At 57.0% G+C, this 57,671-nt stretch carries 49 protein-coding genes and 2 tRNA genes (1 of these 51 running past the window's edge); 26 read left to right on the top strand and 25 right to left on the bottom strand.

Going from position 1 to position 57,671, the window contains the following annotated elements; all coding sequences use genetic code 11:
• Together EYB53_RS25645 and EYB53_RS15515 are read left to right on the top strand one after the other, a co-directional pair.
• Nucleotides 1-750 carry the 3' portion of a response regulator gene (locus EYB53_RS25645; RefSeq protein WP_135479343.1) on the top strand. It extends 2,436 nt beyond the left edge of the window, so only the last 750 of its 3,186 coding nucleotides appear in the window; its start codon lies off the left edge, out of view; its stop codon occupies nt 748-750.
• A 242-nt stretch (nt 751-992) separates the two neighbouring features.
• On the top strand, nt 993-1,466 hold the full coding sequence (locus tag EYB53_RS15515) for a response regulator (RefSeq protein ID WP_135479342.1): 474 nt from the start codon (nt 993-995) through the stop codon (nt 1,464-1,466).
• 60 nt (nt 1,467-1,526) lie between these two features.
• On the opposite strand, the gene trxB is transcribed toward EYB53_RS15515, so the two are convergent.
• The 10 genes from trxB to EYB53_RS15465 form a co-directional block, all read right to left on the bottom strand.
• Nucleotides 1,527-2,492 (bottom strand): thioredoxin-disulfide reductase, encoded by a 966-nt coding sequence (trxB, locus tag EYB53_RS15510; protein ID WP_135479341.1) that lies wholly within the window; start codon nt 2,490-2,492, stop codon nt 1,527-1,529.
• Nucleotides 2,493-2,634: 142 nt separating this feature from the next.
• Nucleotides 2,635-3,819, bottom strand: a complete 1,185-nt coding sequence (locus EYB53_RS15505) for a DUF58 domain-containing protein (protein WP_135479340.1) — start codon at nt 3,817-3,819, stop codon at nt 2,635-2,637.
• A gap of 13 nt (nt 3,820-3,832) precedes the next feature.
• A complete protein-coding gene (locus tag EYB53_RS15500; protein ID WP_135479339.1) occupies nt 3,833-5,419 on the bottom strand; it encodes an ATP-binding protein in 1,587 nt (528 codons plus the stop codon).
• A gap of 110 nt (nt 5,420-5,529) precedes the next feature.
• Nucleotides 5,530-6,276 carry an SCO1664 family protein gene (locus tag EYB53_RS15495; RefSeq protein WP_254151093.1) on the bottom strand — a complete coding sequence of 249 codons (747 nt, stop codon included), beginning with the start codon at nt 6,274-6,276 and terminating at the stop codon, nt 5,530-5,532.
• Nucleotides 6,277-6,286: 10 nt separating this feature from the next.
• Complete coding sequence (locus tag EYB53_RS15490; RefSeq protein ID WP_135479338.1) at nt 6,287-6,820, bottom strand: DUF3090 family protein; 534 nt, start codon at nt 6,818-6,820, stop codon at nt 6,287-6,289.
• Nucleotides 6,813-7,493 carry an MSMEG_4193 family putative phosphomutase gene (locus tag EYB53_RS15485; RefSeq protein WP_135479359.1) on the bottom strand — a complete coding sequence of 227 codons (681 nt, stop codon included), beginning with the start codon at nt 7,491-7,493 and terminating at the stop codon, nt 6,813-6,815. The genes EYB53_RS15490 and EYB53_RS15485 overlap by 8 nt, the downstream gene beginning before the upstream one ends.
• A 187-nt stretch (nt 7,494-7,680) precedes the next feature.
• Nucleotides 7,681-8,850, bottom strand: coding sequence for a S1C family serine protease (locus EYB53_RS15480; RefSeq protein ID WP_135479337.1), 1,170 nt, complete (start codon nt 8,848-8,850; stop codon nt 7,681-7,683).
• Nucleotides 8,851-9,032: 182 nt separating this feature from the next.
• A complete protein-coding gene (locus EYB53_RS15475) occupies nt 9,033-10,301 on the bottom strand; it encodes a Glu/Leu/Phe/Val family dehydrogenase (RefSeq protein ID WP_135479336.1) in 1,269 nt (422 codons plus the stop codon).
• Between the two features lie 98 nt (nt 10,302-10,399).
• A complete protein-coding gene (locus EYB53_RS15470; protein WP_135479335.1) occupies nt 10,400-11,245 on the bottom strand; it encodes a BtpA/SgcQ family protein in 846 nt (281 codons plus the stop codon).
• A 19-nt stretch (nt 11,246-11,264) separates the two neighbouring features.
• Complete coding sequence (locus EYB53_RS15465) at nt 11,265-12,245, bottom strand: carbohydrate kinase family protein (protein WP_135479334.1); 981 nt, start codon at nt 12,243-12,245, stop codon at nt 11,265-11,267.
• Between the two features lie 120 nt (nt 12,246-12,365).
• Here EYB53_RS15465 and EYB53_RS15460 point away from each other — a divergent pair, with 120 nt between their 5' ends.
• The 3 genes from EYB53_RS15460 to EYB53_RS15450 all read left to right on the top strand — a co-directional run bounded on the left by EYB53_RS15460 (nt 12,366) and on the right by EYB53_RS15450 (nt 16,002).
• The gene (locus tag EYB53_RS15460; RefSeq protein ID WP_135479333.1) at nt 12,366-14,780 is read left to right on the top strand and encodes a response regulator; all 2,415 of its coding nucleotides are present in this window, start codon (nt 12,366-12,368) and stop codon (nt 14,778-14,780) included.
• A 184-nt stretch (nt 14,781-14,964) separates the two neighbouring features.
• The gene (locus EYB53_RS15455) at nt 14,965-15,897 is read left to right on the top strand and encodes an eIF2B alpha/beta/delta subunit family protein (protein WP_135479332.1); all 933 of its coding nucleotides are present in this window, start codon (nt 14,965-14,967) and stop codon (nt 15,895-15,897) included.
• A 29-nt stretch (nt 15,898-15,926) separates the two neighbouring features.
• Nucleotides 15,927-16,002: transfer RNA gene (locus tag EYB53_RS15450), tRNA-Arg, on the top strand.
• 7 nt (nt 16,003-16,009) lie between these two features.
• Here EYB53_RS15450 and EYB53_RS15445 read toward each other — a convergent pair.
• Both EYB53_RS15445 and EYB53_RS15440 read right to left on the bottom strand, forming a co-directional pair.
• Nucleotides 16,010-17,194: an MFS transporter gene (locus EYB53_RS15445; protein WP_135479331.1), complete on the bottom strand. Its 1,185-nt coding sequence runs from the start codon at nt 17,192-17,194 to the stop codon at nt 16,010-16,012.
• 18 nt (nt 17,195-17,212) lie between these two features.
• Nucleotides 17,213-18,334 (bottom strand): DNA alkylation repair protein, encoded by a 1,122-nt coding sequence (locus EYB53_RS15440; RefSeq protein ID WP_135479330.1) that lies wholly within the window; start codon nt 18,332-18,334, stop codon nt 17,213-17,215.
• A 119-nt stretch (nt 18,335-18,453) separates the two neighbouring features.
• On the opposite strand from EYB53_RS15440, the gene EYB53_RS15435 reads away from it, so the two are divergent.
• The 3 genes from EYB53_RS15435 to EYB53_RS15425 all read left to right on the top strand — a co-directional run bounded on the left by EYB53_RS15435 (nt 18,454) and on the right by EYB53_RS15425 (nt 21,109).
• Entirely contained in the window at nt 18,454-18,837 is a 384-nt protein-coding gene (locus EYB53_RS15435; protein ID WP_135479329.1) for a phage holin family protein, read from the top strand.
• 43 nt (nt 18,838-18,880) lie between these two features.
• Nucleotides 18,881-19,531: a polysaccharide deacetylase family protein gene (locus EYB53_RS15430; RefSeq protein WP_167857430.1), complete on the top strand. Its 651-nt coding sequence runs from the start codon at nt 18,881-18,883 to the stop codon at nt 19,529-19,531.
• A gap of 66 nt (nt 19,532-19,597) precedes the next feature.
• Nucleotides 19,598-21,109 (top strand): helix-turn-helix domain-containing protein, encoded by a 1,512-nt coding sequence (locus tag EYB53_RS15425; protein ID WP_135479327.1) that lies wholly within the window; start codon nt 19,598-19,600, stop codon nt 21,107-21,109.
• A 147-nt stretch (nt 21,110-21,256) separates the two neighbouring features.
• Here EYB53_RS15425 and EYB53_RS15420 read toward each other — a convergent pair whose 3' ends face one another.
• A complete protein-coding gene (locus tag EYB53_RS15420; RefSeq protein ID WP_135479326.1) occupies nt 21,257-22,198 on the bottom strand; it encodes a glycosyltransferase family 2 protein in 942 nt (313 codons plus the stop codon).
• A gap of 53 nt (nt 22,199-22,251) precedes the next feature.
• Here EYB53_RS15420 and EYB53_RS15415 point away from each other — a divergent pair, with 53 nt between their 5' ends.
• From EYB53_RS15415 to EYB53_RS15375, 9 genes are all read left to right on the top strand, one after another.
• Nucleotides 22,252-23,319 (top strand): glycosyltransferase, encoded by a 1,068-nt coding sequence (locus EYB53_RS15415; RefSeq protein ID WP_167857429.1) that lies wholly within the window; start codon nt 22,252-22,254, stop codon nt 23,317-23,319.
• On the top strand, nt 23,300-24,487 hold the full coding sequence (locus tag EYB53_RS15410; RefSeq protein ID WP_135479324.1) for a glycosyltransferase family 4 protein: 1,188 nt from the start codon (nt 23,300-23,302) through the stop codon (nt 24,485-24,487). Before EYB53_RS15415 ends, EYB53_RS15410 begins: the two co-directional genes overlap by 20 nt.
• A gap of 16 nt (nt 24,488-24,503) precedes the next feature.
• On the top strand, nt 24,504-25,436 hold the full coding sequence (locus tag EYB53_RS15405) for a class I SAM-dependent methyltransferase (RefSeq protein WP_135479323.1): 933 nt from the start codon (nt 24,504-24,506) through the stop codon (nt 25,434-25,436).
• A gap of 78 nt (nt 25,437-25,514) precedes the next feature.
• Entirely contained in the window at nt 25,515-26,372 is an 858-nt protein-coding gene (locus EYB53_RS15400; RefSeq protein ID WP_135479322.1) for a hypothetical protein, read from the top strand.
• A gap of 20 nt (nt 26,373-26,392) precedes the next feature.
• Nucleotides 26,393-27,133 carry a class I SAM-dependent methyltransferase gene (locus EYB53_RS15395; RefSeq protein WP_167857428.1) on the top strand — a complete coding sequence of 247 codons (741 nt, stop codon included), beginning with the start codon at nt 26,393-26,395 and terminating at the stop codon, nt 27,131-27,133.
• A 296-nt stretch (nt 27,134-27,429) separates the two neighbouring features.
• A complete protein-coding gene (locus tag EYB53_RS15390; protein WP_135479320.1) occupies nt 27,430-28,806 on the top strand; it encodes a hypothetical protein in 1,377 nt (458 codons plus the stop codon).
• A 98-nt stretch (nt 28,807-28,904) separates the two neighbouring features.
• Nucleotides 28,905-29,504 (top strand): hypothetical protein, encoded by a 600-nt coding sequence (locus tag EYB53_RS15385; RefSeq protein WP_135479319.1) that lies wholly within the window; start codon nt 28,905-28,907, stop codon nt 29,502-29,504.
• Between the two features lie 28 nt (nt 29,505-29,532).
• On the top strand, nt 29,533-30,423 hold the full coding sequence (locus tag EYB53_RS15380) for a GNAT family N-acetyltransferase (RefSeq protein WP_135479318.1): 891 nt from the start codon (nt 29,533-29,535) through the stop codon (nt 30,421-30,423).
• 12 nt (nt 30,424-30,435) lie between these two features.
• Nucleotides 30,436-30,996 (top strand): SH3 domain-containing protein, encoded by a 561-nt coding sequence (locus tag EYB53_RS15375; RefSeq protein ID WP_135479317.1) that lies wholly within the window; start codon nt 30,436-30,438, stop codon nt 30,994-30,996.
• Nucleotides 30,997-31,003: 7 nt separating this feature from the next.
• Here EYB53_RS15375 and EYB53_RS15370 read toward each other — a convergent pair whose 3' ends face one another.
• From EYB53_RS15370 to rsmA, 4 genes are all read right to left on the bottom strand, one after another.
• A complete protein-coding gene (locus EYB53_RS15370; RefSeq protein ID WP_135479316.1) occupies nt 31,004-32,932 on the bottom strand; it encodes a glycosyltransferase family protein in 1,929 nt (642 codons plus the stop codon).
• Between the two features lie 50 nt (nt 32,933-32,982).
• The gene (locus EYB53_RS15365) at nt 32,983-34,905 is read right to left on the bottom strand and encodes a hypothetical protein (protein ID WP_135479315.1); all 1,923 of its coding nucleotides are present in this window, start codon (nt 34,903-34,905) and stop codon (nt 32,983-32,985) included.
• Between the two features lie 223 nt (nt 34,906-35,128).
• Nucleotides 35,129-35,530 (bottom strand): PPOX class F420-dependent oxidoreductase, encoded by a 402-nt coding sequence (locus EYB53_RS15360; RefSeq protein WP_167857427.1) that lies wholly within the window; start codon nt 35,528-35,530, stop codon nt 35,129-35,131.
• 94 nt (nt 35,531-35,624) lie between these two features.
• Nucleotides 35,625-36,485: a 16S rRNA (adenine(1518)-N(6)/adenine(1519)-N(6))-dimethyltransferase RsmA gene (gene rsmA, locus EYB53_RS15355; protein ID WP_135479314.1), complete on the bottom strand. Its 861-nt coding sequence runs from the start codon at nt 36,483-36,485 to the stop codon at nt 35,625-35,627.
• A gap of 338 nt (nt 36,486-36,823) precedes the next feature.
• Between rsmA and EYB53_RS15350 the strand changes: the two genes are divergently transcribed.
• The 4 genes from EYB53_RS15350 to EYB53_RS15335 all read left to right on the top strand — a co-directional run bounded on the left by EYB53_RS15350 (nt 36,824) and on the right by EYB53_RS15335 (nt 42,358).
• On the top strand, nt 36,824-37,912 hold the full coding sequence (locus tag EYB53_RS15350; protein ID WP_135479313.1) for a HEAT repeat domain-containing protein: 1,089 nt from the start codon (nt 36,824-36,826) through the stop codon (nt 37,910-37,912).
• A 205-nt stretch (nt 37,913-38,117) separates the two neighbouring features.
• Complete coding sequence (locus EYB53_RS15345) at nt 38,118-38,468, top strand: STAS domain-containing protein (RefSeq protein ID WP_135479312.1); 351 nt, start codon at nt 38,118-38,120, stop codon at nt 38,466-38,468.
• Nucleotides 38,469-38,489: 21 nt separating this feature from the next.
• Nucleotides 38,490-39,239 carry an anti-sigma factor antagonist gene (locus EYB53_RS15340; protein ID WP_135479311.1) on the top strand — a complete coding sequence of 250 codons (750 nt, stop codon included), beginning with the start codon at nt 38,490-38,492 and terminating at the stop codon, nt 39,237-39,239.
• A gap of 95 nt (nt 39,240-39,334) precedes the next feature.
• Nucleotides 39,335-42,358: a SpoIIE family protein phosphatase gene (locus EYB53_RS15335; RefSeq protein WP_216863665.1), complete on the top strand. Its 3,024-nt coding sequence runs from the start codon at nt 39,335-39,337 to the stop codon at nt 42,356-42,358.
• 24 nt (nt 42,359-42,382) lie between these two features.
• Here EYB53_RS15335 and EYB53_RS15330 read toward each other — a convergent pair whose 3' ends face one another.
• The 3 genes from EYB53_RS15330 to EYB53_RS15320 form a co-directional block, all read right to left on the bottom strand.
• Nucleotides 42,383-43,516, bottom strand: coding sequence for a glycosyltransferase family 4 protein (locus EYB53_RS15330; protein ID WP_135479310.1), 1,134 nt, complete (start codon nt 43,514-43,516; stop codon nt 42,383-42,385).
• Between the two features lie 2 nt (nt 43,517-43,518).
• Nucleotides 43,519-44,601, bottom strand: a complete 1,083-nt coding sequence (gene serC / locus EYB53_RS15325) for a 3-phosphoserine/phosphohydroxythreonine transaminase (RefSeq protein ID WP_135479309.1) — start codon at nt 44,599-44,601, stop codon at nt 43,519-43,521.
• Nucleotides 44,602-44,697: 96 nt separating this feature from the next.
• A tRNA-Gly gene (locus tag EYB53_RS15320) sits at nt 44,698-44,773 on the bottom strand.
• Between the two features lie 165 nt (nt 44,774-44,938).
• Between EYB53_RS15320 and EYB53_RS15315 the strand changes: the two genes are divergently transcribed.
• The 3 genes from EYB53_RS15315 to EYB53_RS15305 all read left to right on the top strand — a co-directional run bounded on the left by EYB53_RS15315 (nt 44,939) and on the right by EYB53_RS15305 (nt 49,137).
• Nucleotides 44,939-45,559 carry a hypothetical protein gene (locus EYB53_RS15315; RefSeq protein ID WP_135479308.1) on the top strand — a complete coding sequence of 207 codons (621 nt, stop codon included), beginning with the start codon at nt 44,939-44,941 and terminating at the stop codon, nt 45,557-45,559.
• Nucleotides 45,560-45,686: 127 nt separating this feature from the next.
• Complete coding sequence (locus EYB53_RS15310; protein ID WP_135479307.1) at nt 45,687-47,165, top strand: FGGY family carbohydrate kinase; 1,479 nt, start codon at nt 45,687-45,689, stop codon at nt 47,163-47,165.
• 58 nt (nt 47,166-47,223) lie between these two features.
• Entirely contained in the window at nt 47,224-49,137 is a 1,914-nt protein-coding gene (locus EYB53_RS15305) for a diacylglycerol kinase family protein (protein ID WP_135479306.1), read from the top strand.
• A gap of 8 nt (nt 49,138-49,145) precedes the next feature.
• On the opposite strand, the gene EYB53_RS15300 is transcribed toward EYB53_RS15305, so the two are convergent.
• A complete protein-coding gene (locus EYB53_RS15300; protein WP_135479305.1) occupies nt 49,146-49,925 on the bottom strand; it encodes an HAD-IIA family hydrolase in 780 nt (259 codons plus the stop codon).
• Between the two features lie 32 nt (nt 49,926-49,957).
• Between EYB53_RS15300 and EYB53_RS15295 the strand changes: the two genes are divergently transcribed.
• Nucleotides 49,958-51,568, top strand: coding sequence for a helicase HerA domain-containing protein (locus EYB53_RS15295; RefSeq protein WP_135479304.1), 1,611 nt, complete (start codon nt 49,958-49,960; stop codon nt 51,566-51,568).
• Between the two features lie 9 nt (nt 51,569-51,577).
• Here the strand turns inward: EYB53_RS15295 and EYB53_RS15290 are convergent, their stop codons facing one another.
• The 3 genes from EYB53_RS15290 to EYB53_RS15280 all read right to left on the bottom strand — a co-directional run bounded on the left by EYB53_RS15290 (nt 51,578) and on the right by EYB53_RS15280 (nt 56,691).
• A complete protein-coding gene (locus tag EYB53_RS15290) occupies nt 51,578-52,324 on the bottom strand; it encodes a LamG domain-containing protein (protein WP_135479303.1) in 747 nt (248 codons plus the stop codon).
• A gap of 91 nt (nt 52,325-52,415) precedes the next feature.
• Nucleotides 52,416-55,637, bottom strand: a complete 3,222-nt coding sequence (ileS, locus tag EYB53_RS15285; protein ID WP_135479302.1) for an isoleucine--tRNA ligase — start codon at nt 55,635-55,637, stop codon at nt 52,416-52,418.
• Between the two features lie 409 nt (nt 55,638-56,046).
• Nucleotides 56,047-56,691 (bottom strand): hypothetical protein, encoded by a 645-nt coding sequence (locus EYB53_RS15280; RefSeq protein WP_135479301.1) that lies wholly within the window; start codon nt 56,689-56,691, stop codon nt 56,047-56,049.
• A 46-nt stretch (nt 56,692-56,737) separates the two neighbouring features.
• On the opposite strand from EYB53_RS15280, the gene EYB53_RS15275 reads away from it, so the two are divergent.
• A complete protein-coding gene (locus EYB53_RS15275) occupies nt 56,738-56,995 on the top strand; it encodes a hypothetical protein (RefSeq protein WP_205712666.1) in 258 nt (85 codons plus the stop codon).
• A 58-nt stretch (nt 56,996-57,053) separates the two neighbouring features.
• On the opposite strand, the gene EYB53_RS15270 is transcribed toward EYB53_RS15275, so the two are convergent.
• Nucleotides 57,054-57,503 (bottom strand): VOC family protein, encoded by a 450-nt coding sequence (locus EYB53_RS15270; RefSeq protein ID WP_135479300.1) that lies wholly within the window; start codon nt 57,501-57,503, stop codon nt 57,054-57,056.
• Between the last annotated feature and the right edge of the window lie 168 nt (nt 57,504-57,671).

Below are 57,671 nucleotides of genomic sequence, written 5' to 3'. Positions count from 1 at the left end.
GAAATTGATACTGCGCCTGGTATGGGCACGCGTATCCTGGTAACCGGTCACCTTGACCGGGTTGAAGAAGAAGTGCATGCCAGCCTGCCGCATCATCCATTGCGCGTTGTGCTTGTCGACGATCATCCGATGTTTCTGGAAGGTCTGCGGAATTTTCTCACAGCCCATGGTATGCAGGTGATTGGCATGGGCTCTGATGGCGAAGAAGCACAAGTGCTTGCACGAACTTTGCGACCTGACTTGATCGTCATGGATTTGCAGATGCCTCGTTGCGATGGTCTCGAAGCGACTCGCCGCATCACCGCCGAATGGCCCGAGGCACGCATTGTGGTCTTGACGGTCTCGGCCGAAGAAACGCTGCTCTTTGAAGCGCTGAAGGCTGGTGCCTCCGGCTATTTGCTGAAAAATATGCAAGCCGACGACCTCTTTCTGCTCCTGGCGGGTCTTGAGCAAGGTGCTCCGCCCATTGCCCCGGAACTGGCCCAGCGCATTGACGTTGAATTGGCTCGCCAGGAAGCTGACAAAGTCACTGCCGAGGCGCGCCTCAGCCCGCAGCAGCGGAACATTCTCAGCCTCGTTGGGCGAGGGCTCACCTACCGTGAAGTGGCCCAGGCAATTCACCTCAGCGAAGCGGCGATCAAGTACCATATGAAACAGATCCTCAGCCGCCTCCATCTCACGAACCGTGCCGAAGCAGTTGCCTATGCGCGGCGCAGCGGCTTGGTTGCTGAGCGTACAAAAGACGAGTAGTTTCTACGTTATAGTAGGCAGCACAAACAATCCTATTCATGTTGTACACCTCTGGGTGAATGGATATCGAATCGCAACTTATACTTTTTCTATCCTTCACTGACAGTTCTTGCGATTGCGGTATAATATACAATGGGAGGGGAAAAACTTGTCACCATGTCTTATCTGAGGCCATGTAGCCTCTGAGACAAGTGAGAGACTGGCAACGACCGCCGGTTTCTTCCAAAGCAGGAGACACCACCATGCATAAGGCCTATACTGCTATCTTTGTTGGCAAACCTGATGCTGCAGATCTCGCAATGTTACAAGATGTACGTGTTCTTGTTGACATTGAGGTGGTTGTAGACAGCGAACATGCCTATCGTTGTATCAACGATAGCAAACCCGATTACGTTCTGCTTCCCGTGACCCTCTCGGATACCAGTATCCTCAGAATATTTCATGAGTTACGCACAACTGGGCGTACGTGTGTTATTGTGATCACCGAGCAAACAATCACGGCCTTTAATGGACGAGGATATCGGTGGCGCAGGACGGCCAGCAAAACCTCAGATGGGCTTGACTCACTGCTTGCCTGGGGGAAATGGCCTGTTGCGGTGGTCTACAAACACTCGCTTCAGCCCATACGTTTCAGCGACCAGTCCGTACAAGCTGGTCTGTCAGGTAAGGTTGTGACGTTGCCGGTGGCTGTCCCCCAGGATGTAGCTGCGGATTAATACATTAGCATGGAAACTACCGACCACACCGTGTGGTCGGTAGTTTCGAGCCTGTCCTTACTATTGCGCCATGACTGGTTCCGCTTGGGCAGCTTTCTTCGCAGCGTGCTCTTGCTCTGCGAGGTACCAGGTGGCTTCCATCGCGGCACGGCATCCTTCACCAGCAGCGGTGATCGCCTGGCGATAGATATGGTCCACCACATCACCAGCAGCAAAGATGCCCGGGATGTTGGTGCGCTGTCGACCATCGGTCACAATGTAACCACCTTCGTCGAGCGTTAACAGATCGGTGAAAAGGCTTGTATTGGGCAGATGTCCAATATACGGGAAGACACCGTCCACCTCGATTTCACTCGTCTCATTAGTTTTGAGGTTACGCAGCCGTACCCCGATGACTTTGTCGTCACCGAGAATGGCATCAACGGTGCTGTCCCAAACAAACCGCACCTTCTCGTTGCCAAAGGCCCGCTCTTGCAGCACCGGGTCGGCACGCAGGCTATCGCGCCGGTGGACAATGATCAGTTCATCGACATAACGCGTAAGGAAGAGCCCCTCATCGAGGGCGCTGTTGCCACCGCCAACCACGACAACCTTCTTGCCCCGGAAGAAGAAGCCATCACACGTCGCACAATAGCTTACGCCGCGGTTGGCGAGTTCCTCTTCACCAGGAACGTGGAGTTTGCGTGGCGATGCGCCGGTCGAGATGATTAGGGTATCGGCGGTAAGCTGGTCGCCATCGTCGGTGTGCAAGACAAACGGACGCACCGAGTCATCAATCTTGGTGACCAGCGTGTCTTTGAACTGCGTGCCAAAACGGGCGGCCTGCTTCTCCATATTATCGGCCAGATCAAAGCCGCCAATGCCCTCGACAAACCCAGGATAATTCTCAACCTCCGAGGTGGTCGCAATCAACCCACCTGGCTGCAAACCACGCACAACCAGTGGCTCAAGATTTGCCCGTGCCGCATAAAGCGCTGCCGTAAGCCCGGCAGGGCCTGAACCGATGATGACAACTTTGCTATGCATATACATGACTCCTTTGTTAAATCTCTCTAAAGATACCCCCCACCCGTATACGATTATACCTCAGTATACCACATTGTGGCAAGTGATCGTTGTTGGCGGTTTTTCGCGGCTACGCCGCGAAAAACCGCCAACAACAGATAGTCTAACCCTGGCAACTCAGGGCTCCTGCAACAATCTTTACCCCTGGTACCACAGGGGCTTGCCCCGTGCCCATATAGAGCCAGGTCACCTGGTAGCCATGCGTGCGCAGGCGAAGGAGTGCGGCACGGGTGGCTTCACTGTTGACACAGCCAATCAGCAGCACGGTTGCCCCCGGTGGCAGTTCGGTCGTGCTGAGGTTGAGCAAGCGACCAATCGGCATCACCGAGTAGGTTGTCAGACGCGCCAGGGTCTCCATCATCAAGCCAAACTGGGCGGGGCTCCGTCCGGGGGGCAGGTGCGCCATATGTTCGTGTTCGGCGGGCATGCCATTGACATAGAGGCCAACGGGATCGCGGGCTTCTAGCCCGAGGCGCGCCACCGTCGCGGCCGCACTGATCATGCGCTCGACCTGTTCAGGATCAATACCTTCGTAGTAGAATTCAAAGGTGTCGAGATCGAGAAAGATGACCAGGGTTCGCGACGTTGCTGGTTCATACACGCGACTCTGGAGTTTCCCGGTACGGGCGGTTGCTGCCCAGTGGACATCTTTCAGCGGATCGGTCGGGCTATAGTCACGTACACCTATGGTGCGCAGCGGGTCACGCAACAGCGAGGGTGCGCGGAGATCGCCGAGCGGGTTGCGTGCGGGCAAGCCCAGTTCTTCGACAGGCAAGAAACGAGGATAGACGAGCAGCGGCGTAAAGACCTCAAGCGTTGCATCGCAATCATAGAGCCCAAAGGGGTCGCCGCTGCGCAGTTGCACCGGCCCGAGGCGATAGGCGCCTCGGGCACGCAGGCGGATACGGTAGCGCCAGACGATGCTTTCGTACCAGCGCAGGCTCGTGCGGCGCTGCAACAGATTGCTGCGCCCCAGGCGGCGTGGCTCTGTTCCACCTTCGATCTGCAGGTTACCCGGCAGTTCATCGTCCACCTGCAAGCTAGCGAGCGGCAAGAGTTTGCGATTCGTGACCTTGATCGTCAACGTAAGCTCATCGCCCGGAAAAACGCGGGTCTCGCTCAGATGGCGTTCATACACAACACGCACCAGCGCCCAGCGACTCCAGAGCCGGGCCAACCCGGCTGTCACGAGAAGCATGCCCGTCAAGAGGGCCAGACTCGTTTGCCCAAAGATGAGTGCGCCCAGCAAGACAAGGCCGAGCAGCGTCAACGTTGCCTGTTGAAACATCCCTTGCTCTTCGTTATTGCGGCGTCGCTTCGTCGGCTAACTTACGGCGTCCGAGTGGCAAGGTAAAGCTAAAGCGCGACCCTTTGCCAAGTTGGCTCTCGACCCAGATGCGTCCACCGTGGGCCTCGATAATAGCCCGGGTGAGAAAAAGCCCCAGCCCGGAGCCCTGGGTTTCACGACGGAGGCGCGTATCAATCCGGTAGAAACGGCGAAAGATCGCCTCTTGCTCTTCTGGGGCAATGCCGACGCCCTGGTCGCTCACATAGCAGATGGCGTGGTCGCCATCGGGCCATCCGCCAATGCGGATCATGCCCCCTTCGGGGCTATATTTGACTGCATTCGAGACCAAATTGGCGAGCACCTGACGGATGCGTTCATAATCCCCTTGGACAGGCGGCATATCCTCGGGAAACCGCAACTCGAACTCAAACTGTTCGCCGGCGGTGGGGGCAAAGCTACGCACCACATCGCTGGCAAGGATCGGCAACGGGAAATCCGCTATCTCAAGCCGTGTTCCATCGGCCATCAAACGCGAAACATCCAGGAGATCCTGGATCTGACGAGCAAGGCGGTCGGCCTCTTCCTCGATCACCGCAAGGCCATCGCGGTACTGTTGCGCACTGAAGGTAGCATCGTCGCGTCGTAGGGTTCCGGCATAGCCTTTAATAATGCTTACTGGGGTTTTCAACTCGTGTGAAATCACCGAAATGAAGGTACTCTGCAACTCTTCGTCTTGCTTCTGCGCGGTAATGTCACGGATATTGGCAATTGCCCCAAGAAACTGACCCTGACTACTGCGTTGCGGCGCATAGCGGCTCTGCACAAACAGCGACCGGCCATCACGGGTAAGCATCCGCCCTTCAACGACAGGATTTGCTGCAAAGGGCAGGCGTTGGAGCGGGCAATCGGTGAGACAGATATTGACACCTTGCCCATTTTCAATCGCGAGCACCTCGGCACAGGGGCGCCCGAGCGCCTCTTCGCGACTCCAGCCTGTCAAGGCTTCCATCGCTTTATTAAACGTCGTAATGCGCCAGCGGCTATCAATAATCATCACCCCATCAGCCGACTGCTCGATAATGGCATCGAGGCGTTGCTTCTCGCGCAGGACACTCTGATAGAGGCGCGCATTCGAGACGGCAATCGCCGCCTGGTCCGCAAAATCCTGCAGCACCTGCCGATCATCAGCCGAGAAAGCAACATTGAGCGCCGCCCGGAAGACATAGATTACCCCGACGGGCGTATCGCGGAGGGTCAGAGGCAACGCAATCATCTGGCGCAGGGTCAAACCGGTATCAGTCGCCACCTCGCGCAGCACCACGTCGCCACGGCGTCCAAGCTCAGACGGAGGCAACGTCAAGAGGCGGGCAAAAGCAGGCCATTCATTCCGTGGCAAGCCTGACGAGGCCCGGATGCGCAACTCATCACCTGTCTCTTCATCATAGAGAGCAATGAGGCCCGACGTTCCCGCCGTCATCTCGACGGCATAGCCAATCGTCAATGAGAGCACACTCAGCAGATCGAGCTGTGCTGTCATCGCCCGGCTAATCTGGAGCAGATATTCACGCTGGAGCAAACGATGATCGCTAGAATTGAGCATAATCCCTCCAGCCCCATTGCGTTGCTGGTCGCACAGGCCAGCGTAGCTGGCTTGTGCGACCAGCAACGCAAGATGGCACCCCACAGACATCCCCCGCCGGAGGCATCCTGCTACACAGGGGGCCAGGGCACGTTAGGGCCAGGGCCAGGGGCTGGAAAGACGCCAGTGGTGATCAAACGATCCAGGCGACGGTGCAGGGCGCGCATCTCACTCTTGTCGAGCAGGCTAGCAAGCACGTCAACCACATCATCCTGAGCCTCAAAGCGGCTACGCAGGCGACACAAGCCATCGAGTACATCAGGCGGCAAGGGTTCACCAACAAAATCCCAGATCACCGTGCGCAGTTTTGGCTCGACATGGAAACAGAGGCCATGGTCAATCGCCCAGAGCCGCCGATCCGAACCTTTGAGGCAGTGCCCACTCTTACGATCGGCATTATTCACCAGGCAATCGAAGGCACAGAGCCGACGGATTGTCGCGTCATAGCCACCCTCTTTAAGCATGGTGAAGAGATGCGCCTCTTCATCATTGGAGATAAAGAGTTGCAGCGTGCCCACGCCATACGGCCCATCACGCACCACGGTCGGGGGCACAAGCCCGAAGCCGAGGCCCTCAGAGACCACATAGGCAGCGGCCTCACGTTTATAGAGGGTCCCGCGTGGGAAATCCCAGAGCGGGCGCTCACCGCGTTTTGGTTTGTAGATCCCGAGTAACTCGAGACCATCGTATTGTATGGTTGCAAGCAGAGTATAGTTGCTACTATAAGGCATCGAAGCGGCAACCTCAAGCTGCCCTGAAGCAAGTGCCTCAAGCACGCGGGCAACACTAACTTCTTGTGGTTGCATCTCTTCGTCCATAGGGGGCTGCCTACTGTGTGGTCATGACGGGGCCGTGACCGTTACGTTGGGGGCAGAAATGCCCGACCGGATCGATTGGGCGCCCACAATTGCCACAAATAGGGCGTCCTGCGGCGACCACCTGGGCTGCGTGGATCGCAAGGGCGCGCATCTGGGGGCGCGATGCAGATAGCCGCGCTGTTGGGGACTCGCTCTCGTCATCGTCTTCAAGCCCTTGCGCTAGCAATATTACCAAATCCCGTTCAGCGTCATAGCCAAGGCCCATCTGCGCCACCCGGAATTCCGGTTCAAGCGGCTCTTCAAGGCTCATATCGGCCACAAAAAGATCATCCGAGGTCGTGAGGCGTGGATTTTTTTCGGCAAGCGTATCAAGCAAGCGCGAGATAGCCTCGGCCAGGGCACGCACCTGCTCCTTCTCGGCAGCCAGGGTGATCAAGCGTGCCCCACGACGGGCCTGCACATAAAAGACACGTTGTCCACGAGGGCCTACTGCCCCTGCGGTAATACGCTGTACGGCGTCCAGGTCATACGTAAATTCAGACATGCTCCTGCTCTACAGCTGGGGCTGAGTCACTGGCATCACCAGATGCCGATGGCTCAGGCGGCGGGACAGGTTTTGGTCGTAGATGTTCAAGTGAACCAGTATCATTGAGCGCAAGCAGGCGTGGCCCCATCGGCTCAAAGGCAATGGCGTTCAGAGAACAGGGATTGATGATCAGGCGCTGAAAGAGGTCAATATGTATACCAACGTAATAGGCAACTGCGAGCTTAATCAAATCAGCATGTGAACAAACGATAATCATCTCTTTGGGATGCTGCGCACGTAACCCATCAAGGGCCTGCACCATGCGCATCTGAGCCTCACCAATTGATTCACCATTGGGAAAGCGGGTACCACTAGGGTAGTACTGCACCCCCGGCCACAGCTCGTGTTTATACAATTCTTTCAGTTCGGCGCCTTGCCATTCACCATAGCGTACTTCGCCAATCCCTTCAACCAGGCGCAAGGGTAAGCCACGCGGCTGTGCCAGGGCGGTTGCGGTCTCAACGCAACGTTCAAGGGGACTGGTATAGCATGCGACAATGGGCAGATCGCCGAGTCGCTCACTCAGGGCAACGGCCTGGCGTTTTCCCTCTTCATTCAAATGCACCCCGGGCGTCCAGCCCGCCAGCCGACCATGCACCCAATCATTGGTGCCGTGCCGGATCAGCAGCATCAAGGTCACATCCTGCTCCTTGGTCTTGGTGATTCTTCATGTGTATGATACCACAAACCAGAGGGCAACGTCCTCTGGTTTTTTGAGGGGCTTGCGGCCCCCAAGCAAGTTGTGAGGGCGTCAGCCCTCCACGTCCTGCGCAAGGGTCGCAGGCCCATGCGCAGGACGTTTGCTGGCAACCCGAATGTCAACGTACAGTAGGTCGTTCGTCGAGGACAACGTCAAGCGTGATTTCGGCCCCATCACGCAAAACCGTGACCTTGACGGTCTCACCAGGCGTGTGGCGCAGCAGTAACTGGCGCAACGAGGTGTTGTAGTCGATGCGCACGCTGTCAATGGCGGTAATAATGTCGCCCTCACGGATGCCTGCACGGTCTGCGGCACTGCCAGGCTCGACTGCGGCCTGCCCACGAAGCCCGCTTTGGATGAAGGCACCATTTTGTACAGGCAATTCAAACTCTGCGGCTACGTTGCCATCAATGGGAAGATAACGTACGCCGAGAAACGGATAACGCACTTCGCCCGTCGCGATCAACTGATCCATAACACTACGAAAAATCGTACTTGGCACGGCAAATCCGAGGCCCTCGACCGGCGCACTTGACCCGAAATCAAAGTCACTGCGGACAACAAGGGTGTTAATGCCAACTACTTCGCCATTGAGGTTGATCAACGGCCCACCACTGTTTCCACTGTTGATGGCGGCATCCGTCTGAATCAGACCCTCCATCGAGCCAACCGAACGATTGAGCGCACTCACCACGCCAGACGTGACCGTGTTGCGGAAGTTGCCAAGGGGGCTGCCGATCGCCAGTACTTGCTCGCCGGGTTGCAAGGCTGCTGCGTCGCCAATGCTGGCTACCGCTGGCATATCGCCGTTAACCCGAATAACAGCAATATCGTTGAGCGCATCGGCCCCAATTAATTCAGCTTCGCGGCGACTGCTATCAGCAAAGACGACGGCAAGCTGTGTGGCCCCTTGAATAACGTGGTTGTTGGTGATGATGTAGCCATCCTCACTCACAATCACCCCGCTACCACTGCCCATACCAGTGGCACTACGGTTGAGCACCGTCACGACTGCAGGGCCTACTTGTTGCACCGCAGCGACCGCCGGACTGATCGTCGTGTTCGGTGCGCTGCGTTCGGTTCCGCCGGTCGGTTGGGTCGCGAGTTCTGTCGTTGCGAGTTCGGCGCGTACCGGCTGAGCCAGCACTGTGCTGGCGGTAGCCTGTTGTCGACTGACCATGAGGGCCGTAAAACCGCCAGCAACCGCACCACCACCAATGCCAATAAAGAGACCAAGCAAGAGCATCACCAGAAGTAGCAGCGGATTTGTCCTGTATGATTGTTCCATAAACCACCTACCTTAAGCTTTATTTCTGTTTTGATTGGTTTCAGTATGCACCAGTAGCCTGAGCAGCAATTTAAGTTTGCATAAGAACAGGATGAGAAAAAGGGTCTGGGTCGCAGCAAAAAAGCCAGCGGTAGCTGGCTTTTTTGCTGCGACCCACCAGATGAAAAGGCCACGTCTGGAGCCTATGGATAGATCCCCCGGGTTGCCACGGCATCGGCGACGCGGCGTACCGCAAGCGCACCGGCAGCCGTCCGCAGATGTACCTGATGCTGTTGGGCCATCTGTACAACCTCGTGGAACGAGCGCTGCATTACCCGTTCGAGTTGTGCATTCACTTCACGCTCAGACCAGAAGAATGACTGGAGCCCCTGCACCCATTCAAAATAGCTTACCGTCACCCCTCCAGCCCCGGCCAGAATATCAGGCACAACCATAACCCCCTGGTCGAAGAGGATCTCATCGGCTTCAGGGGTAGTCGGGCCATTGGCCGCCTCGGCAACAATGCGGGCGCGCACATGGGGTGCCCGGGCACCATCAATGCTCTGCGCCAGGGCCGCAGGAATGAGAATATCGCAATCAAGCTCGATCAGGGTCGCATTGCTGATCTGGTCGCCCTCGGGATAGTCGATGACACTACCGGTCGCTTCTTTGTGCAGGGCAACGGCAGCAGGATCAAGACCGCGTGGATGATAGACCCCTCCCTGGCTATCACTCACAGCGACGATAGTCGCACCAAGCGCATGCAGCATACGGGCGATACTTGCGCCGGCGTTGCCAAAACCCTGGATGGCGACCCTAGTTTTGGCAAGGTTCATCCCTGCGTGTGCGACCGCCTCAATCAAGATATAGACGAGACCGCGGGCGGTTGCTTCGTGACGACCCTCTGAGCCACCTATCGTGAGCGGCTTGCCCGTTACAATCGCGGGGACGGTATAGCCCTGATGCATCGAGATCGTATCCATAATCCAGGCCATAATCTGTGGATTTGTGTTGACATCAGGGGCGGGAATATCACGATCAGGGCCAATCACCAGACTGATCTCGCTGGCGTAGCGTCGGGTCAGGCGTTCGATTTCATGCTGCGAAAACTGCTTGGGATCAACGATCACGCCGCCTTTGGCCCCGCCATAGGGCAGATGCGTCACCGCACATTTCCACGACATCCACATTGCCAGCGCACGCACTTCATCGAGCGTAAGCGACGGATGATAGCGGATGCCGCCCTTGGTCGGCCCCCGCGACAAGTTGTGCTGGACACGATACCCTGTGAACATGCGGGTTGTGCCATCATCGAGTTTGACCGGAAAGTTGACGCTCAGTTCGCGCTGGGGGACGCGCAAAATACCGCGTAAGTTTGCGGGCAGGTCAAGCAGATCGGCCGCACGATCAAATTGACGCTGGGCAATCGTAAACAAATTCTCGGTCGTGTCTGGCAACGTTTCAAACACCATTGGTTGCATGCTCCTCGTCACTGAGTAGGTTCGACACCAGTTGGTGGCATCTTCTTTGATACCCCATGTCCTCATTGTACCACGCTGCTGCGGCGTAATCAGCGGGAGGCCTCCACAAAACGACGAACACGTTCCACATCAACAGGATTGGCGATTGCCCCATCGCCTTTGATGCTGCTGCCAACAATGACCCCATCCGCGATCTCCATAAAGGCACCAATATTATGTTCGTCAGTTCCTGAACCCAGCAAAATGGGCGTTGTCCCAGCATGTTGGCGTGCCTCACGGAGCTTGGCGAGATCAGGGGCATCACCCGTCATGCGCCCTGAGACAATCAGCGCATCGGCCCCAAAAAAGCGTGTCCATTCAATATGCGTTGCCAGATCAATCCCTGGAAAACGCACCGAATGTTTTTTATCCACATCGGCAAAGATCTTGATCGACTCGGCCTCGAGCTCGGTACGTCGGCGCAAGAGATCCGCCGCACACCCTTCGTCCCACGAACCAGCGTCCCAAACCCCTGCACCAGTAAACATACAGACACGGATGAAATCGGCTCCAGCAGCGATGGCAATCCCGAGCAACGCGACGCCACCGTTGTGAACGAGGTTAATGCCGAGGGGCAACTCGGGAACCGCTTCACGCACAGCACGCGCCACCACCGCATGGGCCGCAATGCTTTCGGGTTGCACATGGGGGCCAGCGCGAAAGGGAATATCCCACATGTTTTCCACAATCAACCCGTGACAGCCACCTTCGGCCAGGGCGTTGGCATCACGCACGGCCTGTTCAATAATCGTTGCCATGCCATAGCCGCGATACCCAGGCGCACCTGGCAAGGGCCAGCAGTGAACCATGCCAATGACCGGTCGCGGGGTCGTAAAAACCTCACCCAGATGGGCGATCCGCAGGGCGTCAAGGCGTTCTTTCCAGTGTGGAGGCATAGAGAAGGTTCCTTTGTCGTTAGATTCCAGAGGAGATCGGGGCCAGCAGATAGTGCAGACCATAGGTGAGCCGCATCGCTAATTCCGAGCGAGTTGGAATAGCATCAGCGGCCCCTGAACGGGTTGCCGTCAGCGCACCCATGGTGTTCGCCAGGGTTGCACACTCGCGCACCTCGGCTCTGCGTAGACAAGCCCAGGCATACGCAGCCGCAAAGGCATCACCGCACCCATTTGTATCAACAACCTTGATGACCGGGGGCAACACATCGAGCCGCACGCGCCCGTTGGCAATGCTGCATCCCTGGGCTCCACGCTTGATCACAACGTGCGCTACGCCGCATTGCAACAGGTGATCCAGGGCTTGCTGGAGGCTCATACCGGGCAACAACGCACGTAGTTCATCCTCGTTCATCGTCAACAACCAGAGATGGGGCAGCATGTCGAAGAGAATGTCACGGGCCAGCCGAATGGCGGGCAGGCAGAGATCGAGGGCCACGGGAAGAGCGCGCTCAAAGGCCAGTTGGGCCAACCGCAGGGCCGCATATTGCTGCGAACCTTCCAACAGGGCATGAGCACAAAGAAAGAGCAAGCCGCACGTATCAAGCAGATGTGTTGGCAAGGCCTCGCCTTGATAACGCAGATTAGCCCCGCGAAAACTAACAAAGGTGCGTTGCCCTCCCGGCGAGACAATCACCCCACAGAGGCCGGTGGCAACCTCGCTGTCGGTTTGCACCCAGCGCAGATCGAGGCCAGCTTTGCGCGCAGTCGCTTGCACGACTTCGGCCGCCGGATCATCGCCTATCCGCCCCAGTAAGGCGACCTGTGCCCCAAGACGGCTGAATGCAATCGCGCTATTCAAACCGGTTCCTCCACTGTGCCAGCGCAGACGTTCAGCCGAAATATCACCACCCTCATCAGGAAATGATGGCACAATAAAGCTAAGATCTGCGTTGATATCACCGAGCACAAGGACGGTAGTTCCTGCTTGATCGGGTATCATATACTTCTGCCATTCTTATGAGGTTTTACCTTGCTGCTGACGCTGACAGTAGTGTACAATTGACTCCTTAGATCGGCAACTTGCGAGGGTCTTGACCCAGGTTTTGAGCACAAGCGCCTTATGGAAGAAATTCTGATTATTGATGACAGCGAGCAGATTACTGACTTGCTGGCAAAATATGTCTTGCCCGAACTGGGTTTTCGCTCGATTGTGGCCCACACAGGTCGTCAAGGTCTCCAGCAGTTGCGTATGCGCTTGCCGGATCTGATCCTGCTCGATCTGCAATTGCCTGATATCAGCGGGCTCGATCTGTTACGTTTGATCGCGCAAGAAGGCTACGATGTGCCGGTCATCTTGATGACCGCACACGGCTCGGAGAACATTGCGGTCGAAGCCTTCCGCCTTGGGGCACGCAACTATCTGATCAAACCCTTTTCTGATACCGAAGCCCGGGTCGCTATTGATCAGGCCCTGCGTGAGCGTCGTCTCCGTCGTGATAAAGAACGCCTGACCGTTTCGCTGCAGCAACGGGTGCAGGAGTTGACCGTGCTCTATCGCATTGGCAAGTCGGTGACTGGGCTGATGGATCTTGAGCAATTGCTCGAACGGATTGTGGAAGCCGGCGTCTATATTACTCAGGCCGAAGAGGGTTTCCTGCTCCTGTATGATCCCGAACATCAAGAACTCTACCTGCGCGCCGCCAAGAACCTTGGTGATCAGCGGGCCCAACGCTTACGCATGCCTGTCGGTGACACCCTCGCTGGTCAGGTCGTCCGTACGGGTAAGCCGATCCGCCTTGATCAAGCCCGCGCAGGCTTTGCCCTCAAGGTCAAAACCGGGTTTCTTGTACGGGCTATTCTGCAAGTTCCGTTGATGGTGGGCGATCAGGTGATAGGGGTTCTTGCCGTTGATAACCGGCAGGCTGATCGGACGTTTTCTGAGAATGATCAGTATCTCCTGGCGACCCTCGCTGATTATGCGGCCATTGCCATTGAGAATGCCCGTCTCTATGAAGAGGTGAAACATTCGGAACAGCGCTATCGCGATCTCTTTGCCAATGCGTATGACATGATCTTTTTGCTTGATCGCGATGTATGCCTGACGAGTATCAATAAGGTCGGTGAAGAACTGATCGGTATGTCCTGCGAGGCTTTGCTCGGACGATCCTTGCAGTCACTTGCGACCCCAGAGTCGTGGCATGAGGCATGGCCTTCGCTCAACGCTCGGCTTGAGGGACAGCCCGGCCAACCCTTTGAACTTGAATTGGTCGCAAGCAATAATGAATCTATTTACCTGGAAGTTTCGACCCAGGTGATCATGAATGGGCACGGAATCAAGGGGTTGCATTGCATTGCCCGTAATCTCACCGAACGCCGTCATCTTGAACAACAGTTGATCCAGTCGGAAAAACTCTCGGCGATTGGCCAACTCGTGGCTGGCGTGGCTCACGAGTTGAATAATCCGCTCACCAGTGTCAGTGGGTATAGCCAGCTCTTGTTGCGCGATCCCGCGTTACCTCATCAGATACGCCAGGATCTTGAGCATATTCGCACGCAGGCTGAACGTGCGGCCAAAATTGTGCGCAATCTGTTGATTTTTGCGCGTGAACACAAACCCGAACGTTCAATGGTCGCCCTCAATGCCGTTGTGGAGAGTGCCCTCGCTTTGCAACAGTATCAACTCAAGGTTGATACCATTTCTGTGGCCCTTGAGCTTGATCCGAACCTCCCCGAGACTGTCGCCGATCCACACCAGTTGCAACAGGTGCTCCTCAATCTGATCACCAATGCCCGCCACGCGATGCTCGAAAAGGCCAGGCCGGGTACCATGACTTTGCGTACCAGGTTGAAAATGCGTAGCGATGGCGAAGCAGTGATCCAGCTTGAAGTTGAAGATACTGGCATTGGTATTTCCCAACCATACCTTCAAAAAGTCTTCAACCCTTTTTTTACGACAAAAGCGATTGGTCAGGGAACCGGGTTGGGCTTGTCGATCTGCTTTGGGATTATCCAGGAGCACCAAGGGCATATCTGGGCCGAAAGCCAGGAGGGTGTCGGGACGGTGGTAAAGCTTACCCTTCCCGTGCGCACGATGGAAGTAGAGCAACCCAATGCTCCCCCCGCTCCTCTTGCTAGCCCGACCGCATTGCTTAAGCCTTCACTCAAGATCCTGGTCGTTGATGATGAAGAGCCTGTGGTTGAGTTGTTGACGCGCATGCTCGAAGATCTGGGACATGCTGCCATTGCAGTCACCAGTGGTACTGCAGCCCTCGAAGTTTTCCAGCGGGAGACCTTTGATCTGATCCTCTCAGATGTGAAAATGCCGGTCATGAATGGCTTTGAGTTCCTTGATGCCTTACGTCAGATTGATCCACAGGTTGCTGAGCGGATAATTTTTGTGACCGGTGATACGGTGAGTCCGCTGACGTATGCCGAGTTCAAAGAGGGACTCTATCGGTTCCTCGCGAAACCGTTTACGATCGAACAACTTGAGCAGATTATAGCCTCGGCGCTGAACCTTCGCTCCCCCTTTTAATTCCCTTCGTAACGCTCAACCTTCCTCTTTTGTTGTCAATCTTTACACAATCCGCTAGCTTTTTATTCCTGTGCAACTGACAAAATTGTGGTATGGTACAAATACGCATGGTTTTGTCAAGCTGAAGCTCCTCTTGTGCTGTAGCTGTATCCGATCAGATTGTTGCTCACACAGGGAAGGTGTTGTGGATAAGTTTACTGCACAGGCAGTTGCGACGATTGTCGATGATAACATCTCGGGCGCGGTTGAGATTGCTGACAAGAGCGCCGAGGTGCTCTATCGTTGGGTGCGCAGCGATCAGTCAACGACGATCACCGCCCTGGAACAGAACGTCCTTGATGTTGGAGGCACCTTAATCAAAGCCCATCCAACCATGGCGCCTCTCGTGAATCTTATTAATGCTCTTCTGTGGGCTGTGACGTCAGCCGATGAGCTGGGACAGGCTCGTGCCAGGGCAGTTGAAACTGTCCATGAATTTAAGCGTCGTTTGCATGTCCACGAGGCAGCCATTGCCGAGACTGCCTTGCGCTTGATTCCCGAAGAGGGTCAGATTGTGACGACTGGACGCAGTACAACGGTTTGTGCCGCTCTGCGCCATGCCCAGCGCGCCGGTCGCCGTATCAAGGTTGTGTGTGCTGAGGGCCGTCCGGCATGCGAGGGTCGTAGCCTCGCGACCGAACTGGCAGCAATTGGCTTGCATGTGACGCTTGTTATTGATGCGTTGGCAGTCATGTTTGCCGCCCAGGCGCAACTCGTGCTGGTAGGGGCCGACTTCCTTGATGCCCAGGGCCTTGTGAATAAGGTTGGTACCTATGCGATGACCCTGGCCGCAGGGGCGAGTGGCGTGCCGGTCTATGCGCTCTGTGGCAGCGAAAAATTCCTGCCTCCGGGCTACCATCCGCCACCTCAGGCTCGCTGGCCTGGCGAGCAAGTGTGGGATAATCCCGCACCCGGGGTCAAGGTTGAAAACCTCTATTTTGACCGCACCCCGCTTAATGCACTGGCAGGCATTGTGACCGAACAGGGTATTCAACCTTCGGTTGGCATTGAGGCATGGTTGGCCGCAACACGTTTGCATCCTGCGCTGAGCGATATACCAGGAAGATACTGGTCATAAGATTTAGTGGTATTATGACCCAGGTATGTGGGGCTGTAGCTCAGGGGATAGAGCACCCGCCTTCTAAGCGGATGGCCGTGCGTTCGAATCGCACCAGCCCTGCCACACTTGCTCAGATGTTGATGCGCCAGTTGGCGATCAAGGCGATGCCAAAGGCTGTCAGACAGGTCGCCACCACCCCTATCCAGCCGAAGGCTTGCCAGGCCAACCCCGGCACAACTGCCCCCAGGGTGCCCCCAATATAGTAGAAGACGAGGTAGAGCGCCCCGGCCCCGCCTTTCGCTTGTTTGGCCAGGGTGTTGACCAGTGCAGGTGCGATCGCTTGCGCAGTAAACATGCCGGTACACAAAATAAAGAGGCTGATGGCAATCAACGGTAAGACCGGGATCAGCGTAAGGCTGAGTCCGAGCATCGCAATGAGCAGGCCCAGCGTAATCAGGGTGCGACGCGAAATACGGTTCGAGAGGCTCCCAGCGATGGGTGACACTAGGACACCAGCCAGATAGCTGACATAGGCAAAGGCGACCATGGTCGGTGACAGCAGGAATGGTTCGCCGGTTAGATAAAAGGGGAGAAATGTAAAAGTGCCAATAAATCCGAAAAAGAGTGTGCCGCCGATCATAAAGGCACTGAAGAGTTGTGGGTCATGGATATGGGCAAACATCGCTCGGTAGGCCTGGCCCCATCCTCCCGACTCTCTCACGCGATCCTCGGGTAACAAAAACGCAAGCAGCAGGGCACTGACCATCGTGAGCAGCGCAAAGATGACGAAAACCTCGCGCCACCCGGCCAGATCGGTAATGATGCCACTTGCGACACGCCCCACTAACCCGCCGGCAACATTCGCTGCGACCCACCCGCCGACAACTTTGCCCAGAGCGGCTGGCCCGACGAGATCCCCCAGGTAAGCTACGGCTATCGCCGTTAAGCCGGGAATGCAGAGTCCTTGCAGCGCGCGAAAGAAGAGCATCTGCTCGAAACTGGTCGCAAAGGCCCCGAGCATCGTTGGCAGACTCAACAGGGCACATGCTGCTACCATCACCGATTTGCGCCCGATCATATCGCTCAACGGTCCGTACGCGGTGGAACCAAGCGCAATCATGATGACAACCGCCGAAATCGTGAGCCCGGCGGTCGAAGGTGTGACCTGAAATTCTTCGGCAAGCAACGGTAGGATCGGTTGGGTCAGGTACATGTCTGAAAAGACGACTGTTGCGGCAACATAGAGCGCAAACATCGCCCAACGCAGATCCACCTGGGTTGATGAGGTAGCGAGATTAGGGATGGGTTTTGGCATGAGGTTTGCTTTGCATCTTTATGCTTGCTCGAGCATAAATGTGATGTGTCCAATGATTGCGCCATTGATTTGAAGCTCGATCTGATGTGCTCCTGGATAATAGCGCCGTACCGTAACTGGCGCAAAAGAGTGCCTACGGGTCAGGGTGAGGGTCGCCCCTGGTTCAACGAGGCGTGTGGCCCATTTGAAGACTTTGCGCCGTCGTTCGCCACGTGCGCCAACCAGATGCAGGATATAATCAATGACCAGTTGCTGTGGACGGATGCTGCTGCTTTCGATCTGCACGGCAAGATGCACTATGCCTCCAATTGGCACGGTCGTCGGCGTTACGCTCAACGCGAGCAGGCTCACTTCGGGTGAGGCTGCCCCAAGGATGTGCAGGGCGTCCGGATGACCTTGCTTGACGAGGGTGCGCAGCGCGTGGCGGATCAACGCGAGGCGTTGTGTATCGGCACCTTCGCGCCAGCGGCTCAGCGTTGCCACAACGAGTTCGGGGTGATCTTTGGCAAGATCATTGAGATTATTGGCGACCGAACGGCGTACGTAGGCTGAAGGATCGTCTTTGAGGTGTTCGAGCAAGCCGAGGACAGGTGTTGGATCGACGATAAACTGATCGAGACGAGTGGCCCATGGTAGACGAGGGCGGGTTCCTTCGCTGACGAGACGACGGACATGGAAACTCTCGTCGGTGACCCACTGATGCAGCTTTGCGAGCACCGCATCAGGATAACGCACCAGAAAAGGCCGAATGGCAAATTCAGCGGTGTGACGCTGCGTAAGCGCATGCATCGCAGCGAGCGACGCCTCAAGATGATCAAGGCCATGCAGTTCAACAAAGGCCGCCACTGGCATCAAATACCAGCCATCATTGAACATACCCTGATCTTCGCGATGGGGTGGCCCGAGCATTGCCAACAGGATTGATAACGCAAGCGGATAGTCGGCAGGAAGATGATCCCGCAGAGCCTGGGCAAAAACCGTTACGCGGGCCTTTAATTCAAGTGGCGCAAGCTGTGGTACGACCTGTGCGGTGAAGGCTTCAGCCGGAAACGAGGGCGCAACAACGCTCAGGCGTGTCGCCAGATCGTGGGCCAGCCGTGCATCAAAATAGTCCTTGAAGCGCTGTCGCTCGGTCATCATAGATCGTTCCTTCCGTATGGATCTATTATAATGAACCTACACGGGTCATACGCACCTTCCTCACTTTTGCGGTATGATATGTGCTGGCGGCGTGGTTCGCTCACAGAAAGGAAGCACATATGCAACTCTTGTTGCGCTGGCTCATCACGGCAGCATCGCTGGTAGTCGCGGCCTGGACGGTGCCCGGGATCAATATTACCGACCAGAATGGCTGGTTTGCCGTGCTGGTCATGGCTGCGGTTTTTGGCCTGGTCAATGCCTTTATTCGACCATTGCTGACGCTCCTCTCGTGTCCACTTGTGATGTTGACGTTGGGGCTCTTTACGCTGGTGATCAATGCGATCTGTTTTAGCTTCTCGGCGTGGATCGCCTCAAGTTTTTTTGGGGCCGGTTTCACCGTTGATGGCTTCTTCGCGGCGTTGTTAGGGTCGATTGTGGTGAGCATTGTCTCGTTCCTTCTTTCTATCTTTCTCCCCGACTCCAATGAGCAAAAGAGGCGTTAGACCAGGCTGGGCCGAGCTGTTTCAGACCTATGCAGCCACGTCGTTGAATGATGCGACGCGGCTGCTTGATCGCCATTTTCCCGAGATCTTCTGGATGGGTGACCAATCGCGCCTGCAAATAGCGCTCAGTTATGATGATGGGCCGCATCCTGATGATACGCCGGCGTTGCTCGAGGTGCTGCACCGCCATCGTGTCGTTGCAACCTTTTCATGGCTTGGTGAACGGGTCAAGGCGCATCCCGAGTTGGTTCAGGCCGCCGCCGCTGCCGGTCATCAGTTGATGGTTCACGGCTACCGCCATCGGTCGTTTCTGCTCGAAAATCAGATGGCCCTGCACGGGATGCTTGATGAGACCCGCGATCTGCTGGCGAAGTATAGCGGACGCGATCCTGCGATGATTACGAGTGTGCGTCCTCCCTTTGGACACTTCAGTGCCTCGCTGATCCAGGCTTTTCACGCGTGGGGTTATCAGCCGGTGCTCGGCAGCATTATGCCTGTCCACTGGATGCAACCGGCGGCACTGAGCATCCGTCAAGTAGTTGCGCAGGCCGACGCTGGCGCATTGATCGTCTTGCACGAAGCCCTCGCCGGGCCCTCTGTTGCGACGCTGACTGATGCCATCCTCAGTGCGCTGACCCTCCGCGGGCTTGAATTCGTGACGATTGACACGCTGCGCCAGAACCGACAGCGCTGACAACTTGCCCAGGATGTCTGCTCATGCTATGATCACGAGGATAGACTCAGCACATAGAATGGCACCATGACCAACGACATCCAGATTAGCGAGCGTGAGCGCGAAATTTTGCGTCTTGTCGCAACCGGGGCGACCAATCAGCAGATCGCCCTGCAGCTGAATATTAGCATCAATACGGTCAAAGTCCATCTGCGCAATATTTTTGGCAAGATCGGGGTCGTCTCGCGTACCGAGGCAACTGTCTATGCGATTCGCAATGGGCTTGTTTCGGCGACGCATCTTGATGCCCCGGAGTTACTGCTTGAGCTTGGTGTGCCTCAGCCACAAACGTTGGCCGAGCCAGTCACGACGGTTACGCCTGTTGAGGTTGACCCTGCCCGCCTAGTTGATGACTCTCGTCTTGAGTCAGAGCCAGATCTTGCCCCTGCCGCCCCGGTTCTTGCTGCGACCAGGCCGCAAGTTACGCCTATTGATGAACCGATCGCGACGAATGGCGTTGTGTCTGGCCCACGTACGAGCCCTCGCCCAACGAATCAGGGGTTGCTGGTAGGCACCTTTGTGCTTGTGGTTGTGCTCGGCCTGGTGGGTTTTGTGCTCTGGTCGGGGCGCGATACAGCAGAACCGTCGGCGCCTGTGGTTGCCACTGATATTCCTGGCTCAGCGGGAACAATGCAGCAGGGTTCACACGAGCGCTGGATTACGCATACGCCGTTGCCACGCCCACGCCATGATCTGGCGCTGGCCGCCTATGATGTGGATGGCCGCATCTATGCCATCGGTGGGATGCAGGACGATCAGCCGCTCGCTTTGCTTGACCGGTACGATCCTCAGACGGGTCTCTGGGTTTCGCTGGTCGATAAGCCAACTGCAGTAAGCGAAATAGACGCTATCGTACTGCGGGGTAAAATTTATGTCCCCGGTGGTGAAACCGTTGGGGGAACAGTCAGCAATGTGCTTGAAGCCTACAACCCGCGAGAGCAGCAATGGGAAGTGTTGAGTTCCCTGCCTGAGCCACGGAGTCGCTATGCGCTGACGGTATGGGAAGGTCGGATCTACGTGATTGGCGGATGGAACGGGCAGCAGCTCGTTGAAGATGTGTTCATCTATGATCCTGAGCAGGATAGCTGGTCACGGGGTGTCTCGTTGCCTTCAGGTCGCCAGTATGCTAATGCGACAACTCTGGCCGGTCAGATCTATCTGGTAGGTGGCGAAGGCGCGAGCGGCCCTTTGCGTGACACGCTTCGCCTTGATCCGGGGGCCGACAATGGCGGTCGGTGGGAAGGCAATGCGCCGATGCCCATTGCCATTGCCAAGCCCGGACTTGCCGCGGTGATCAACTCACTGCTCGTCTTTGACCACGATGCGCTGGCAACCTGGCAGTATAATCCAGTTGCTGATGCCTGGTCACCATATACGATGCCCGAGATTGCGTTCCAGGCGAGTGATCTGGTGCTCTTCAATACCAGCCTCTTTTTTGTCGCCGGTGCCGATGCGTCGCCACCGGGCGCCGTCGGCGAATACCGGGTGATCTTTACGATCTTTGTCCCGAGCCGCGCCACCGAGCCGCTTGTGCCATAAGCAGAGGCCTTGGATTAGGCTAAGCATCGTAGGCTGTCAACGACGTTTCCTTCTATGCCTCTGGTACCGCTATCCGTCGCACGCTTGGCGTCCAGATGCGTTCTCAAAACCCTTTGTGCCTTTGCGCCTTTGCGTCAAATCATCAGCCTACTCATGCGTCACCCCAAGCACTGGCCCCCGCAATGGGCGTAGCCGATAGCCATCGAGCGTCCCTCGCCACAACCAGAGGGCTGGCTGCCAGTCGCCACGAAGCAGATCGCCCCCGGCTTTCACAGCGGTGCTCAGCAAGAGATAGCTCAAGGTCAACGTCGCTGAGTGCCCATGGGGATAGTGACGGTAAAAGCGCCCACGTCCCCAGGCAAAGGCATACCGACTAGCAGGTTTGACCTTGTTGGCACTGAGCGAGACGCGATGCCACATCCGTGCGGCGGGGATGCACCAGATCTCGTACCTGGCTTTGCGCGCCCGTTGACAGAAATCGGCGTCCTCGAAGTACATGACGTAGGTAGGATCGAGCAAGCCCACGTGCTCAAAGACCTCGCGGCGCACAAGCATGGCGCACCCAGTCACATAATCGGCAGGAAAGGGTTGCCCGCCGGTACGACGGATCTTGCGTAGGCCCAGGTTGACGGGCACGGGAAAGTGGGGATGCTGGCGTGCGCCGATCTGCCAGAGGCGTTCGGGCGCATCATAGTAGTAGATCGCCGGCCCGAGAATGCCGGCTTGTGGCCGTTGTTGCGCTGCCCCCAGCAACGTCGCGAGCATGGTAGATTCCACAACCGTATCATTATTGAGCAAGAGGATCGAACCCGCCCCGGCGCGCAACGCTACCTCAATGCCGGCGTTCATCCCCCCGGCAAACCCACGGTTTTCTGGCAACGCCACCAGTTCTACCTGATCGGGAAAGTGATGCCGGATCTGGTGCAGGGAATCATCAGTTGAGCCATTGTCTACCACCAGAAGGCGTACCTCGGGCAGCGCAGCGGCTTGGAGTGACTGCAGGCAGGCGATGGTATCCGCAGGTAAATTCCAGTTGAGCACAACCACATAGAGCGGAAGAAGTTGGTCAGGGACGGCGGGTGAGGCCACGAGCGTTGCCTTTACCCTGCAACTGAGCTATAATGGCCGTCGCAGGAGGATGTATGCGAGTACTGTTCGTATGTGGACGTGAGCCAGAATATGTCCGTAATCAGATTATTTTGAAAGCACTTCAGCAGCATGCTGAGGTGATTGCAATTACTGATAGTGGCAAGAATTATATCATACGTCACGTACGGCTTTTTTTTAAGGTATTAATGCATCGTAAACCTCACGATATTGTTTTTGTGGGGTTTTATGGTTACCTCCTTGTCCTTCTAATGCGTTTATGTACGCGGAAGCCTGTTGTTTTTGATGCGTATCTCTCGACGTTTAATACGCTTTGCCTTGATCGTCGTGTGATTAAGCCTGATTCGTTCGCCGGACGCATGATCTTTTTGATGGATCGTCTGGTTTGTCGGATGGCCGATGTTGTTGTCCTCGATACCCAGGCCCACTGTGACTATTTTACCCGGTTGTACCATTTACCCCCCGAATTATTCCGGGTTCTCTACCTTGGGTATGACGAAGAGATCTTCTTTCCCCGCCCTGCGCCAGCCGAGCATCCGTTCAAAGTCTTTTATTATGGCTCGTTTCTGCCGTTGCAGGGCATTGAATATATTGTTCAGGCCGCAAAATTACTCGAAAACGAGCGTGAGATTGTCTTTCAAATCGCGGGTGAAGGGCTTCGCTTTGGGGAGATCCGCGCTCTGGCTGAGTCACTTGGATGCACCAATATCGGCTTTATGGGCTGGGTTCCCTACCACAAACTGCCCGAGGCTATCGCCGAGGCGTCAGTTTGCCTGGGGGGGCATTTTTCTGATAATAGCAAAGCCCAGAATGTGATTGCCACCAAGACCTATCAGTTTTTAGGGATGGCCCGACCGACGATTGTTGGCAATAATGCCGCCAATGCCGAGATCTTTGTTCATGGCGAGCATGTGTATATGTGCGAGCTTGCGAATCCGCAGTCGTTAGTTGATGCGATTTTGACCCTGCGCAGTGATCGCGAGCTACGCGAGAAGATTGCCTGGGGGGGCTATTCCCACCTGATCGAGCGCTATAGCATTGCCCGCATTGGCGCTGTGCTGAATGATATTTTGATGGAAGTCCATGCGCCTCTGCCTGATTAGCCTTGATGTTGCTCCAGTACGGTCGTCGGGCCTCGCAGTGTATGCTGAACGGCTAGCTGAACGGCTAGTTGCTGGTGGACACGAGGTGACGATGGTGGCCGCACGGCGCCCTGGGACGCTGCTGCGGACGGTGACGGCGGGCATGGTGGTCGAGCGGGTTGCCATTGGTCGATCCGACTGGATTGGCTATGGTTGGCACGCTGCCCGGCATGTTGCACTGCAGCACGCCCGGCAACCGTTTGATCTCGTTCATTTTCTCGATGTGCATTTTGCCTGGGCCTACCGCGGGCCTTTTGTGGCGAGTCTGCTGCAATCGTTTCACCAGCGGCTTACCGCCGATAATGGTCAGCCCTATGCTTCGTCGGCGGCGAATCGGGCTTTTCGCCGGGTGTACTATACAACGGCGATGCATCTGCTCGAACGGCCAACCCTCTACCGCGCCCAGGCCTTGGTCTCGCTGAGCGAGGCGACACGACAGGAATTTGTGACCCACTATGGCCTATCCGAACGGGCGATTGCGCTTACCCCTGAGAGTGTCGATACCGACTATTTTGCGCCTCAACCAGCCGCCCGTGTTGAGCCGTTGCGTCAGCAACTCGGGCTCCAAGGGTGTCGGGTCTTGCTCTATGTGGGCTTTTCCAACCCACGCAAAGGGCTAGAGTATCTCGTCGCGGGACTGGATGCCCTGCCCGATGATGTGCGCCTGGTCATTGTTGGGCAGTGGGACGCAGCCTATCGACAGAAGGTCATTGAAGCTGCTGGAGGAGCCTGGAAGCGGGTGCTTGAAGTTGGGAGTGTGCCCGATGCCGTGATGCCGGTCTACTATGCGCTGGCGGATCTGGTTGTTTTGCCTTCACTACTCGAAGGCTTCGGGTTGCCCGCCCTCGAAGCGCTGGCCTGTGGGACGCCGCTTGTTGCCACCCGTGCTGGCTCGCTCCCCGAAGTGATTGGACCATGTGGCCTGCTGGTGCCACCGCGGGATACGCCTGCCCTCGTCGAAGCCATCAGCAGCCTCCTGGCTGATCCGACAAGACGGGCCGCGCTGTCCGTGGCTGCTCGTGCCCGCGCACTCAGCCATTTTTCAGCCGAGCGCGCATATGAGTCGATCATGAACGTGTATAATGCAACCGGTTCGATGAAGCGTTCGTCCAGGATCACAACAGGTTAGGAGATGCCCGGCAACGATGGAAAAGACTGCATGCTTGCTCTGTGGCGCAACTGAGACACGTCACCGCTATACACTGCCCGATTCGTTGCTGGGGTTGCCCGGAAGCTTTACCCTGGTCGAATGTGTCGCATGTGGCCTGCTCTATCAAAATCCGCGGCCTGCTCCCAACGAGATCGGCTCCTATTATCCTCCCGACTATGATCCTTTTGTGCCCCCACCCTGGGCCAACCCCAGCCTGCTGCAAGGCATGCTGCACCTCTATGGCTTGAAAAAACGGTGGCATCTGGTCGAACGTCACGCCCCATTGCGCGCTGGCAAACGCAGGCTCCTTGATGTAGGCTGTGCTACCGGCGTCTTTCTTGGTACGGGTAGCGCTGCCTGGCAGACGGTTGGGGTTGAATTGAGTGCCGACGCGGCGCGGCAGGCTCGTGAACTCTTTGGACTCACCGTTCATCAGGGTACGCTCGAAGAAGTTGCCTTGGCCGATACGCCCTTTGATGTGATCACGATGTGGGATGTGCTCGAGCATCTATATCAGCCGCAGGTAACCCTGCAACGGGTGCGCGAACTCCTGGCCCCTGATGGCATCTTTGTGGCCCGTGTACCTAACCTTTCGGCCTGGGATGCTCGTTTATGTGGCCGCTACTGGGCCGGGCTCGATCAGCCGCGCCATATGTTCATCCCTGATGAACGTAGGTTGACGCAGATGCTCAATCAGGCTGGCTTTCAGGTGCGCGAGATGATTTGCCTTGGGAGCACCTACCAGGTTATGATGCTCAGTTGGCGCTTCTGGTTGCGTCAACATGTACGCAACGAGATCCTGCAACCACTTGCCCAGCGTGCCCTAGAAAATCTTATCGTGCGCACGGCGCTCTTGCCCCCACTCTGGGTGATTGACCGTAAACTCCACAAAGGCGCGGTGATCACGGTCGTCGCCCAACCGGTATAAATGATGCTAACAAGCTTGTGGCAACGTGGGCGTACCATTTGGGATAAGCCCCAGTCACGCCGAATCATCGTAGGAGGGATGCTCGCTGCGGCCCTGGCGGTCATCTTGATCACGATTGTGCGTGACTGGCGCTCCCTCGTAACCTATGACTGGCAATTTGATGCGGTCTTTTTGGGTTTGAGCAGTGTGGCCTACACAGGTTCGTTGGCGGTGGCGGTCATTGCCTGGGGCTTTATCATGTCGGCGCTCAATGTGCGCGTTGGGTGGCGTGACCATGGGCGTTTTTTTCTCTACTCGTGGATGGCCCGCCGCTTACCTACGCCTGCCCCGTTTGTCGCGAGTCGTGTGCTGCTCTATGAACAGGTTGGGGTTGCGCGGCGGATGACGCTGCTCGGGATGCTCTGGGAACAGATTCTTTTGATTGCCTCGGGTGGTCTGCTTGTCGTGATGCTCTTTCCTTTGACGCCATTGCTGAATGGCAACATCCCCTTGCTGCCAGTGGCGCTGGTGGCGCTGGTGAGCCTTGTGGTGGCGGTGCGTCCGATGCTGCTGGTGCGCCTGTTGAACCTGATTCTCAAGCGCTGGAAGCGTGAACCGCTGACCCAGTTGCTTGGTTTACCGGCCACGCTGCTGGTCGTGGGCTTGCATATGCTGGTCTGGTTGAGCGGGGGCTTGATTCTCTTCTTCCTGGTGCGTTCGATCTATCTGATCGAGTGGTCAATGTTACCAGTTCTGGTTCAGATCTGGGTTGCCAGCGGGTTGGTTGGTGCGCTCTCTTTTCTCATCCCGATCGGGTTTAGTTTTCGTGATCTCAGCATGGTCGTCTTGTTGACCCTGATTGTGCCGCTCTCTGTCGCCTTGATCATCGCCTTGCTGATGCGCGTATGGATTACGCTGAATGAATTGTTCTGGGCGCTGGTCTTTTCGCGATGGTAGAGCCTGAGCGTGAGGTGTGTATGTCGTGGTATCCCATTGAAATCCGTCACACGCCGACGGAAGTAGCCGAACAAGCGGCGTATGATACGCTCTATCGTGACCGTGGTCTGCATCAACGCGACTCGCTCTATCTCTGGTTTCTTGATCTGGTGCGGCGAGCGTCGCCGCCGCCGGGGCGGTTGCTGGATGTCTCGTGTGGTGAAGGCGATTTTCTGCGCTTTGCCCAGCGTGCTGGCTATCAGGGGATGGGCATTGACTTTTCGGTGGCGGCTCTGCATCAACTCGACCAGCGCGGAGGGGCGGCGATTCCGTTGGCCGCCTCGAATGCCCAGCGGCTGCCATTTGCCGATCATACGTTTGATCTGGTCACCAACATTGGCAGCCTCGAGCACTATTTTGCCCCCGAGCAAGGAGTGCGTGAAATGGCGCGGGTGCTGCGCCCCGGCGGCACTGCCGTGGTCTTGTTGCCCAACGCCTTTGGCTTGTTTGGCAACATCTGGCATGTCTTGCGGCACGGCGAGGTCTTTGATGATGGACAACCGCTGCAGCGGTATGCTTCTCGCGGCTCATGGCAACGCTTGCTGGCCGATCATGGTCTGCGCACGCAACGCGTTGTGGTACTCGAACGCCCGCTGCCCCGTACGCGCACTGATTGGCAATGGATGCTGCGGCGACCGCATACCTTTGTCCGCAGTCTCATCGGCCCAATAGTACCAGTCAATCTTGGCGATCTGCTGGTCTTTGTTTGTACACCATCATAATGGTTTTCCAGAAATAATCCGTTACCCTAGACCTCACAGGTCTGACAGACCTATGAGGTCTGGTCGATCGAGGGGCAGAAGTTTGGCTTTAGCAAGCGCTAAAAACCACTAATACTTTCGGGTTACTCCTCTTTTTGTTGGGTATTAGTGATGAATCCACAGCATTGGAACCAGATGGATTAGGGTTGACTCTTCTAAAGAGGTATCGCCAGGTGGTTGGTACCTATGCTACAGTGAACGTCATAAGGTTTCGCATCAGGTTCTTGATGTGTAGGTAACGAAAGGACACGTACGGTATGCTGCGCAAAGTGACAGCAATTGCTCTCGTGACAGGGCTAATCATGGCCCTGGCGCTGGTGCTTGCACCAGTTCGGTCGGTAAGTGCTCAGCAGGGCATTCAGTGGAGTACTGGTTTTCAGGTGCAGAACCTGGGTACCGCTCAGGCAACCGTTGATATTCGCCTGATCAACCCTGATGGCACGTCGGCTGCCAACATTCTTGGTGAGTCGATTGCGGCGGGTTCGAGCAAGACCTATTTCCCGATCCCAAGCGTTGAGACTGGTTTCAGCGGCTCGGCCGTTATCGAGGCTGATCAGCCTGTGGCGGCGATCCTGAACATCCTGGGCAACAACGGCGTCGCTGGTCAGCCGTTCTACAGTGAGGCTGCAACTGGCCTGACTCAGGGCGCGACCACGGTCAACCTGCCGCTGATCCAGCGTGGCAACTCGGGCTTCGATACCTGGTTTGCAGTGCAGAACGCGGGTACCGCAGCTGCGCCGGTGACGGTGGTCTTCACCCCCGGCCCCGGTGCTAATGATGGCACTGCTGACACGGTCACCTCGGCTGCCATTGCCCCTGGCGCGTCGCTGGTCTTTGATCAGTCCACGCGCACCGAGCTTGGTACCCGGTTTGTTGGTTCGGCCCAGATCACCAGTGCCCAGCCCGTTGCTGTGGTGGTCAATCAGGTTGGTAAGGCTGGCTTCCAGACGCAGTTGACCTACAGCGGTTTCGCCGCTGGCTCGACTGAGGTTGTGCTGCCCCTGGTGCAGCAGGCCAACGCTGGTTTCTTCAGTGGTATCTCGATCCAGAATATTGGCACCGCTGCGGCTGATGTGACGGTCGCTTATGGGGCCAACACCGTTGCTGATGGGGTGAGCCTGACGAATGAGACCTTCAACCTTGGCGCTGGTGCGAGCCAGGCGATCATCGTCAACGGCGCTGACCGCTACATCGGTTCGGCGATTGTGACTTCGGCCCAGCCCATTGTGGTTGTCGTCAACCAGCTTTCGACCCAGTTCGGTACCTCCTATGAGGGTATTTCGTCAGCCGGTGCGACCACCCGCGTGAGCTTGCCGCTCTTGATGGCAAACAATGGTGGCTTCTTCACCGCTGTGCAGTGCCGCAATGCCGGTACCGTTAGCACAACGGCGACCATGACCTTCACGCCCAACGCGGTTCCTGGTAGCACGACGACCCCTGAGCCTGAAACAGCAGAGCTTGCCGCTGGTCAGTCGGTGACCTGGTTCCAGAATGCCAAGATCCCCACCGAGCGCTACATTGGTGGTGCAACGGTGACGACTAGCCCGGCCAGCAATGTGGTTTGTATCGTCAACCAGCTTGCTCCTGCGAATGCCGGTGATGCCTTCCTGACCTACAACGGCATCAACTTCTAAGACGGGATACGTCCACGATCCGGTCGATGGCTCTATCAGGGGTGTGGAGAAACCGCAAGGCGGACTCTCCACACCCCTTTGCATGAGGTATACAATTTATGCAACGTACGTCTTTCTGGCTGCCCCTGGCCCTCTGGCTGGTTCTGTTGACCATGCTCGTAGGCTGCGGCGGCCCGGCAACCGAAACCCAGACTCCTCTCCCTGAACCGACTCAGGTGGCTACCCCTGAGCCTTCTGAGGATCCTTATCCATACCCCTATCCGATCGTGCCTTCTATGCCAACGGTCGATCCTGCCTATCCTGGCCCTGGCTATACGCCACCACCAGGACGGCAGCCTGAACCGCTTCCTGTTCCATCAGAAGGGACGGGCGTTGTCCACGGGGTACTCTATAGCATCCAGACTGATGAAATCGTTTATGATGCCATTGTGCTCTACCTTTCGCCAGTGATTGCGACGGACGCGACGACGATGGATGCAGTTAGCCATGATCCCGAGAATGATCCCTGGGTCACACCGGACGGTGAGGGTGGGTTTGCCTTTGGTGATGTGCCTCCTGGTCGCTATGCCATTGTTGTGCAGGGTCCGTTGAATCAGTACCTTGTTCGTCAGGGTGACGATTCGTCGCAGGATCTCATCTTTGAAGTGGAAGCCGGGCAGACTCTGGATCTGGGTAAGGTATATACTGGTTATCCCTAAGCGATTGTTGCGTTGATCCAGTAAGGGTATGTGGCTATTTCGTAAAAGTATCGACTTGAATCAGGCGGTGGCGCGCCCTGTCCAGGCAACCGATCTAACCGCTGCAACGCGGCTGTTGCGTGAGGCTGGGCGGCGCTACTATGCGATGACTGGTGCTGACCTCGAGCATTTGATGGCCCAGCAATGGGGTGCAGTTCTTGAGGTTGGCACCACGATGGTTGCTATCGCGCTGGCCAATCAGCCTGCCGAGGGCATCTGCTGGATCTATGCAGTTGCCCTTGGTGATGGGCTCGATCTGCGTTCTGCTCTGGCTACGCTCTTGCCGGTGTTTGACGCGACGCTCCGTCGGCAGGGCGTTTATACGATCTTCTATGCCGGTGATGAGCAGGCCGATCCCTGGCTGGTGCCCGCGTTGCAGGCCCAACAGTTTGAGCCAGAAACTGAAGTTGTTGTGTATGAAAAACGACAACTACACATTCCTCATCAGGGTAATCTTGCGATCACGGTGCGTCCAGCCCTGCCTCTCGATCTGCCTGCTGTGCTTGCGGTCGATCGGGCGTGTTTTGAACCGCAGTGGACCAAAGATGCCACGATCATGCGCACTGCCCTTGAGCAAGGCCCCTATGTTGTGGTTGCTGAGCATGGAGAGGCGATTGTTGGCTATGCGTATGCAACCACCCATTTTGGCGGACGCCTCGTTCATCTCGTGCGTATTGCCGTTGACCCCGCGTGGCGTGGCAAAGCGATTGGTGTTCGCTTACTCGCCGATGTTGTTGACTTTACCATCGCGCAACGGGCGCATGTCTTGACACTCAACACCCAGGCATATAACATGCAAGCACAGCGCCTCTACCAGTGGTTTGGCTTTGTCACAACTGGTGAGCGTCAGTTGATCTTGCGTCGAAACCTACATCCTTAAACTGGGGAAAGTGTGCCACCACGATTAGATCCACGTGATTGGGATCGCCTGTTTAGCCCGCATGTCCATCGGCGCGGTGGTCTCCTGCGGGCCCTGGCGAATCTGTTGATGGCCGGGGTTGTTATCGCCCTGCTTTTTGGTGGTGCGTTCCTTGGGTTGCGCCTCCGTGATGCCCAAATCGAGGCCAGGATTGCCACGGTCACTGCTGTGGTGGCGACGAATGAAGCGCTCAGTCTGCTCAGGTCAACTCAGGAAGCCCGTGACGCGACGGCGACGGTTGAAGCTTTGACGGTGCCTTCGCCAGGACCCATACCTCCCGAAAGCCTGGGCCGTGGTACGGTGATCGCTGGCGGTAATCTGCGTTCGGAACCGCTTGTTTTGCCTGAAACGGTGCTTGGTCAGATCTGTATTGGTGACGAAGTCGTCTTTCTGCAAGAGCAGAACCTCGCTGATGGCGTTCGCTGGTATCAGATCCGCGTACTCAGCACGGCAGCAGATTGTACGCCTGAGCGTGTCCCCGTAGAAACCGTTGGCTGGGCCAGCAGTCTCTTGCTTTCACCACCAGCACCCTGAAGCGCGTTCAGTCATCTGCTTGCACCGCAAAGATCCAGACCTGATCTTCGTGGTAGAGCGGCGTAAAATGAGGGCTGTCACCGAGCACCTCAGGATCGAGCACCTGGGTTGGATCAGGATTGCCTACCAGACCCTGGCGTTGCCCGATGTACACGTATGCAATCTCGCGTTCACGCAACAAGTTCAACGTTTCAGGGTGATCAAGGCCCCGATCGTCGATCGTGGCATACAACTCGTTGACCCACTGTGCATAATCTGGACGTGGACCCTGTTCAGCTACATAGATCATCGGAGGGAGGGTTGTCTGCCGATGAGCGAGCAAGGGGATCCACCAGCCGGCATCGCCGCCGAGCAGGCTTGCCTCGTTGTGAAAATACCCATTGACGAGAAAACGAGCCTCCTGGGGCGTATGTGTTTCGATCCAGGCCATTGCGGTGCGATCTTCCGGCATAACCAGGGCGAAATTGATGGTATCGAGATCGTGGGCGCGCAGGCTTATGCCCCACAGACTCAAGCCGCCCAGGATCAGTGATATGCCAGCCAGCACGACGGGCGCACGAATGCGGTGCAACAACCATCCTCCCGCAGCCCCGAGAAGCAACGCCGCAGGGATATAGGCGGCAATAAAGAGCGCAAAATTGGTAATTGTCCCGGCCCCTGGCAGACCAAGGTGCTGCGGGTTGACGACCAGCAACGCACCGAGCCACCAGATGGCAACGACCAGAACTGCACGTTCACGTCGCCAGAGTGCCCAGAAGAGTGCGATCAGCATGCCATACCAGAGCAGCGCCGGTAGATAGCTGAAGGGGTGGCCGATCGCATTGTTAATCGTCTCGGCACGGATCGCATTCGTTCCACCTGAAGCGGAGGCGGCGACAATCGCCGAGAGCAGGGGAAATAAGAGGCTTTCGAGCATCCGCATGAGCCAGGGGGCCACAAGCACGCCAACGCCTGTTCCGACCAGCAACAACCGGATGCCAAAGGTGCGCCAACCAGATAACTTGCCACTGACAAGCAGATAGGCAGGGACAAAACAGACGGCAAAAATGATGACGCGATAATGGGTAAGGAAGAGCCCTGCCATCGAGAGGATCGTGAGGCCGAGCAGCGCCTTTGAATGCTCACGCGAGGCAAGGTAACACCACAAGCAAGCGATTGCGACCGGCAAAATGATCTGACCTGCCAGCTGGGTATAGCGCCCCCAGTTGACATAGAACATCGGCATCGGTGCGAGCAACCCTGCCACGAGCAGGGCCACCACCCCCGCCCAGCGGCTTCGTCCCAGGTGCAGCGCCAGCGGGTAGAGGGTAAAAACAGCGGCAGCATTGGCGAGTTGACCACCGATCAGCACCGCCTCAGGTGCTTCCAGCCCGGTTAGCCAGATCATCGCCGCAATCTGACTATGAAAGCCGAAGTGGTAGGTCATTGTCTCCAGGTTCGCATAGGGTTGCCAGGAACTGAAGAGGCCCCCTTGTTCGACCATCACTTGGGTGATCATCGTGTGGTGGAGTGAATCGCCCCAGAGAGGGACACTGAGATCGGTAATCGTATGCAAACGCACACCCAGCAAGGCAAAACCAACAAAGAGCACCATCACCAAGGGCCAGACATTGCCCCCTGGCTCGCGGATGCGCCATGCTTCACGCTCGATCGGTGGGTTTCGGCGCACAAAAGTCCAGCCTAACAGGGGCAGGCTAAGGAGTGGTACGCTCCATGCCAGCAACATGCCGGGTTTCATGCCGAGCAGATCACCCCAGAGCAAGAGTACCGGATAGAGCGACAGACCGATTCCGAGCGCAAGGGCGGCCTGTTCGAGGATGGTCAGCGCAGCAGCGCCACGCCAAAGCCGCAGCAGCGCCAAGCCTGGGAGCACAAAGAGCAGAGCCGCGCTGGCAAGCATCAGCAACCAGTTATGCGCTTGCGAGATCAGTTCCATACAACCATTAGCCAGCACTCCTCAGACACAAATCGTCTTGGCTTGCTCTATCATGTTTGCAGCGTAAAGATCCAGACCTGATCCTGCTGGTAGAGCAGTTTGAAATGAGGACTGGCCTGCAGAACGGCAGGATCGAGCACTCGAGTTGGATCAGGATTGCCAATCATTCCCTGTTGCTGCCCCAGGTAGATGTAGGCAATCTCACGTTCACGGAGCATGGCGAGGGTTGTGGGATGCTCGATACCCAGGCGCTCGATTGTAGCATAGAGTTCGTTGACCCACGCGACATAATCGGGACGAGGCCCTTGCTCGGCGATATAGAGGATTGGTGGCAGTGTTGTTGGGCGCTGGGCTAGCAACGGCAACCACCACCCTGCATCGCCTCCTACTACCGAGGCAGGATGAGAAAAAAAACCATTGACCAGGAAATGGGCGTCTTCAGGGATATGCAGTTCAATCCAGTCCATCGCCACGAGATCCTCGGGCTGAACCAGGGCATGCGTTGCTAGATCAAGATCTTGCAAACGCATTGTGCCGCCCCAGAGGCCGAGGGCAAGTGTCACCACCGTTATTCCAGCCAGGGCTGCGGGGGCACGGAGACGGTGCAGCAGCCAGCCTACCGGGGCAGCAAGGAAAAGAGCCGCAGGAATATAGGCGGCAATGAAGAGCGCAAAATTCGTAATTGTCCCGGCCCCTGGTAGACCAAGGCGTTGCGGGTTGACGACTAGCAACGCACAGAGCCACCAGATGGCCACGACGAGCAAGGCTTGCTCACGGCGCCAGACAGCCCAGACAAGGCTGATGAGCATGGCATACCAGACAAGCGCGGGGAGAAAGAAGAGGGGATCGGCAATTGCATTGATCGCCTCGGCCTGGGTTGCCAGGCCACTCCCAGGTCTTGAAGCAGCAAAAATGGCACCCATCAAATCAACCAGGCCTCCCTCAAAGATCCGCACAACCCAGGGTAGGATCAGCAGTGCGACGGCGAGAACGAGCAGCACAAGTTTGGTTATTAACGCACGCCAGGCACCTTGCCCCCCCATGACCACGAGATAGGCAGGGAGAAAACAGGCCGCAAAGATCGCTACCCGATAATGGGTTAGCACGAGACCGGCCATAGTGCAGGCCGTGAGCACAAATAGAGCCCGTGCAGGCTGGGGTGCAGCGAGGTAGTACCAGAGCAAAGCAATCGCCACCGGGAGGATGGCCTGACCGTCAAGTTGAGGATAGCGCCCCCAGTTGACATAGAGCATCGGCATAGAGAGAAGCAGCCCTGCGATAAGCCAGGCCGCCACACCCGCCCATTGGTTATGTCCGAGGCGCAACGCAAGTGGATAGAGGGTCAAAACAGCGGCTGCATTGGCAAGTTGCCCACCAACGAGTACAGCCTGGGGCGCATCCATCCCGGTTAGCCAGATCAGGGCAGCGACATGGCTATGGAACCCAAAGTGGTAGGTAAAGGTTTCCATCGCCGCATAGGGTTGCCATGAATCAAAGAGGCCCCCATTCTGTATGAGCAACTGGGCAATCATCGTATGATGCACCGAATCGCCCCAGAGTGGGATGCGAAGCTCGGCAATGATGAGCAAGCGCACGATGAAGAGCGTTAGGCCGACACCCGCGAGGGCGACAAGCGGCCAGAGGTGGTCTCTCTGGGTACATTGTCTCCACGCCTGCCAGGGCGAATGCCCAGATCGGCGGAAGACATGCCAACCCATCACAAGCAGACCCAGCCCGGCTGGACCCCAGGCATAGAAGGCACCAGCCGAAAGACCGAGGCTCCTTGTCCAGAGCAAGAGCAGGGGATAGAGGGTTAGCCCGATACCGCTTGCCAGGGCAGCCTGTTCGATCCATGTAAGTCTGGCAGATTCACCCCAGCAACGGAGCAGCACCCATCCGGGAACAACAAAAAGCAGCACGGGTGCGACAAGTGCCACAAACCAGAGACCAGGTTGCCAACCTGTTTGCATCATAGGCTCTTATACTACCACATGCCTCTCATGAAGCGTGCGCGTAGTGAGCAAAACGACAGGGCTGTTGCAAACTTGTTGGGGTTGCGCCCAAAAACTCTCGTGGCGCGGCGCAGCCGCGCCACACCCTACCGCCGGAGGCGGACGTTGCAGCAGCCCTGAGCAAAACGACCAGCGAAGCTGGTCGTTTTGCTCACTCCACGCACAGATTGTCAGGGTAGTAGCCCTAAAGGACATCGGGCGCGGGCGAAATCTCGATCCAGGCACGGTTCATCCCGCTGAGGGTACCAAAGAAATCGAAGATCGCCTTGAACAGACCATACTTGCGGTCGAGCGCATCTTTCGCTACCTGAAACTCGTGCTCTTCGAGGATGCGGGCCTGGGCCTCAACCGTAGGGCCAAGCGGCTTGCCAGCGCGATCTGAGGGGCCAATCTGAACCCGGCCATTATTACGAATGCGCTTGACCTTGCCTGAATCCATTGTGGTCATCACATAAATCTTGCCCTGACGCTCGGCAAACCAGATCGGCGTCTTGATAGCCTCACCATTCTTGCGAAAGGTGAAGAGATTGGCGTACTGCTGCTTATAGAGAATGCTGAAGGGTTTTCCCGGAATAGTCTGTTCCATACCATACCTCATTTGTCTTTATTTTTCGTGCCCACTGTCTAGATTATACCACATATTCTGTGCAAAACAATAACAAAACATTGACAAAAGTTGCTTACCAGATCTCCGCATCAAGCCTGGCCCATTCAGCGAGGGTCAGGGTTTCGGCGCGGCGTTGGGGGTCAATGCCAGCGGCAGCGAGGGCGACGAGCGCTGTGGCGCGGGGCACATCGAAGCCCATTGCCGCGAGGCCGCTGGGCAGGGCATTGCCAAGTTGTTTACGGCCGTGCAGAAAACCGGCCTTGATCACCCGAAAGAGACGGTCAACATCATCAACGGCAACGGCAAGTTGCTGGCGGCGACGCAGTCGCAGCACGGCAGAGTCGACGGCAGGGGCTGGCAAAAAACTGCTCGCAGGCACGCGGGCGATGATGGTAGGTTCGGCATAGAGTTGTACCGAGTGTGCGAGGATGCTCAATGCACCAGGGCTAGCGGTAATGCGCTGGGCCACTTCCCACTGTACAAGGACGACCGAGAGCGTTGGAGAAGGATCGGCTTCAAGAAAATGGCGTAGCACCGCCGAGGTAATGGCATAGGGAAGATTCGCCACCAATTTATAGCCTGACGTGTGCGTGTCGGGTGGCAACAGATCGCCTGGACGAACCTGTAACACATCAGCCTGCACAATAGTGAGAGGTTGACCGGCAAACTCTTCGGTGAGCCGAGCAGCGAGGCGACGATCCAGTTCGATCGCTATGGTATGGGCGGCCTGTCGCGTCAATTCCCAGGTGAGCACCCCCAGACCAGGGCCAACCTCGACCACAAGATCGGTGGGCGACAACTCGGCTGCCGTGACAATCGCGGCCAGAGCGTCGGCATCAAGTAAAAAATTCTGGCCCATACCGCGACTAGGACGGAGATCAAGGGTGCGTAGGGCTGCACGAATACGCTGGGGATGCAAATATGGATTGGACATCAGGTTCCTTGCATGTTGCTACTTCGCTAGATGCTGCTTGTTAGCATACCATCCTATTGCAACCCTAATGTAGAACAATCCTAGACGATGTGTGCCTATAGGAGTGCCGGCTTTAGCCGGCTAAAGCCGGCACTCCTGTATACAACCCGAGCCGGCACTCCTGTATACAACCCGAGTAGGACTTGCTGTATCCGTAAAGTCGTTTGGCAGAAACTTAATTGCTACGCTTCCTTCGCCTCTTTGCGGTAGGCTGATGTGCTATAATTCCGATAAGGCAGGAGAAAACAGATAGCGTGTCTCCACATGAAAAACCATAATGCTATCTGTTAAACATAGCTATGTTTGACCAGGAGTTATGGCGAGCGCGTATTGCTGAACAGATGCATAGCTTTACGCGTAACCCGCAACAAGAAATTCAGATCTCCGGAACAAGCTCAGTCCTTGGCTATCTTGCTGTAAGAACGCTTGAACCATTCCTCCAGGCTTTTCAGCGTGAGCCAGTTGCTGCCGTGCTCACCCTGGCAGAGATGGTGCAGGGGCCTGGTGCCGATATCATTGTACGGCGGGCGGGGCGTATTCGCTTTCAACTGTCGACCCTGATCGAGCGGGAACTGCGTTCGCAGGCGGAGTTACGTTCAGCAGTTGAGCAGCTGATTGTTGGGTTGAATGTGATCCATCTGGCGCGGCAACGGTTAAATAGCAGCCGTGATGAATGGTTGCGTGTGACCTTGCTGACCGAACTGGATGGATATCCGCCGACAGAACTAGAACAGTTACGGCGTCTCCTCCATGATCCAGGTTGGCAATCACGGTATGAAACGATTCGCAGCCTGCGACAGCGCGAAGGCATGTATACGGCTGCCGATCTAGTTTTATTGCATGACGGCCTGAATGATAGTGCCGCGCATGTGCGGGCTGCTTCGGCACGGATGCTGGGGTTGTTTGCCAGCACGCCGCCGGCGCTACTGGTCAAAGCCCTGACGCGTGTGGCGCTCTACGATTGCGATCTCGAAACTCGTTACGCCGCAGCGCGTACGCTGGGCTTGCTGGGTGATCGGATTGCTTCACCCCAATTGATCGATCATCTCAGCCTCTGTCTGAGTGATGCCGATCCCTTTGTGCGCTCAGCCGCAGCACTGGCCCTGGGCCAACTAGGCGAGCTTGCGGGAACGCGTGAGATGGTGGAAAAGCTCACCGCTTTGATTAGCGATCGCGACCCTTATGCGCGTGAAGCAGCGGCGCGAGCCATTGGGAGGCTTGGCGTGGCCGCTGCGACGACCCCCGTGATCAATGCCTTGCTGCGAGCCATGGAAGACGAAGATGCCAATGTACACGATGCGGCGATCGATGCCGTGACTCGCCTGCGCAAAGTCAAGGCAACGCTGCCCTTGACGATGTCGGGGGCAAATGAGTCAATGCCAGTATAAGCTTCATGGCAACTGGGGTTCTAGCTTTCGCTGCTGTTGCCGGCGTTGCCTGGTGCGAAAAACGTCAGCGTCACAGGCTTTTTTCAGGCCAGGCAATGCTTCCTGATGGCTCAAGGGCAGAGACCTGAAGATGAGACTGTAGTGTGTTATAATTCCTCTGTGCGTAGCACGCAGGTCGTTGAGGCTGTTGTCGTGAGGTGTAGGAATGAATATTGACCACCGCCGCTTTAATCGGGTTGATTTACTTGAGATTGCCGGTCGGGTTGATGCGGCGACGGCAGTGCAGTTGAAACAGCACATTGATGCACTCTTTGACGAGGGTCGCTACCGGATTGTGCTCGACTGTTCCAAATTAGAATATATTAGCAGCCCTGGTCTGCGCGTCTTGATTGAAGCACGGAAACGTGCCCGTGAATGGAAAATCACTGATCTTGAGGGGGGCGATATTCGGATTGCCGGGTTGCCTCCACGCATCAAAGAAGTATTTGATCTCACCGGGTTTACCTCGCTCTTCGAACTCTACAACGATACGATTGAGGCGGTCGGCTCATTTTAGCCGGATACTCGCCTTCAGCCTATGGAAAGCATTACCCTTACCGCCGATCTTGATGCCCTGGCCCGGATCAGTGCGTTTGTAACTGAGGCCGCTGAACTCGCTGGCCTCGATGAGCGGGCGACCTGGCAGGTGCAACTTGCGGTTGATGAAGCAGCAACCAATGTGATCCAGCACGCGTATGATCGCGATGAGCCGGGTGATCTGACGTTGACCTGGCAGTGCGAGCATAATCAGTTTGTGCTGGAGTTACGTGATTATGGTCGCCAGTTCGATCCGCAAAACGTGCCGCCTCCTGATATCTCCTCACCCCTTGAGGAACGCCAGGTCGGTGGGCTCGGTCTCTATTTGATCACCCGCCTGATGGACGAGGTGCGTTTCGATTTTAATCCCCAGGGCGGCAATGTGCTGACCATGATCAAATATATTACGCCTGGCTCGCGGGATGATGTGATCGTGATCCCTGTCATAGGGCGCGTTGATGCCGTCACTGCACCGCAACTGACGCGTGATGTCCACGAACGTATTGCCCTGGGGGCACGCTTTGTCCTGCTTGAGTTCAATGGGGTCAATTTTCTTTCGAGTAGTGGCCTGCGTGCCCTGTTGCTGATCCGCAAAGAGTTGATGACGCTCGGCGGTGAGTTGCGCCTCGCTTCGTTGCAGCCTCAGGTGTTTGAGGTCTTTACCCTCACCGGGTTTGTCCAGGTGTTTTCGATCCATCCGACCCTCGAAGAGGCACAGCATGCTTTTGGGCAGGGGCGTATGCACTCGTAGGTGCATCAGTGTAACGATTGTTGCCGTGGTGAGGTGGCTTCGATCCCGGGGAACCTCCGCCACTGGTACACTTTGAACGCCTGTTGTTATGCGCCATGGTGAAACACGAACGACTGTTGATGCTCTATGCATTGTTCGTCGGTCTCCCTGGCTGGCTTTGGTTGCTCTTTGCACCGTGGTTTGTGCCTTCACTGCCGGCGCTCCTGCTTTTTGCCGCCCTCGCCCTTGCGATTGATGCGCTCAGTTTTCGTACGTCGTTCGCCGAGGTCTATGGTCTTGCGGGCGTGGTTTTGCTCACCGCTGCGCTAAGTCTTGGCCCGGGTGCGGCGGCATTGATCGCCGCGCTTGAGGGCGCTGTCTCTGGGTTGTTGTTGACGCTGATCTATAATCGCCCACGTACGCTCTATTACCTCGTTGCCCGCCCCTTCCTCCGTGGAGGGATGCGTGCCGCTGGTTTGCTGCTCGGGGCAATGCTCGCAACCGCAGCGACTGGACGTTTACAGTATGATCCGGCCACCCTTGATCCGGTTGCACTCTTGATCTGGAGTACGCTCAGTCTCTTTGGGATCATCCAATTGACCCGTGTTGGACGTGAGTGGCTTCAGGGTGGTCTGTCGGCCGTCTTCGCATGGTGGCAGCGCACATGGTACCTTGCGGTGGGGGCCGAACTTTTGCCTCTGCCGCTGGCGTTGCTTGGGGCGGCGATCTATCGCGAGCTCGGGATTGCCTATTTTCTCCTGGCGGGCCTGGCGATGGTTGCCGCTGCCGCAGCAGTGCGCCGGGCTTCGCTGAACCTTGCCAGCCAGCGTCGCTCAGTCCGTGAATTGGCGATGCTCAATGAGGTGAGTCGGGCCATCATCCGGAGTGAACTCGACGTCGAGACGCTGTGTGAACTTGTCTATCGCGAGGCGGGCAAAGTTGTTGATACCTCGTCGTTTCATATCGGGCTCTTCGAGGGTTCGCGGTATACATTAATGGTGCGCGTTCAGGATAATGTGCGTTTGCCCCGGCTCACGGTTGATCTTGCCGATGGTGATGGCTTGATTGGCTGGATGCATCAGACCGGCAAGGCGCTGCTGGTCGAAGATTTTCTTGAGGAGATGAAACATCTGCCGGCCCGTCCACGCTACCAGAGCGAACGCCCGCCTCGTTCGGGGATCTATGTGCCTTTGCTCATCGGCGAAGAGGTGATTGGCTCGCTGTCGGTGCAGAGTTATCAGCCGGGCGCGTTTGCGGCCAATGATCTGCGCCTGCTCTCGTTGATTGCCGATCAGGCTGCGGTTGCTATCACCCGCGCACGTGCTTTTAGCGAGGCGCGCCGCCGTGCCGTTCAACTCCAGGCAATTCAGCAGGTCAGCGAACGCATCACGGCTATCCTCGATCTTGAGCAACTCTTGCCGGCGATTGTTCGCTTGATCCACGAACATTTTGCGTACCATCCAGTGCATATTTTTACCCTGAAACCTGGCGATCAACGGATCTACTTCCGCGCCTCGACCGCGACGGACGAACAACTCGAAGCGGTGCGCACACGGGCATTGATGATTGGGCAAGGCTTGATTGGGGCCGCTGCACGCAGCAAAGAGGTCGTCTTGATTGGCGATGTCCAGCGTGATCCGCGCTATATTGCCGGCAATAGTAATACCCGTTCTGAACTGGTGGTGCCTCTACGGATCGGCGCAGAGGTGGTTGGCATTCTTGATGTGCAGAGTGCCGAAGTCAATGATTTTGATGCCGATGATCTCTTTGTGATGCGTACGCTGGCCGATCAGATTGCGATTGCGATTGACAGTGCCAATATCTATCGGGCACAACAAGAAGAGGCCTGGACGCTCAATGCACTGCTGCAAGTGGCCGAAAATATTGGCCGGGCCAACTGTGTCGAAGACCTGCTGGCGACAGCAGTACGTCTGCCGCCGATCTTGATCGGCGCGGCACGGTGCTATCTTTTGCTCTGGGAGCAAGAGGCTTTTGTGGTACGCTCAAGCTATGGGGTGACCGGCAAGCTACGCGATGCGCTGAACGGGGTGCCGATGACGCTGACCGAGGCCCCGCTGCTGGCCCGCGTCTATAGCCTGCAGACGAGTCAACCGATGCCATTGATCAGGATCATCGGCGCAGAGGAGCGCGTGCGTGCCTGGCCTGTCCTGGCGAGCATCAATGCAGGGCAAAGCCTCGTTGCGCTTCCTTTGACAGGGCGAAGTGGTCATCTCGGCGCACTGGTGCTTGATTTTGATGAAGTGATCGCCGAGTTTGACACCCGTCAGATCAACCTTTGCATTGGTGCCGCACGTCAGGTGGCGGCAGCACTAGAGAGCCTGCAACTTGCGCAGGAAGCGGAAGTGGCGACGAAGCTTGAGCAAGAGATCAAGGTGGCCCGTGAATTGCAGACAGCTCTGTTGCCATCAAAATCCCCGCAACTCGAGGGTTGGCAGATTGCTTCGGCGTGGCGTTCGGCACGGATGGTTGGGGGGGATTTTTTTGACTTCTGGCGCTTACCGGCTCGTCCGCAGTTGTCTGAAGGCGATGAGCGAACGATGCCCCTCGGTTTTGTGATCGCTGATGTAAGCGACAAAGGGGTGCCGGCCGCCCTCTTTATGGCCCTTTCGCGTTCGCTGGTTCGTGCGGCGGCCCTCGATGGATCATCGCCATCAGTGGCGTTGGAACGGGCGAACCGATGGATCAATCGCGACTCGGAATCGGGTATGTTTGTTACGCTTTTTTATGGTATTCTCCAGCCAGACACGGGCCAGGTGCGGTACAGTGTGGCCGGGCACAATCCACCAATGCATTATCATGCCAGCGATGGCACGATTACCGAACTACGGACACCGGGGATTGCGTTGGGTGTCCTGGAAGAGATTCAACTCAACGAAGCCGAAATATGCCTGCAACCTGGAGACATTCTGCTCTGTTATACGGATGGGGCAACTGAAACCATTGATGAATTACAGAGCGAATTTGGTACTGATCGACTACGTGACCTGATCAGGCTGCATCACCTTGAACATGCCGAGGTACTCGTTGAGGCAATCTTGCAGGCAGTGGCGACCTATGGGCGTGGGCAGCCACCGTATGATGATATTACGTTGCTGGTGTTGAAGCGTGATCGGGTGTGATGGGCCTGCGGCTCCCACCTTTTTCTAGCCGTTCAGCATGCTTTGGTAGACGTCAACATGCCGCTGGGCGATGGCGGCCTGGGTGTAATGGGCGAGCACACGCTGGCGACCGCGTTCGGCGAAGTGGGTGCGGAGGGCCGGGTTGGCGGCGAGGCGTGCGAGCATCGCGCGCAGGGCCGGAACCTCGCCTTCGGGGAAGATGAGCCCGGCGTCGCCAATGACGTACGGTATTTCACCTGAACTTGACCCCACCACAGGAATCCCGCAACTCATGGCCTCAATAAGAATGCGGCCAAACTGTTCTTTCCACGAGGGTGTCGTGTGTGAAGGCAAGACGAGGGTGTCGAGGCTCTGCAGGGCTGTGGGGACATCGGTGCTTTTGATGGCTGGTTTGAGTACAACGCGTTTGCCGAGGCCGAGTTGCGCGATGCGTTGCTCGATTGCGGTGCGCTGGCTCCCATCGCCAATCAAGTGCAAGCAGACGTGGGGGGGTAATCCGGCGAGGGCTTCGACAAGATCGAGAATGCCCTTTTCGGGTACGAGGCGACCGAGATAGCCAAGAATGAAATGCGGGCGCTGGTCGCTCTGTTGCAAAGGCGGGATTTCCGCAAACGAGGCATCCCGGGGGGAAAAGATGGCCGGATCAACGCCAAACTGGGGCACAATCGTCAGAGGGCCACGGTAGCCATGACGCCGAATGATGCCAGCGGCCTCTTGATTGCAGGCGAGCGCGTGGCTGGCATGGCGCAGATTGTAGCGTTCAAAGAGATTAAAAGGCGGGGGATAATAGCGGTCAATATTGGCGTAGTTGTAAAAGCAGCAGCGTGCGCCAAGGGTCACCCCGAGGCGCATTGCTTGAAACGTTGCCAGATTGAACGATTCTTCGTCAATATGCAGCACCTCGGGACGAAGGCGGCGCAATGCGCGGGCAAGTGTCGGGTAGAAGTGCAGATGATGCTGCCCATTGAGCGCCAGAGGTAAACCGGTGAGCGTATACCCCTCGGTAAACTGGCGCTCGAGCCGTTGCACTCCCACCCGAGGTTCTCGCCAACTCCACGGCACCAGCGCGGTCAGCGTCACACCGAGGCGGGCGATCTCCTCGAGCTTGCGTTGATAAGCGCCAACCACAAGCGCTTTGGAGAGGATGACAACGCGCATGGTTAGCCATGCTTCTGCGCAAAGAGGCTCATAAACTGAGCCAGATCGGCGCATGCCTCGTGTTCGAGGGCGTTATAGATCGACGCACGGACCCCACCAACCGAACGATGCCCGGCCAACCCAACCATGCCCTGACCCTGAGCTTCGGCAAGGAACGGCTTTTCAAGCGCCTCATCAGCCAGGCGGAAGGTGACATTCATCTGCGAGCGCGCACTGGTCTCGGCGTGGCCCCGATAGAAACCATTGCTCTGATCAATGGCTGCATAGATCAGCCCCGCCTTGGCGGCATTGCGTTCCGCGATTGCGGCGAGCCCCCCGAGTGACTCGATCCAGCCGAGCACCAGGTCGAGCATGTAGACGGCAAAGACAGGTGGTGTATTATAGAGGGAATTGTTCTTGGCGTGGGTTTTGTAGCTAAAGATCGTCGGCACTTCAGCCCGCGCCTGATCGAGGAAATGCTGCTGGATCAAGACCACCGTCACACCAGCAGGGCCGATATTCTTTTGGGCACCGGCATAGATCAAGCTAAACTTCGTGGCATCGAAAGGCCGTGACAGAATGTCGCTACTCATATCGGCGACCAGGGGTATCTCACCAGACTCGGGAAACGCAGCCCACTGCACACCCTGGATGGTCTCGTTGCTGGTAAGATGGAGGTAGGTGGGATGCTCACTGAGGTGGAGTTCAGCCGCCGAGGGAACCTTGCGATAGCCGCCCTCGGCCATAGTTGCGGCGACATGGACTTCACCGATGCGCCGGGCCTCTTCGAGGGCTTTCTCACCCCAACTGCCTGTGATGGCATAATCAGCCAGGGTACCGGGCCGCAGAAAATTGAGCGCAAGCAGCGCAAATTGGGTACTTGCCCCACCTTGCATCAAGAGAACACGGTAGTCATCGCCAAGCCCTAGCAGCGCTTTGAAGCGTGTTTCGGCACTTTTGTTGATCGCTTCGTACTCTTTGGAGCGATGGCTCATCTCAACGATCGACATACCACGTCCCTGATAGTCCAACAACTCACTCTGGGCGCGTTCGAGCACCACGCGGGGGAGGACAGCAGGGCCAGCGTTGAAATTAGAAACAGGCATAAGATGGCTCCTCACACAATGCTTCAGCAGGGCTATTATACATCAACCAGCCAAAACAAAAGGTCAGGTAGCTTTATGCTACCTGACCTTTCACAATGGAGCGGGAGACGGGATTCGAACCCGCGACCTACACCTTGGCAAGGTGTCGCTCTACCAACTGAGCCACTCCCGCACACTCGTCATTGCTCAGGAAAGTATAGCATGGCTTGAAGGATTTTGCAAATGCGATCATGATCGTAACGGTTCACATTTGAGGTAACAGGCAAGCCTAGGAGCGAGGGCGTTCCGCCCTCGCTCCTAGGCGAAGTGTGAACATTATATATGAAACGAGCAGCGTATGTCAGCAGAAGAGCGAACGGTGTCAGGGTTGCAGCAACGGATCGGGCGACGGTTGAGTGTTGAGCCATACTATATGCTCGTCGAACAGAGCCCTGAGCGCGTGGAACTTGCCTCGCGTTCGGACGCGAATCGGTCGGTTGGAATGCGCGTGGTGGCCGGCGGCGCAGCGATGATTGTGGTAGCATTGATTATTGCTGTGAGCGGGTTGTGGAGTGCCGGGGCGGGGTCGGGGTTTGCGGTTGCGGCGCTCGCTTCGGTGATCGGAGGTTTGCTTGGCGGCCTTGGCTTTCAGCGGATGCTCGGCGGATATGCCATCCTAACGACGTATAATACGCTGGTAGCTGACGCCGAGGCGCAAACGCTGGTCTTGCGTCAGGCCAGTCGTGTTGGGGCCGCACGGACCCAGTTGCTTCGGTTTCATCAGATTACGAGCCTGCGCCTCAATCGTCGCCCATTGGCCGTGGGTTGGCCAATCCGTCGTCTTCAGCCGATTGTGGCCCTTGAACTGCTGGTTGGTGACCATGTCTGGGTGATTGAGACGGCGGCTGATGCTGGTGATCTGGTTGCGCTCGCTCAGGCGCTGGCGACGGTGCTTGAGAAGGAGTTTGTGCGGGAGTGAGGTAGTTTTTTTGACGCAAAGGCGCAAAGGCGCAAGGTTTGAGCAGAGGTCTGCTTATCCTTGGCGGCTTGGGGTGAGCTTCTTTGCAAGGTATTGGGTTTAACGCAGCGGCGTAGAGGGGGCAGGGGTGGGCGAGGCAATGGTGCTGGGGATTGACCAGGGGGGCAGTGGGAGTCGTGCCGTGCTGCTCGATCACGATGGGGTTGTGCGCGGCTATGGCTATCGCCCGGTCGCCCGCATCTATCCGCAACCAGGGTGGGTTGAGCAGCGTCCTGCGGTGGTGGCACGGAGTGTTGCCGACGCAATTCGTGATGCGCTGGCCCGCGCTCGGTGTTCGCCTGCCGATTTGGTTGCCTGTGGTTTGACGTCGCAGCGTGATACGACCTTTGCCTGGGATCGCCGGAATGGACGCCCGATTGGCAATGCGATCACCTGGCAAGATTTGCGTACGGTGCCGCTGGTCGAAGAGGTTGATCAGTGGCAAGATGCCAGTGAACGTCGCCAACGTCTCGGGCAATTTCCCGGTTCATATGCGGCGGCGATGCATATGGCCTGGCGCATGCGTCACGATCCTCCTTTTCGTCGTGCTGCCGAGCGGCAATGGTTGCGGGTCTCGCTCGCCGCTGGCTGGCTCATCCAGGCCCTGGGTCGACCATTTGAGCATGCCCTCGACTATTCGCTGTTACAGGCGATGACGGTTTTTGATCCACGTCGGCGCCAATTGTGGGACGAGTGGATTGCATATCTCGACCTTCCGCGGGCGGCGCTTCCTGTTGCCCGGCCAACGCTCTATCCGTTTGGTGAATTGCACATTGCAGGCCACGCGATCCCTGTGACGGCGATGCTGACTGATCAGCAGGCCGGGCTCTTTGGGTATGATTGTCGTCAGCCGGGCGAGGCTGTGGTGACCCACGGCACGGCTTCGTTTGTCAATGTTGTTGCTGGTGCGCTTGCCCCCCCCCAGGGGATCTGCAAAACCTATCTGGCCTGGGAGCTTGACGGTGTTCCGACCTACACGCTTGAGGCGGATATGACGGTGACCGGGGCGGCGATCCGCTGGTTGAGCCAGATGCGCTTTATTCGCCATGCCCACGAACTCGATCAGCTTGCCGGGTCGGCTGCCGATAGTGATGGCGTTGTGTTCGTTCCGGCCTTTACTGGCCTTGGTGTGCCTTGGGAGGATCGTCAGGTGCGTGGTACGCTGATGGGGATGACGTTGGGGACAACACCAGGCCATCTGGCACGTGCCCTGTTTGAAGCGATAGGGTGCCAACTCCACGCGATTATTGCGACGATGGAACAGGAAGCGAATCTGACGATTCAGGTGCTACGGGTCGGGGGAGGGCTGGCGAATAGTGATCGTGCCTGTCAGATCCAGGCGGATCTTGCCGGGCTCAAGCTTGTGCGGGCGCGCAATACCGAGACGGGGGTGCGTGCTGCGGCCCTGCTTGGCGGGCTTGGCGCTGGTTTCTGGGCCACCCCCGACGCCTTGCCGCCGTTGCCGCTGGATGATGCGCAGGTTTTTGAACCGACGATGTTGGCTTCGGCGCGAGAGAATCTGCTGCAGCGTTGGTATGCGGCGTTGCAACGCTTGCGGGAGGGATAATGCGTGTTGGGGTTGAACGCAGAGACGCAGAGGCGCTGAGGGTGAGGAGGAGAAGCTTATGCATAGTACGCAACAGCGTGCTACCAATATTTTTGTCGTTTTGAACCCGGTTGCTGGTACGTCTGATCCCGAGATGGTACGGGCGGCGCTTGAGCAACGCCTAGGCAGTGCTGGACGGCAACTCGCGATCTATACGACGACGGGTGCCGATGGCGAGGATATTTCGGGGCGGGTACGCGAGGCGGTGGCAGGTGGATGCGACCTGGTCGTTGCCGCTGGCGGTGATGGAACCGTTGCGGCGGTTGCCGGTGCTCTTGCTGGAAGCAATGTTCCACTTGGCATTGTGCCAGTTGGGACAGCAAATGTGCTGGTGCAGGTGCTTGCGCTTCCGTTGGAACTAGAGCCAGCGATTGATCTGCTGGCCGAGGATCTGCGCATTGTCGCGCTTGATGGTATGCGCCTCGGCGATCAGTTGGGACTCTTGCATATCAGTGTCGGACTGACGTCATTGATGCAACGGGATACCAGCCGCGAGGCGAAACGTCGTTTTGGCCGTCTTGCCTATTTCTATGTGGCGGCGCGCTGGGCGTTCGGCATGCAACCGCAACGCTTTATGCTGGTTATTGACGGGGTGCGCTATCGCGTGAGTGCCTCACAGGTGCTTGTCGCGAATGGTGGCGATATGGGTCAGCCGCCCTTTAGTTGGGGTACCGAGATTGTGCCTGATGATGGCGTCATTGATGTGTGCATTATCACTGCCCGGACACTGCGCGACTATCTGAAGGTCGGATGGGCGACGTTGACTGGTAGGCAGCATTCGATCCAGCAGATGCGCTATTTCAAGGCTCGTCAGAGCGTCGCGATCAATATGAAGTCAAAGCGCCAACGCATGCCAGTACAGCTTGATGGTGAACTGGCTGGCACAACGCCAATCAAGATCACCGTCGAGCCGCGAGCGGTGCGTTGTGTGGTTGGATCTGGCTTTGTTGCGCATGACGTGGCACCGCAACCCACGCTCACGACGCCCCTGACGCCTGAGGGCGCTTTGCTTGATGAACCTGTTGATGCGGAGGTGGCTGCGCGGATGGCTCCGCTTATTGATGCGTTGCGCGAGCAACTCGCACAGATTGTTGGGCCGGAACAGGCCCGCCAGGTTGTTGATACGTTGATCCGTTTGGCAGCCGATCGCACGGCTCCTTCGGTTGGGCAAACGGTGGATGCTGTGGAAGCGCCGCAACTTGCGGCGCAGATCGCCGGAAGCCACGATGCCGATGCCATCGCCGACGCGCTGCTGGCCGTGGCCGCGCAGATCGAGGCCCGTGAGGGAATGTCGCGTGAAGCCCTTGAGCAGGCGGCGCGGCGTGCAACCAATCCCCAGGTAACTGAACGTGACCCGAAACTGGCGAGTTCATTGTCACTTTTGCGCGCCGAACTGATCGAGCAGATGGGGCCGTATCACGCTCTTGATAGCCGCCTCTTTGTCATGGTCAACCAGATGCCGCATCCGCCCCTGCTCAATCGATTCATGTATGGGTTAACGCAGGTGATGAATGGGGGATGGGGCTGGATTTTGATCCTGCTTGGCGCAACGGCAATTGATCGCGAGCGGGGCCTTCAGGCGTTGCGCCAGGTTGCCCCGCCTATGTGGTTGTCCACGATGACGATTGAGTATCCGGTCAAGAGCTATTTTCGCCGCCAACGCCCTTTTCTTGATGTGGTGCAGGCCGTGGTGATTGGGCGCAAGCCCGGCTCGTACTCATTCCCTTCGGGCCACTCGGCTGCTGCTTTTGCGGGTGCCTGGCTGATGAGTCGCCACTATCCTGAACTGCGCCCCGCATGGTATCTGCTGGCCGCGACGGTCAGTTTCTCGCGGGTCTATCTGGGTGTCCATTACCCTGGTGATGTGATTATTGGTGCGGCGGCAGGCACGGCGCTGGCCGAGGCGACGCGGCGTTTGATCGACTATTCGTAAATGATGCGTCACAGCAAGAGTTCAAGCAGAGTTTCAGCGATGTAGGTTGGCTGGGCCGGGGCGGTGGCAAGATCGGCCCGGTTGCTGTCACCTGTCAAGACAAGCAGGGTTGCCATGCCGGCGGCGGCACCCATTGCAATGTCGGTCATTAGGCGGTCGCCAACCATCAGGCACCGCTCGGGTGGAACCTGGATCAACTCGCCGATGGTGCGCGCCATAATTGGTGATGGCTTGCCGACATTGAGCTCGCATTGGGTGGCGGTGCAGGCTTCGATAGCCGCAATGATTGCTGCGGCGTCGGGCTCGCCTCCCCCAGGCACGGGGCAAAACCGGTCGGGGTTGGTGGCAATCAGGCGGGCACCGGCGCGGATTGCATCAAAGGCAACCTGGAGTTTATGGTAGGTGAAGGTGCGATCAAATGAAGCGACGACAAAGTCAATTGACTCGGCCTGTTCACTGAGTTGGAAACCCGCCGCTTCGAGTTCACCAATCAGCGGTGCCTCGCCACATACAAAGAGCGTTGCCCCTGGTGCGTTGGCAAGCAGCCACTGTACGAGCACATACGATGAATTGACAACCTCATTGAGCGCGACCTCGATCCCCAGACTGTGTAATTTCAGGCTATACTGTTCACGGGTTCGCGTTGGATTGTTGGAGAGAAAGGCGATCCGTCGCCCCTCATGGCGGAGCGTCGTCAACAACTCGGTGGCCCCGGGCAAGATCTGGTCCCCGAGATAAATGGTACCGTCAAGATCGAAAATGTACCCGTCAAAGCGTGGAATAGACATAGCTTTCTTTCTACCCTGGCAAGGAGTCATTGATGGCATTGCAGCGCAATCGGCTTGGCGTCATCACCAGTGGCTCGCTGAGTGAAGGGCTGACTGCCCGCCTCGAGGCGAGTGAGAGTGTTGAAGATATGCGTGTTGGCAAGTTTGTGGTCGTTCAGGGTGAAAAACACGAATTCTTCTCGATGATCACCGATGTGACGCTTGAAGCAACCAGTCAGAAGATTTTAACCGATCCGCCCGATGGTGACAGCTTTTTGCAGGCGGTACTCGCGGGGACTTCAACATTTGGTACCCTTGACTTGATGCCGCGCCTGATGTTGCCGCATGACCTGAGCGCACAGTTGCTGCCGGTGAAGACGATCCCGCGCCACTTTTCACCGGTCTTTGAGGCGCAGGAAGGCGATTTCACGCGGGTCTTTGGGCAAGAAGATACGAGCCATTTTGAGATCGGGCGACCGCTCGATATGAATGTGCCGGTCTGCCTCGATCTCAACCGGTTGGTCGAGCGCTCGAATGGCATTTTTGGCAAGAGCGGCACCGGCAAAAGTTTTTTGACCCGGCTTTTGTTGTGTGGGGTGATCCACGCGAATATCGCGAGCAATTTGATCTTCGATATGCACAACGAATATGGCTGGGAGACACGCGCTGAAAATAATACCTTTGTCAAGGGTCTCAAGCAACTCTTTGGCAGCGATGTGCTGGTCTACACGCTTGATCGGCGGACGCGCCAGCGTAATCAGATCGATGGCGAGGTCGTCATCGGTCTCGACCAGATCGAAATTGAAGATGTGATCCTGTTGACCGAAGAACTCAACCTGAGTAGCACGGCGACCGAGTCGGCGTACTTGCTGTATGACCGTTTCAAGCAAGATTGGTTGCGTTGCTTGCTCGAAATGGATAGCGACGCGATCACCGAGTTTGCCGAGCAGAGTGGCGCGCACCCGAGTTCGATCAGTGCGCTGAAACGCAAACTAGCCCAGATCCCTCGCCTTGGTTTTGTTGAAGAGAAGGCCAATTTTTCCTCGGTTGACCGTATGATCGAACACCTTGCGGCAGGCCGCAATGTCGTGCTTGCGTTTGGTCCGCACGGGGGGAGCCTGGCCTATATGCTGGTGGCGAACCTGATTACGCGGCGGATTCACCGCCGCTGGATCGAGCAGACCGAGCGGTTTCTCGAGTCAAAAAATGAGCGTGATCGCCCGCAACCCTTGATGATCACGATCGAAGAGGCACACAAATTCTTGAGCCCGCAGACGGCCCGCCAGACGATTTTTGGCACGATTGCGCGTGAGTTGCGCAAATACAGTGTTACCCTGCTCGTTGTCGATCAGCGGCCTTCGTCGATTGACAACGAAGTGATGAGTCAGCTTGGCACCCGCATTACGGCGCTGCTCAACGATGACCGCGACATTGACGCGGTTTTTACCGGGGTCAGTGGGGCCACGGGCCTCAAGGCGGTGCTGGCGACGCTTGATAGCAAGCAACAGGCGCTCGTGCTCGGCCATGCTGTGCCGATGCCGGTTGTCATCAAGACACGTGGTTATGACGAGTTGCTTTATGCAGCGGTGCAACGGCGTGGCATGGTGCGTCCTGGCGTGATGCCCACGGCGCAGGAAGAAGTTGACGAGCTTTTTCCCGATTGAGGGTAGAGGTCACCCATATACGGCATCATCGATCTCGACCCATTGTGCCTCAGGCACATCTAGCAAGCCCCACCGCAAACGCCCCTGCGGTGTTGCTACCAGGTACTGATTATCAATCCAGGCGACAAAACACATCGGGCCGCGTGGTGACGGTACCTCATCAAGGATGATCCGCCCATCAACAAGAAAACGACTCGTGCGTTCACCCCATTCGATGGTATAGGTATGCCAGGCGGTCATTGGCACCCCCACAAGCCGCTCACTTGCCCCGATCGACCGCTGCAAGGGGGGCCACCATCCCCGATAGAGCAAAGGTATTCGCATCAGTGGCGCAGCGAGCAAGGCCACCGGAAAGAGGGCTAGCCCCTGTGGACGACCGGCATCAATGGCTGCCGCCTTCCAGCCGTGCCCCGGCACGCCAGACGCCAGCGCAATGTCGCTTGGTGGCGAGCCATAAAAAAACCAGAGCGCCCGCGGCATCGTCGGCCATCCCGCCAGGAAGTAGTTCCAGAACCCAAAGCCAGCCGTGCCGCGCAGCACCCCCGCCTCGTGCGAAAAATGTGCCCGCAGGCTCAGCCGCATCGGTGGGCGCCGGATCAACGGTTCACGTTGACCGCGTTGATAGTCGTCAATCTGGGCATCGCTATATGCCTGGGTCGTTGCACCCTCAATCACCAACCGCAACGGTCGCGCACCCTCAAGCCGCCCCGTGCCAACCAGATGACGCCGCAAGTGGGGGAGATCTTCTTGTTTCAAGGATGACTCCTGTACCTGCACGGAGCGATGCCAGCTTTGCTGGCATCGCTCCGTGCAGAGAAAGCGAAGGTTTAGGCCCAATACTTAAGGTCTACGCCTTCACAATGCCCAATGTAGCGTCTCCATCGCCAAATTCGGCCTGCTCGGTGTGGGCACCCTCGGGGGCGTCGCCCACCGTGAGACTCGTTGCCAGGGTTTCGCCGCGTACATAGTCGCCCCACTGCGCCAGGGTTTCCTGCAGCAGTGCAGCTTCGTTTGCACTGGTCACATAGAGCGCAATGCGATCGGCGATCGCCAGGCCAGCCTGTTTGCGGGCATCCTGGACGCTGCGCACGAGATCGCGTGCCGCTCCCTCCAGGCGCAGTTCGGGCGTGACAGTGGTGTTCAGGGCCACGAGCATCCCGTCGCTTTCGGCGACAGCGTAGCCTTCGGGGGCGCTACTCTCGACCAGAATCTCTTCAGCCTGGAGTTCGAGGGCTTGCCCGTTGATCGTCAGCCGTACGGGTTCACCAGCTTCACATGCGTGCGCCGCTGCGCGTGCGGCATCGCCGGTCAGGTCTTTAAGCGCAGCGGTCAATGCCGGTACGAGCTTACCGTACTTCTTGCCAAGCAGCCGCAAATTGGGCTTGAAGCGATACTCGACAATCGTTGAGGCAGCTTCGAGATAGCGCACCTGCTTGACATTCAACTCGTCGCGCAGATCCGCTTCAAACCGGCGTACGCCCATCATCTCGGCGGGTGTCGCCGCACGCAGCCAGAGCTCGGCCAGCGGCTGGCGCACCTTGAGGTTGGCTGTCTTGCGGGCAGCACGCCCCAACGAGACTGCGTTGAGCAACGCTTCCGTATCGGCAACCAGCGTCTCGTCAGTAAGCGCCGGATCGTAGCTCGGCCACCGCGCCAGGTGAACACTCTCGGCGACACCTTCAAGCGGCGTGCCACTTGTAGCCTGACCCGTCAAATTGCGGTAGATCTGCTCACTGATAAACGGGATAAAGGGCGCCGTCAGTTTGGTCAAGGTCAGCAAACACGTATAGAGCGTATTGTAGGCTGCCTGCTTGTCGACATCGGTTTCACTCTTCCAGAAACGCCGCCGATTGCGCCGCACATACCAGTTCGAGAGCTCGTCAACAAACCGCTCGATCCGCCGCGCCGCCGGGTAGACCTCGTAGTCCTCGAAGTCAGCAGTGACATCACGTACCAGCCCGTTGAGCGCCGCCAGCGCCCAGCGGTCAATCGGCTGCAACGCCTCATCAGGTACAGCCTCACCCGGCTGCCACTGGTCGAGGGTCGCATAGGTAACAAAGAAGCTATAGGTATTCCAGAGCGTCAGCAAGAATTTGCGCAGGCTCTCGCTGACCAGGCCCATGCTAAAGCGCCGCGGGTTCCCTGGAGGCGCCGCGGCAAAGAGATACCAGCGCAAAGCGTCGACGCCATACGCCTCGATCACCTCGGATGGCTTGATGATGTTGCCCTTGCTCTTGCTCATCTTCAGGCCGTGCTCGTCGAGGATATGACCAAGGCAGATCACATTCTGGAAGGCCGGACGATTGAAGAGCAGCGTGCTTTCGGCATGCAACGTATAGAACCATCCGCGGGTCTGGTCCACCGCCTCACAGATATAATCGGCTGGATGCGCGCTCTCAAAGAGTTGTTGGTTTTCAAAGGGATAGTGCCACTGCGCCACCGGCATGGCCCCGCTATCGAACCAGCAGTCGGCAACATCAGGAATGCGTCGCATCGTGCCGTGCTGCGGATCTTCCCAGGTCACCTCGTCAACATAGGGGCGGTGCAGATCGAGATCGCGCAGCGAGCGTCCCACCTTCTGCTCCAACTCTTCCAGACTGCCGATGCACGCCATATGTGAGCCATCAGCGTTGGTCCAGATCGGCAAGGGCGTACCCCAATAGCGCTCGCGACTGATCGCCCAGTCAATATTATTTTCGAGCCAGTTGCCAAAGCGCCCATCACGGATATGCTCGGGCACCCAGTGGATCTGTTGATTATTGTCAACCAGATCATCCTTGTACGCCGTCGTGCGGATGTACCACGAAGGTTTGGCATAGTAGAGCAACGGCGTATCGTCGCGCCAACAGAAGGGATAGCTGTGACGCACGCGCCCACTCTTGAACATCAGACCACGCTGTTTGAGATTGCGCGTGATGTCAGTGTCAGCCGTTTTGAAGAACTTGCCACCAAAACCCAGTTCCTCATATTCGGGCAGCACCTTGCCGTCGAGTCCCACCGAAAAGAGTGTCGGCAAGCCATACTTGCGCCCGATCTCCAGGTCACCATAGGCTGGTGCGATATGCACCACCCCGGTACCATCATCAAGGCTGACAAACTCATCGGCAATCACCCGATACGCTTGCGCCCAATCAACCGTATCGCCCTTGCCCGGCACTCCCTGGAAGAGTGGCTCGTAACGCAGGCCGACCAGGTCGCTGCCCTGGATCTGGCGTTGCACCTGCGCACCTTCGCCGAGCACCCGCTCGACCAGGCTCGCCGCAACCAGCAACGGCTGTCCATCCACCTCGGCCAGCGCATACATAGCCTCGGGATTGACCGCCAACGCCGCGTTGGCCGGCAACGTCCAGGGCGTCGTCGTCCACGCCACCATAAAGGCACCCTCCAACCCCGAAGCCAGCGCCTCTGCCGGAGCGCCCTCAACTGAGGCACCACTCAGCCGGAACTTCACCCAGACACTCGGATCATCAACGTCCTCCTTGAAGCCGAGGCTCACCTCGTGATCGCTGAGCGTCGTTCCGCAGCGCGGGCAATGCATCGTCACCTTATAGTCACGGAAAAGCAACCCACGATCCCAGAACTGGCGCAAGATCCACCAGAGCGACTCGATATACTTGTTATCGTAGGTATAATAGCCATCCTCATCAACCCAGTAGGCAATGCGCTGGGTAAACGTCTTCCACTCCTGGATATACTCCCAGACACTCTCACGGCAGAGCTTATTAAATTCTGCGATGCCAAAGCGTTCGATATCAGCTTTGCCGGTAAACCCGAGTTTGCGTTCAACCTCGATCTCAACTGGCAACCCGTGGGTATCCCAGCCCTCACGACGCCCGATGATCTGATAGCCCTGCATCGCCCGATAGCGCAGGATAATATCCTTAAAGGTTCGGCTGATGACATGGTGGAGACCGGGGCGACCGTTTGCCGTCGGTGGCCCCTCATAAAAGACAAACGGCTTTTCACCCGAAGCAAGCGAGCGTTCCACAATCTGTCGCTCAGTCCACCACTCCAGCACCTCTTCTTCGAGCTGTGGGAAGGAGACATTCGTCGTGACTGGTGTAAACATGCATCCTCCAGAAACGTACCTGGCCAAACGGCGAGACAACAAAAAACCCCGCCCCCAAGAACAAGGGGACGAGGCAAAAAGCCCCGCGGTACCACCCCGCTTCAGAAGGTTGAAGGAACGGAGAGCAGCAGTGAGCAAAGCACTCACCCACCATCCCGACGCCTTCACATTCTGCGCTCGGCGAGCGTCTAACAACGCTCTGTCCCGCTAACGAGGGACAAGATCGGGCGGGGCTACTGCGGGCATCGACGTGACACCACGGTTCACCTGCCAGCTCAGGGGTGATCTTCAGATGATGCTCAACTGCCCGGCTCACACCAGCCCGGGCTCGCTGAAGGCGAGATTGATCATCGTACTCGTCCCCGTCACAGCCATTTGCGTTGTAGTATAACAACAGGGTCGCACAGCGTCAAGTGGGGGACGGCATCGACTCCATCGTCAATCCACCCGTCGCTTCAAGCCAGTCGGCGATCCGTTCCGCCGCTGCTGGCACATCGTTATCAGAAATATCTACCGTCAAGGTTGGCAGCGTCGTTGCGGCAACCAGTTGCTGCATCAACTTCTGTTCAGCCACAAAGGCTTGCAAATCATCATACTGGGCCGGATTGCCCGACACCTTCAGCCGCTCGAGCCGTGCCGCCGCAAATGACTCGGGTGTGCGCGTGCAGAAGACCAGACGGAACCCGAGTGGACGCATCCGGTCTTCCAACCACCTGAAATCATAGTGTTTATCATAGCGTTGCAATTGGTACATTTGCGTAGACAGATGAAAGCGATCAATAATCCACGAATAGTAACGCTGCAACTCAAAGAGGCGCACCCAGGTCTGGTAGGTCTCGATTGCCAGGGCTTCTTCTTGCGGCTCAAAATTGATCAAGCCGCGACCCCACGGGAAATTGGTAAAAGCGCACCACTCAGCCGAAATGACGGGTGAATGATAACGATATTTGCGTGGGCCAACAATGCGCGGATGCTCATTCAACGCAAAAGCGAGCTCAGTCTTGAAAGTCAGGCGTGTTCCTTCGAGAATGATTTTGGAACAGAGTTTCGCCATAGGTACGCACCTCTATTATGTGTCTTTCTCTGTTGTAAAAACCTATTTGGAGAACATTATATATGATGATTATGATCGGCTCTTGCAACTCTGTGACGCACTGGCATTGCCCGAAGGTTTCTGTTTGCTGGAAAAGCGCTTCGTTGATGTCGCGTTACGTCACGGCGTGCATGAAACACTCCCGGATAGATGGCGTGCAACGATGCAGCTCCAAGCCCACTTTGAGGCGCTGCTCGGTGGTTCGCTCTACACCTATTTACCCGGCGTCGTGCGCACAACATTTGGCGTAGAAGGGCTGCCGTAGCATAGACGCTTGAGGGCGAGCGGTTTTTCTCTTGTGCCAATCATCTTTTTGTAGGCACTCATGCACCCTTAAATGCGGATTCGAGGGTTTCAATGTCGATCTTGCTCATCTGCAACATTGCCTGCATTGCTCGATTGGCTGCTTGTCTGTCTGGGGAGCCCAAGAGCTTTGACAAGATCTGCGGAACAATTTGCCAAGATACGCCAAAGCGGTCTTTCAGCCAGGCACATTGACCTTCTTCGCCGCCGTCGGCTGTAAGTGCGCTCCAGAGATAATCAGTCTCTTGTTGATCTTTGGTGGTTACTGAGATAGAAGCAGCCTCGGTAGGTTTGAACTGCGGCCCACCGTTCAACGCTTGAAATGGCACTCCGTCAAGCGTGAACGTCACCATGACGGGCGAAACGCTCAAGATCGCTGAATTTGGCAGAAGCGACGTATAGAACCTTGCCGCTTCTTCAGCGTTGCTGTCGTACCAAAGGCACACTGCTACTGATGATGACGGGGTCATTTACTTTGATCTCCTACGGTTATGTTGCCGCTATAGCTTTGGTTATGATAATCAAATGTAGCATATTTGTTCTTTAAATGCAAGCCCCAAAAGGCAACTACGTAGGGCGATTACATCATACGAAACCGGATAAAAAATACGCTCTCTGTGGCAGCATGTGCATGCAAC

The organism is Candidatus Chloroploca mongolica (assembly GCF_004762035.2).
Classification (GTDB): domain Bacteria; phylum Chloroflexota; class Chloroflexia; order Chloroflexales; family Chloroflexaceae; genus Chloroploca; species Chloroploca mongolica.
Note: the sequence above shows the minus strand (reverse complement) of the source record. Positions and strands in the feature narration are given on the sequence as shown.

Coding starts and splice junctions, on each gene's coding strand:
- EYB53_RS15515 (WP_135479342.1), top strand. CDS start 993: ATGCATAAGGCCTATACTGCTATCTTTGTTGGCAAACCTGATGCTGCA.
- trxB (WP_135479341.1), bottom strand. CDS start 2,492: ATGCATAGCAAAGTTGTCATCATCGGTTCAGGCCCTGCCGGGCTTACG.
- EYB53_RS15505 (WP_135479340.1), bottom strand. CDS start 3,819: ATGTTTCAACAGGCAACGTTGACGCTGCTCGGCCTTGTCTTGCTGGGC.
- EYB53_RS15500 (WP_135479339.1), bottom strand. CDS start 5,419: ATGCTCAATTCTAGCGATCATCGTTTGCTCCAGCGTGAATATCTGCTC.
- EYB53_RS15495 (WP_254151093.1), bottom strand. CDS start 6,276: ATGGACGAAGAGATGCAACCACAAGAAGTTAGTGTTGCCCGCGTGCTT.
- EYB53_RS15490 (WP_135479338.1), bottom strand. CDS start 6,820: ATGTCTGAATTTACGTATGACCTGGACGCCGTACAGCGTATTACCGCA.
- EYB53_RS15485 (WP_135479359.1), bottom strand. CDS start 7,493: ATGCTGCTGATCCGGCACGGCACCAATGATTGGGTGCATGGTCGGCTG.
- EYB53_RS15480 (WP_135479337.1), bottom strand. CDS start 8,850: ATGGAACAATCATACAGGACAAATCCGCTGCTACTTCTGGTGATGCTC.
- EYB53_RS15475 (WP_135479336.1), bottom strand. CDS start 10,301: ATGGTGTTTGAAACGTTGCCAGACACGACCGAGAATTTGTTTACGATT.
- EYB53_RS15470 (WP_135479335.1), bottom strand. CDS start 11,245: ATGCCTCCACACTGGAAAGAACGCCTTGACGCCCTGCGGATCGCCCAT.
- EYB53_RS15465 (WP_135479334.1), bottom strand. CDS start 12,245: ATGATACCCGATCAAGCAGGAACTACCGTCCTTGTGCTCGGTGATATC.
- EYB53_RS15460 (WP_135479333.1), top strand. CDS start 12,366: ATGGAAGAAATTCTGATTATTGATGACAGCGAGCAGATTACTGACTTG.
- EYB53_RS15445 (WP_135479331.1), bottom strand. CDS start 17,194: ATGCCAAAACCCATCCCTAATCTCGCTACCTCATCAACCCAGGTGGAT.
- EYB53_RS15440 (WP_135479330.1), bottom strand. CDS start 18,334: ATGATGACCGAGCGACAGCGCTTCAAGGACTATTTTGATGCACGGCTG.
- EYB53_RS15435 (WP_135479329.1), top strand. CDS start 18,454: ATGCAACTCTTGTTGCGCTGGCTCATCACGGCAGCATCGCTGGTAGTC.
- EYB53_RS15425 (WP_135479327.1), top strand. CDS start 19,598: ATGACCAACGACATCCAGATTAGCGAGCGTGAGCGCGAAATTTTGCGT.
- EYB53_RS15415 (WP_167857429.1), top strand. CDS start 22,252: ATGCGAGTACTGTTCGTATGTGGACGTGAGCCAGAATATGTCCGTAAT.
- EYB53_RS15410 (WP_135479324.1), top strand. CDS start 23,300: ATGCGCCTCTGCCTGATTAGCCTTGATGTTGCTCCAGTACGGTCGTCG.
- EYB53_RS15405 (WP_135479323.1), top strand. CDS start 24,504: ATGGAAAAGACTGCATGCTTGCTCTGTGGCGCAACTGAGACACGTCAC.
- EYB53_RS15400 (WP_135479322.1), top strand. CDS start 25,515: ATGCTCGCTGCGGCCCTGGCGGTCATCTTGATCACGATTGTGCGTGAC.
- EYB53_RS15395 (WP_167857428.1), top strand. CDS start 26,393: ATGTCGTGGTATCCCATTGAAATCCGTCACACGCCGACGGAAGTAGCC.
- EYB53_RS15390 (WP_135479320.1), top strand. CDS start 27,430: ATGCTGCGCAAAGTGACAGCAATTGCTCTCGTGACAGGGCTAATCATG.
- EYB53_RS15385 (WP_135479319.1), top strand. CDS start 28,905: ATGCAACGTACGTCTTTCTGGCTGCCCCTGGCCCTCTGGCTGGTTCTG.
- EYB53_RS15380 (WP_135479318.1), top strand. CDS start 29,533: ATGTGGCTATTTCGTAAAAGTATCGACTTGAATCAGGCGGTGGCGCGC.
- EYB53_RS15370 (WP_135479316.1), bottom strand. CDS start 32,932: ATGGAACTGATCTCGCAAGCGCATAACTGGTTGCTGATGCTTGCCAGC.
- EYB53_RS15365 (WP_135479315.1), bottom strand. CDS start 34,905: ATGATGCAAACAGGTTGGCAACCTGGTCTCTGGTTTGTGGCACTTGTC.
- EYB53_RS15360 (WP_167857427.1), bottom strand. CDS start 35,530: ATGGAACAGACTATTCCGGGAAAACCCTTCAGCATTCTCTATAAGCAG.
- rsmA (WP_135479314.1), bottom strand. CDS start 36,485: ATGTCCAATCCATATTTGCATCCCCAGCGTATTCGTGCAGCCCTACGC.
- EYB53_RS15350 (WP_135479313.1), top strand. CDS start 36,824: ATGTTTGACCAGGAGTTATGGCGAGCGCGTATTGCTGAACAGATGCAT.
- EYB53_RS15345 (WP_135479312.1), top strand. CDS start 38,118: ATGAATATTGACCACCGCCGCTTTAATCGGGTTGATTTACTTGAGATT.
- EYB53_RS15340 (WP_135479311.1), top strand. CDS start 38,490: ATGGAAAGCATTACCCTTACCGCCGATCTTGATGCCCTGGCCCGGATC.
- EYB53_RS15335 (WP_216863665.1), top strand. CDS start 39,335: ATGGTGAAACACGAACGACTGTTGATGCTCTATGCATTGTTCGTCGGT.
- EYB53_RS15330 (WP_135479310.1), bottom strand. CDS start 43,516: ATGCGCGTTGTCATCCTCTCCAAAGCGCTTGTGGTTGGCGCTTATCAA.
- serC (WP_135479309.1), bottom strand. CDS start 44,601: ATGCCTGTTTCTAATTTCAACGCTGGCCCTGCTGTCCTCCCCCGCGTG.
- EYB53_RS15315 (WP_135479308.1), top strand. CDS start 44,939: ATGTCAGCAGAAGAGCGAACGGTGTCAGGGTTGCAGCAACGGATCGGG.
- EYB53_RS15305 (WP_135479306.1), top strand. CDS start 47,224: ATGCATAGTACGCAACAGCGTGCTACCAATATTTTTGTCGTTTTGAAC.
- EYB53_RS15300 (WP_135479305.1), bottom strand. CDS start 49,925: ATGTCTATTCCACGCTTTGACGGGTACATTTTCGATCTTGACGGTACC.
- EYB53_RS15295 (WP_135479304.1), top strand. CDS start 49,958: ATGGCATTGCAGCGCAATCGGCTTGGCGTCATCACCAGTGGCTCGCTG.
- ileS (WP_135479302.1), bottom strand. CDS start 55,637: ATGTTTACACCAGTCACGACGAATGTCTCCTTCCCACAGCTCGAAGAA.
- EYB53_RS15280 (WP_135479301.1), bottom strand. CDS start 56,691: ATGGCGAAACTCTGTTCCAAAATCATTCTCGAAGGAACACGCCTGACT.
- EYB53_RS15270 (WP_135479300.1), bottom strand. CDS start 57,503: ATGACCCCGTCATCATCAGTAGCAGTGTGCCTTTGGTACGACAGCAAC.